Raw genomic sequence first — 57,671 nt, 5'->3', positions numbered from 1 at the left:
ACTATTAAATCGTGTGTCCATCGCATTTGAACGCATTCTTATGTATGAAGAGGTAGAAAAATCGAGGACGTTAAATCAAACGATTATTGATAATGTCAACGAAGGTATCCAGTTAGTTTCTGTTACAGGCGATACCATTCTTATCAATAGAGCGCTATGTGGTATTGTCAACTTCTTTAACTTGACAACAGAAACAAGTATCCCTAAAGAGGATTGGCTACAGCATTTTCAAAAATGTAGTGCCCAACCAGATGAATTAATTGAATTTATAGAGGCATCTATTATGGAGAGCTTTGAGGATACACGAAAATACCGCTATTGTATGACGGCTGAACATGAAATCTTTGTCGAGGTATATGCAACTTGTCTTTTTGATGGGCAGGAAAAAGTAGGCACAATTTTTGTGCATCGTGATATTACAAGAGAATATGAAGTAGATCAAATGAAATCCGAATTGGTGAGTACGGTAAGTCATGAACTGCGAACCCCTTTATCGAGTGTACTTGGCTTTACAGAGCTTCTGTTAACAAAAAATATAAAACCCGAACGGCAAAATAAGTATATCGATACAATCCATAGAGAAGCGGTACGACTAACCAATCTTATAAATGACTTCTTGGATTTACAGCGAATGGAGTCAGGCAAGCAGCAATATAACATGGAGACATTACAATTAAATGAAATAGCCTTTGAAATTGTCAATCGCTTCCGACATGAGCAAAAGCATAATGTCCATCTAATTGATAAGGCAAGAGAGGTCTATGTCAATGCAGATCAAGATAGACTCGTTCAATTATTTATTAATTTAATAGGAAATGCGATTAAATTTTCTCCACAAGGAGGGGATGTGGAGATTTTGTTAGAAAACAAAAATAATAGTATCCAAGTGAGTATAAAAGATGAGGGCATTGGCATATCTAAACAGGATATTGCTCAATTGTTCCAAAAATTCAAACGAATCGATAATAGTTTAAGACGTAAAATAGGAGGGACTGGACTGGGTCTTTCCATTTGTAGAGAAATCATCTTAAAGCATGAGGGAGAAATATGGATAGAGTCAGAAGAGGGACAAGGTACTATTGTGTACTTTACTTTACCACTTGCAAATAACACTGTCACCTTCGATGAAGAGGATGTAATGGAGGATAGCAATGGCTTAAACATTATGATTGTCGAGGATGACTTAAGCTTAGCTCTACTGTTGTCTGAAGAGCTAAAAAGCAAGGGCTTTACCGTGATTCATCATCATGATCCAAAAAAAGCTTTTGAAGATACACTCAATACACCTTTACTTGGTATTGTGATTGACATAATGCTTGGCGAAGAAATGAGCGGCTGGGATTTAGTCCGTGCACTAAGAGAAAGAGAGCATACAAAAGAGATACCAATTATTATATCTTCAGCATTAGATGAGGTAAAAGAAATGGTGGACCAATTTCAAATTAAAAAATACTTAACCAAACCATACCCACCTGAAGAAATATCAAAACTGTTTGTAAAATAATAGGATAGCTTAATTTATTGTCCGTAGCATTATATTGTAAGTAAAATGTGAGTGTTATAAAAACTTTACTAGATGAAGCAAAAGCGTTTGTCGCAAGTTGCTCCATACAACCAGACATTAACCGGAAATCTATCAACGAGAAAAATAAGTTTTCCTAAATTTTCTTCAAAAATGTGTAACCTTTGTAAAGCTGGTACGACTACTGTATTAGTAGAATACAAAACACTAAAGCAAATTAGTAGGTTTCACTTTTCACAAAAAGACCAGGTCTCAAATTTTTTTGAGAACACCTGGTCTTTTTGCGTGCTGGCAACAAAGTGGAAGTAATGCTAAAATAAGAAAAATACTTTAGAATGTTCTTGAAATTTAATCAAAATCACGCATAGAAATTGAAAACAATGAAATCCCCCATCGTTTTTTCAACTAGGCGTAAAAAGGAGTTCAGACATGCAGGTTCGTCCAATTTAAAAATCTCCCAAGTAAAAATAAAATCTTAATTTTGGGGGATAAAACGTGTTTAAAAACCGATCTTTTTCACTTTTATTGACAGGTCAATCTTTAGCGGATATTGGTGATGTTCTCTATATAGTAAGCGTGATTAGTATAATTTATCGTTTAACCAACTCGGCGATTGCTACTTCCTTCGTACCATTTATTATTACTACTTGTATGTTGATTTCCAGTCTGCTAACACCTCTTATTACGGCGAAAGTGTCGTTGAATCAATTGCTAACTATTTCTCAGGGCTTTAAAACAGCAGTCCTTTTGGGTCTTGCCTTGTATGTAGAATTGATAGGAGATCAGCCGATGATTGGCTTTGTGTTTTTACTGATTGCGATGGTTGCGTTCTTGGATGGTTGTGCCAATCCTATTCGACAATCCTTGCTGCCTCATTATGTGGAAGAAAAGGATTTATTACGAGCAAATAGTATTGCTGAAACGGTTATCCAATCCATTCAGGTGGGTTCTTGGTTTGTTGGCAGTTCCTTGCTTCTTCTCTTTACACCATCACAGCTTATATGGGGTGTTGTCGTCCTTTTTTTCATCGCAACATTGCTTTTAAAACTTCTACCAGATGTGGCACGTATGGAACGTCCACAAACAAAGAAATGGGTGTTAATTATGGAAGGGTGGCAAACCATCCATCAAACGCCTGTACTAAAAATTGCTGCACGTATGGATTTACTGGAATCGATGGCAGGTGCAGTGTGGGTCGCAGCGATTTTACTTGTTTTTGTAGAAGAAGCATTGCAGGCTTCTTCTCAATGGTGGGGTTATCTCAACGGCATTTTTTTTATCGGCATGATTTTAGGGAGTATGATTTGTTTAAAATGGACCAAATTTATTGAGCGTAAGAAAGCTATGTTCATAAGTGGAGGAGCGCTGTTGTCCGCTATTTTTACACTATTCTTTGCGGTTAGTATCACATCATTTATGGCTTTACTCTGTTCTTTGCTGATTGGCTTATGTGGGCAATTAAAAAACATTCCACAGCAAACCATCATTCAAACAAGTGTTTCAAAGGAGAAATTACCAACGGTGTATACATCGTTGAATGTCATTGTGACAGGGGTATTCGGCCTTTCATCTTTAATGATGGGCATGTTGTCAGAATGGTATGGGATACGAGTTGTTTTTTTCCTTTCAGCTAGTATGCTACTTCTCGTAAGTGTGATTGCCTATAAAAATAAAACATCTTTCACGTAAGAAAGAGTAGCCCTTACTTTTAGAGTAGGGGCTATTTTTTAGAAAAAGTTTATATCCTGTTAGTTGATAGTATGGTAAAATATACAAATATTTGGATATTTTAAAAGGAGAAGTAGTATGAATCGTAAAAAAATAAGTTTCATTATCTCAGCCCTTATCATTGCAATTTTTATTGGTGTGGCATTAAAAAATGTTTTTTTTCAAGCATCTCTTACACCCTCTATGACTGTTTTGGAGGATGGGACCAAACAAATTAATTATGAAACTGCTTTAACAAAGCTAGATCAATCTGCCACAACGTTTGAAGCATATAAGGGCAAAATTTTAGTAGTGAATTTCTGGGCGTCCTGGTGTGGACCTTGTCAACAGGAAGCACCTGAACTAGAGGCATTCTATCAACAAAAATCAAAGGATGTCGAGCTACTAGCCATCAATGCTACAGCCTATGATAGCTATGCAAAGGCGGCAGCATTTAAGGATACCTATGATTTATCATTTCCTATCTTTCTAGACGAAGAGGGAGTACTACAGAAATCGTTTGAAGTGATGAATTATCCTAGTACCTTTATCTTTGACGAAGAAGGGAAATTACAGCACAGCGTGAAAGGCGAACTCACTCAACAACAATTAACACAATTGATTGATAATCTCTAAGAACAAATAAGTCTTATAGACAATATAGTTAGAAAAATGAAACTTTTCACAAAATAATACGTAGAAGTAGCTGAAGAAAAAGGAAGGGAGCTCCTTTAATGCCACGGAAACAAATTATTATTATCATCATGGCATGGATTGTAGAAATATCGTTGACGTATTGGGTTGCCACCATGTTCTCTGTGCGATTTATCGAAGTGATGTTTTTCACGGGCGTTGCCTTTACCTTAGGAACGTTGTACTTTTCGAGTAGCGGTGGAGCGATGTCGAGGCTTTATACATCCCAAGTGAGTGCGCAAACAGGGATCATTCCTGAGCGAGAACGGTTCAAAGTTAAACTTGGACCCGTATTTATAGCGTCACTGATATTTTTCCTTATTGGATTGGTATTCTTTATTTTACTTGTAACAGGCATTATTCCACCACAAAAGGTGTGAAAGTTATTGGCTTCCACATGCAAAAAATCAAGATGGCTGGGTGCTCATTTTGATTTTTTTGCGTTGTATAGAATTTGTAGAGTGCTATATTATAGAATAGGCTTCAATAATTGTATTTTTACAATTAGAAAGGAGTAAAAGGGTAACTATTATACTAGAATTACCCTTCGTTATTAGTGATTTGTCATGCAAAATATGTATATCTGTGGAGGTATACGATATGTTAAAGGAGCTATCAAACCGCAGTGCCCCAAAATCGAAACCAACAAAATACAAAGAAGAGTAGACAACTAGAACCTGACCTTCAAGATAATGCTATGCTAGAAATTCAAAAAATGGAAAGTAGCATAAAAAGATACATAACAGTGCATGGTGACCACTTGAATGCAGCTGAATATCATTCTTTACTGCAAATGATTAAGAGTTTAGAGAAATTGAAAACAGCGATTAAAGGTGTTTCATTAGACTAGACACATTCTTTTATATAGGATGATCTGATAATACGGTTTATCAGATCATCCTAGGAATTAATCCACCGGTAATAAGTAAAAGTGAAGTTTTGACCATTCATTTCAAATGATTCACCGCTTCTATCCAATTGTTTAAAGCCGTTTTTTTCTAATACTTTCTGAGAGGCTATATTGTTCGTCGTTGTTTGAGCCTCAAGGATGAGCATGCCTTGCTGGCGCATAAGGTCTAATACTAATTGTAAGGCTGTATGGGCAACCCCTTTCCCACTATATTCTTTTCCCACTCGATAACCGATATGACCTAAACGTTGATCCTTATCAATATCGATTACATTGATCCTTCCTACAATTTCCTCAAGTTCATTTTTTATTAGATAGAAATAGCATTGCTGTTGTGCCTGTTCCTCTAAAAGCATGTCATTTTTTCTTATAAAATTTGGTAATAGGTAATAGTCATCCCCTCGACTTGGTACTGTTTTTTCAAAATAGGCCCTATTTTTAACCTCAAATGCATATAAGTTTTCATAATCACCCTGTGTTAATTTTTCTAATCGAATATTCATGGCATCTCCAATCAATTTTGATTTTTCTTTCATTATACCTGTATTGGAGCTGACCTAGGAGGTGAAATAGGCAAAAGTGAATAATGTGTTTTTTGTACTGAGAGCATTGGGTCAGGGATTAGAAAACTACTTTGCTTCTTTCAGCCATCTATTAAAAAGGTCCGTCATTAAAAATAACCACTTCCTGTGGCGTTGCCTTCACTAGTTTTTCTGAATGACTTATTCTAAAAGTTTGGGAAGCATGCCCTGCCAAATGGATTTACGAGATTTTGATTTCCAACATCACACGCTGACTTAGAGCACAACCTGAGGCGTCTTCGTTTTAAAATGTGTGAATAAGTAGCATCCCAAAATCACGATGATACCCCCAATGCCTTGCAGCCAGCTTAGCTGTTCACCGACAAATAAAAAGGCGAGCAATGCTGTAAAAATGGGGTTAAAGTTTAGAAAAATACCAGAGGTTGTAGCACCTAATTGTTGAACGCCTATATTCCAAAATACCATACAAACTACTGTAGAGATGACCCCTGTATAAAAAAGCGAAAGAATGAAAGTAGAGTCGATTTCAGAGAAGGTAAAATCATTGATTGTGAATGGGACTAGGATGAGCACCCCAAACAAACCTGCATACAATGTCGCCATTAATGGAGAGGTTGTTTGCATAGCCCACTTACTACATACAGAATAAAGTCCCCATACGCAAACGGCTGCCATCATCCATAAATCTCCTGTATTCAATTGGAAGTGCCATAACAGCTGCCAATCTCCTTTTGAAAGAACAAGAAAAACACCAATGAAAGAGAGTACCATGGCCAGAAGCTGCAAGCCATTTATTTTTTCTTTCAGAAAGGCGAAGGAAAAGAGGGCGATGGACATGGTATTCATTGTAGAAATAAGACCAGCATTCGTGGATGTTGTCCGCTCCAACGCTAAAAATTGAAATATATTAAACAAGGCAACACCTGTAATGCCCATGAGGAATAATGGCACAAGAGCGGCCTTAGCAGGAACCAATTTCTTCTCTTTCCACCAAACGAACGGTAGCAGGACGATCACCGCGATCAGCCATCTGACCAACGTTAAGGTCATCGGTGAGGCATGAGCCACTAGCGTCTTAGCCACAACAAAATTGCCTCCCCAAAGTAAGCTTGTGACAAGCATTAAGCCCATATAAAATTTAACCACAGTATAGGTACACTCCTTTTACTTCTATGTATAATAAGAATCATAGCACTATAAGTGATTTGTCAGTATAATATTTTGTGTAATTGAATAAATTCGAAATAATCGAAAGTTATTTAACAGATATCAAAATAATGTTTTGAAATCGTGTTAAAAACTTCCTTGTCTAAAAATAATCAAAAGAGGAGAAAACAATGGAGGATATAAAAAATAAAGGATTAGATAATGTGGATCTGCAAATCTTAGCGATTTTGCAGCGAGAGGTTCAGATTAGCAATGCGGAACTAGCTAGACGGGTGAATTTGTCCCCACCAGCAACTCATACAAGAGTGAAACGTCTAGAAAATGAAGGCTATATTGATCAACAAGTTGCGATTTTAAATCAGGAAAAACTAGGATTTGATTTATTGTGCTATATTTTTATGAGCACGAATATTCATCAGGAAAAGCAAATAGAGGAATTAGAAAACCGCTTGAAAACAATGTCCGAAATTTTGGAATGTCATTGCTTAACAGGTGCCTATGATTATTTGTTAAAGGTCGTCATTCGAGACCGCCAAGACTTAGACCAATTCATCCGAAAACTAAATAAGCTTGGCGTTTCTAGAATTCAAACGAATTTATCCTTACGGGAAATTAAATATTCTACAGTGTTACCGATCGAAGAAAACAGCAAGCCTGAGTAAGGTAACTCAGGCTTGCTGTTTTTTTACTCATGAAAGGTTAGCAGCCGCTCTAAATGAGTAGAGAAGCGCTCGAAAAAGGATAGCAGCCGCTCCAAATGAGTAGAGAAGCGCTCGAAAAAGGATAGCAGCCGCTCCAAATGAGTAGAGAAGCGCTCGAAAAAGGGATAGCAGCCGCTCCAAATGAGTAGAAAAGCGCTTGAAAAAGGATAGTAGCCGCTCTAAATGGGTAGAACTCCGCTCTAAATTAGTAGAACCCAAATCACGAGAGATTAGCTCTGCTTCAAATAAAGAGATCACACGTACAAAAATCACGCAACCTGCAAGTTGCTTATAGTTGACACGCAACCATAGAGTTGCCTATACTCAAGCTATGAATTGGGATACAGACGCTGTTTTTAAAGCACTAGGGGACTCGACTCGGAGACTGATATTAGATGAACTGGCTGAGTGTGATGAGATGACGTTGTATGAATTGACGGTGCGTCTTCTAATGAAACATGAACTTTCAATTTCGAGGCAGGGGATTGCTAAGCATCTCTCTGTATTGGAAAGTGCTGGACTCGTCCTATCACAGCGGCAGGGAAAATATCGAGTCATTCTCTTCAATAAGGAACCACTTAAAGATTTACTGAAAGGATGGGTAGAGTAAAGCTTACGTGTGAAGGATGCTTCTTAAACGCTCAAAAGGAGGAAAATCAATTGAATATTATTGTCAACAGTATCTTTGTACAAGATCAGGAAAAGGCACTAGCATTTTATACGGAAAAGCTAGGGTTTGTAAAAAAGGAGGATGTCCCAGTAGGAAAATACAGATGGCTAACGCTTGTGTCGCCTGATGATTTAGAGGGCACTGAGTTATTACTCGAGCCAGATGAGCATCCTGCAGCAAAGGACTATCAAAGGAATATCTTCGCTGAAGGCATTCCAGCAACAATGTTTGGAGTTGCTGATTTAGAAAAGGAGTATAGTCGTTTACAGGAGAAAGGCGTTGAATTTACACTTAAGCCGACAAAAGCGGGAGAAGTCACAATAGCAGTTTTTAATGATACATGTGGCAACCTTATTCAGATTATACAAAGATAGTGTAGAAAAGCGTGTTTTGATAAAAAATATCAAAACACGCTTTTCTCATTACTCAGCCATTACCAAACCTTTATCATCGTTCAAAACGTTTAGATTTTCCTTTGGCTGTGCATTTACGGTCTGTTCTTTGGCTTCTGCTTCCTCGCTGGGCGGAGCTTCTTCCGACGAACAAGCAGATAAAAGGAATAGTAGCGCTATACTAAATGACAGGAATTTCTGCATGAGGCAAACCTCCATCAATCAATTGTTGATATGAATATTTTGCACATTTTTTTACAGAATATGTTGCGTATAGCTGCCATTAAAAAATCTTTTAAGCGACCGTATTACTAATTATTTTGCTAAAGCCATTATTATATGCACTATTAATCAGCTGCTGTATTGACTTTACTGCTTGCTCAGAGAAAATATACCAGTTATCGCCATCGAAATCATGGAGTAAATACTCAGGATAGCCTTGTAATAGTTCCTCTGGGAAAGGTTTATTTAATGTATAGATATCATATTGTTTGACACTGTTATGATCATGGCTCATAAAATCAAATTGACCAAGCTTATAATAAGATCCAGGAGATTCTAGATTGAGGTGCCAATAATAATCTTTCGGAGCCTCTACTTTGTCGCCTTTCTTTTCTTGGAAAATTTTGAAAAGTGCTTGGTGATAGGCATTGCCCTTGATGTCCTGAACGACACCACCCATTGTCATATGGTATTCATAGCGTAGTACCTTAATTTTTTCATCTTCAATTAGCAGTGGTTCAGTCGTAATATTCACTGTGCCTTCATTGTAATGCACTTGACTGCCAAATGTTTCAGCAATAAAGCGGATTGGTACATAGGTACGATTGTTTTTCATGTATGGTTGTACATCCAATTGCTCTTTTTCACCATTTTTAATGACTGTTCGGTTATTAAGATTCAATTTAACGGTTGCTTGATCCATTGAAAGGGTGATTTGTGAATCCTGCCAATGAACTTGTGCACCAAGATTTTCACTGATCACACGTAATGGCACCATTGTTCGATTGTTTTTTTGCTCAGGTGCTGTATCAGATTTTACCACAACATCGTCAATTTTGATTTGTGTCGTTGCTGCATCAGCAGGTGTTGCTACAAATAATGTAGATGTTAAAAATAGCCCTGTAAAAAATTTTTTCATGGTATATAACCTCCTTATATTTTAACATTTACCACCATCGGAAATTTTACCATAATATTCTTCAATATATAATAAAAATCTTACTATTTTTTCTCTAAATTCAATAACCGTTTTAATTATCAGATGTATAATGACACAAAGTCACCATCGCTAATAGCTACTTTTTGACAGCGTATAATCTGTATTTGTTCTCGAATACTAACGCTGAAAGGAGGTTATTGAATGAAGTTTTTGACATGGGGCATTGTTGGTGCGGCATTATTTGCTGTGATGAAAGGCTACGGGAAATCCAATCAAGGACAGAAGGATAGCTTTCAACAAACAACGACGCCTGTACAATTAGTTGCCAATGCCAATCCGCTGACAGCCAATACACCGAAACAGTAGAACAAAAGCTTATAGATTACTTTGATCTATAAGCTTACTATAATTTTACATAAATATACTATCATTGGTATAATTGATTGTGAGAAGAGGTGGTGTATAAATGCTCGATTTTACAAACTATTATGACGATGATTTAGAAGAAATTTTGCAATTATTTTACGAAACCGTACATAATGTAAACGCTCAAGATAATTCGCAGACACAATTGGATGCTTGGGCACCGTTAGCAATTCAGCCAGTTAATGTAGCGGCTTGGCAACAGTCTTTAAGAAATAATAAGACCGTAATAAGACCTATGTCGCAAGGGCGCATCATCAAATTGTTGGCTTTGGGGATATGACAATGGAGGCTATTAGGATCAGCCTTTATGTACATAAGGACTTTCAGGGACAGGAAATAGAAGCGCATGCAAAAAAGCTTGGTCTTACGCATATTTGCACGGATGCTAGTCTTCTAGCGAGCCCATTTTTTGAACGGAAAGGATACTAAATCATGCAAACACAAACAGTCGAGCGACAGGGCATATCGTTAATGACTTTAGAATGGTTAAAATATTTATTGATGAAAAGGATGGATGAAAAGGATGAATTATGTAAAGGGTTTTATCGTATTAATAATGTTATGTTTCATGCTTAGTGCCTGTGCACAAACAGAAAAGCCTTCTCATGAGAAACCAGATGTAGAAAGTATCACAGTTTCATTCGAACATCCTGAAACAAAGCAACCATTTAAAATAATTCATGCTTATGAGCTTTTTCAAAACTATACAGAAAAGGTAGAAAGTGACCCAGATCGTTCGCCATTGGACATCTATCGAGAAGAGGTCATTGATCCTGTTTATAGTGCATGTTTTGAGAATGGTGAATATATAAATATGGCTGAGACGGTGTTGAATATCACGCCCAAACAATTGAAAGAAAATCAATTATTAAGCGAAAAAATTGATAGGGAAGCAACTGAAAAGAGTATCAAAGAGGGTCTATTCAAATCTTCTGAATTTCTTCCAACTAATAATGAAACAACGGTATGTGTGTTTCCAGCCACAGATGTTAACGCGAATATGGTAACGATAGGTGCAGGTAAAATAACAGCCCTCTATAATAAATATTATACCGATGAATCTATCAGGGCCATTATCGCTCATGAATATCATCATAGTGTTGCAACTGAAAACCGCCCACGTGGTGAAGATAAAGTGCTAGATCATCTCATATTTGAAGGAAGGGCTGTGATGTTTGAAAAATTAGTTTATCCTGATTTGAACTTTACGCGAGTTGATTTAGATTACAACAAAGTCTACTGGGCAGATGTTGCAGCAGATTTGGATAAGCCTGATCTGAATCGTGCATTAGACATAATTAGAGGTGGAAATGATCTACCCTATCAATATGGGTATAGTGAGGGATATAAAATGGTAAAATCCTATCTTGATTTGCATCCCGATGTATCGATAGAGGAGTGGACTGCTTTAAGTCCGAAAGAAATTTTTGAAAAAGGCAACTATCTTGAAAATTATCAATAAACAAGTAAGCAACAGACCCAGTATCAAACTCGGTCTGTTGCTTCGTTTAGGCATCGATGAATGGTTAAAATTGCTTGTAAATGCATCCCTTCATGAAAGATGGTGCGTAACAGTACTTGTTCAATGGTTTGCATACCCATATCAATAGGACGGAATTCCTCTGACAATCGATGACCATACTGCTCCTTTAATTGGGCAGGCTGCTGAGCCAAATACATTTTTAACTCCTCAAAGGATGGCGTTTCGTCGTCAAAATGCCTTGGCGATGTACCAAACCCAAACCATTTCTTGAGAGCTTCTAGTTCTGTATTCTTTTCTTTTGTTAATGCCTCTATCCATAAATATTGATCGAGATAAACATGACCCATATTCCAGCGAATATTATTATGAAATCCAGCTGGGATGATATTCGCTTTTTCTTCTGACACATGCTCCAGTAAGTGAAGCAGCTCGCCACGATAATTGGCTAGCTGCTGAAATAAATTTTCTTGACGTTGATTCACATGTAACCCTCCTTTTTAATATTATTGGCTATAATCCTCCATTTTCCTGCAAAAAAAGAAGAACACTTTTTGTGTTCTTCTCCAAATTATCTACTTTGTGTCTGTAATGCTAAACGCACACCGAGACCGATATAAACGAAGCCAACTGTCTTTTCGAGCCAGTGTGAGCTACCGCTTGTTTTTGTAAAGATTTTTTCACCAATGAAGCTTGTAATAACTGCGAGTAGGATTGTATATAAAGCACTCATCACGACAAATGTTATACCGAGTGTTAGCAATTGGCTTGTGACAGATTGCTCGTTATGCTGAACAAATTGCGGTAGGAAGGCAAGGAAAAACAGTGCCGTCTTTGGATTGAGGATTTCTGCTAAAAAGCCTTGACGGAATGAAGTACTAGCAGGACTTTGTTCGACAGTCGGTTGCTCAATTTTCTTTGGCTTTGTGAGGAGCATCTGAATGCCTAAGTAAACAAGGTATGCCACACCAATATATTTCACCACTTCAAAGGCAGTGGCTGATTTCATTAAAATAGCAGAGAGACCTAAAACAGCCGCTAATGTATGAACCAAGTCACCAAGACCGATACCTAAAGCTGTATAAATACCATTCTTTTTTCCGCTTTTTAATGTTTGTGTAATGGTAATAATTACTGCAGGACCTGGAATTAAAAATAATAAAAGAACTATTGCGATAAAAGATAACATGCGAAACCATCCTATTCTAATAAACTAATCATTCTAGGGTGAATGCATGGAATATTATATTCTAGCTATTGTGTGGCTGTCGATAAAGAAATATTGAAAAAATAATGAAAAATAATTCAGAAAACTAATGAATAATACTAACGAAATTTTATTACCTAGTACTAATATTTAGTGTTAGAATAAGATTATAAAAATACGTTGGAGGAATTCATATGTTAACAAGTCAACAATTACAAGCTATTTTGCCACACCGTTATCCATTTCTTTTGGTAGACCGTATTGTGGAGTTAGAAGAGGGCAAGCGCGCAGTGGGGCTGAAAAATGTAACGATTAATGAAGCGTTTTTTAAAGGTCATTTTCCACAGTATCCTGTGATGCCAGGTGTGCTAATTGTTGAAGCATTAGCACAGGTTAGTGCAGTGATTATGCTGACAAAGGCTGGGAATGAGGGAAGATTAGGTTTATTAGCAGGAATCGATCATTGTCGCTTTAAAAAGCAAGTAAAGCCTGGTGATCAGCTACATCTAGAGGTGGAGATTACGCGTGTGAAGGGCGCTGTCGGGAAAGGCAGAGGGATTGCACTGGTAGATGGAGAAATAGTTTGTGAGACGGATCTTGTATTCGCTTTTGGATCTTAGAAAAATGGAGGTTCTCGGTTGAATTACACATTTATGCTTTATATCGCCATTTGTATCATGCAAATAACGCTATTGGTGAATTTTACGATTGCTAAAGGCACTTGGAATGGGCTAACTATGTGGCTCTGTACGGCGGTTTTTGTTTTCGCAACAGCTATTTTTGGATTAAGTAGAGGACGGCGAAAAGACACTCAAAAATAAACGACTTTGCTTCAATTCGTACTACACGGCTCTCTTTCCTTCATATAATAAATGGAGTGAAAGTTTTAATATGAGAGGATGAGGAGGTTTGAGGGTCGCTTTTATAGAACACAAAGAAGAACAGCTACAGCCAGAGCAAGCGTTGGCGCATGATTTCTGTGATCAATTTGTGCAGAAGATGCATAAAAATATATTGCATAAACAGCTTGATGAGGATGTATATCAGTCCTATTTTGTTATCCTTCAACAACAATATACAAGGCAAGAGCTGCGATTTATTGTCCATTTGTTAAAGGTACAGGCAAATGAGATAATCCGCATGAAGCCCATGTTTATTACCATGAGTGGTGTTATTTTATCCGTGCTAACATTGCTAGCTACAACCATGAATAGCAAGCTCATGATCGGCATGTCACTTGTCCAAATCGTTGCATTAGCCGTCTTGAGTTTTAATGTCGCCATTATATGGATTTCCTTTAAAATTGAAATCGAACATAAGCGGGTGCAGGCAGTGATTGCATTATTAGAATATTACGTAACAATTGTTTCCGAAGGGAGTGACCTTCATGCAAAAGACAGTTGAACAATTACATTATTGGCTTATAAAAGTACCAGAAGTATTTCGTGTGATGACGGAAGCGGAAATAACACAACGACCTGCTCCAAATAAATGGTCCAAAAAAGAAGTAATTGGTCATTTATGTGATTCGGCTATTGTCAATCTCGAACGATTTCTTCAAATGCAGTATGAAGCTTCACCCTATGTAGTGACTACATACGACCAAGTACAATGGGTCGCGTTACAGGGCTATCAGGAATTACCAATAGAAGATATTTTAATGTTGTGGACAAGCATCAACAAAAAAATCATGTATGTACTGGACCACCTTACTGAAGAGACATTGGCCCAGCCATGTGTGTTGAATCAACAACAAAGAACGTTGAGATGGTTGATAGAGGAGTATATGCAACATCTGGCCCATCATATCCATCATCAAATTTTTAATGAATGAATGCGAAACATAAGCATTTTTTTAGGAAATCCTCAAATAATAAAGTACGAAAATAATTATTTGGGGACGTGAAAATGTGAAAAAGTTTTTATTGCTTTTACTACCACTTAGTCTAATCACGGTGTCGCTTTTTTATGTAAAAGTGAGTTCTTCTGAAAATAAAGGAAGAAAGTATTATGAGGAAGCAGGTCAAATTCTTTGGGAAATTCAGACAGATGAAAAAATCATTGCCTTAACTTTTGATGATGGGCCACATCGTAAATATACAGCGGAAATTCTTGATGTTTTAGACAAGTATAATGCAAAAGCAACCTTTTTTATTGTCGGTCAAAATGCAGAAAAAAATCCTGAGCTGATTACAAGAATGTATGACGAAGGACATGAATTGGCCAATCATACTTATACACACCCTTTAAGAACAAATGTTACCAATTTAATGAAAGAAATACAGCAAACAGATGAAGTGATTGCAGGGATTACAGGCTATCAGCCAACATTATTTAGACCAGTTGAAGGACAATATACAGATGCGATGATTGATGCAATTTCAAAAAAAGGCTATAAGGTTGTTATGTGGTCTTGGCATTTAGATACGCTTGACTGGAAAAGCCCTGGTGTTCATCGCATCGTGAATACGGTTTTAAAAGGTGTGAAGGCAGGTAATATTGTCCTATTTCATGACGGTGGGGGAAATCGAGCACAAACGGTTCAGGCAATGGAACAAATCATACCAGAGCTTGAAAAACAGGGCTATCAGTTTGTGACAGTTTCTGAATTATTGGAAATCCAAAGGACACATAAGAAAATGGAAAAAAAACAGTAGTGTTGAAGCTGAAACGTCTTCAACACTTTTCTTTATGTAAAGGTTATTTAAGCATTTTTTTGATTTCTTTAAGCTCAGCAATTAAATAATCAATTTGTTTCTGCATATTATCTATTTTAACTGTTTGATTCCCATTTCCATTGCCATTATTAGGTTGAGAAGAATCATTGTTCGCGTTTTGGAGCGCTTCTAATGCGAGTCCCGCTGCAATGGTTTGTAAACCATCCCCTAATGTTGAAATGGCTGTGCCAATATAGGCTAGCTTAGCCGCATAAATTTCTATGGATTCATTGCCTTGGCTCGGTTTATTATTTCTCCCCATTATTCTTCCTCCTTACATTTGTCATTACTTGCATCATATGCGACAACAAGTGAAAAGGCGATTCCGATGATCGTTGAATGATTCACTTAAAATGGTAAAATTAGTACAATCAACGGATGGGGGGACTAGCATTGACACAACATATAGAGCTGATTGAAATGAATAGTGAGCTGTTAGAGGGGAAGGGCAGCTTTTGTTTACGAAGCAAGAAAAAAACAAAAGGCTATGATTAACCGTGCATTCCGTATATAAAAAACTGCAAAAACTCATGAATAATTCCTGATAGGATGCAACTTTTTTGGACACTGGCACGTTATATTCTTATAGCATTTCTATGATTCTTTGAGTTTTTTGTTGACTGCTACTAGGAAATGAGTAAAATTAAAAGGCAGTACCATAATATGCCTAAACTTAGTAGTATGATGGCTGAATAGGTGTTGGAATGCTAGTTAGAATGAAGCATGATCGGACAAGGTCTGTCATGAAATTTTGACAGTCTTTTTCTTTTCGTCTTCTGGATAACCTGTTAAGATGGTAGTAGTGTGACAACAAGTTAGTGTAAATGAGAGTGGTGACAATCAAGATGGATGAACAGAAAAAAGAAAGTACAGAACAGCAGCAGGAGCCGACTCCAGCTGAAATAAAGCCAGCAGGACAATTTATACAACTGAAACCGTTTAAATTTATCATGCTAATGTTCTTTACAATTCTTATTACGGCAGGTTTAACAATATTTGCGTTAACCTTTGGTGATAAGAAAGTAGTAGAAGTGAAAGTTCCGATTGAACGAGAGGAATTTACAAAATTATATGAAGCATTTGATTTACTGAAAAATAACTATTACCAAGATATTGACGATGAAAAAGTGGTCGATGGTGCGATCAATGGTATGTTTGATGCATTAGGCGATCCTTATTCCGATTTCATGGTAAAGGAAGAAGCGGATCAATTTAATTCTGGCTTATCTTCGAGCTTCCAAGGAATTGGTGCAGAAATCCAAGAACGTAATGGTTATATTACAGTTGTGTCACCTATCAAAAATTCTCCTGCTGAAAAGGCAGGCTTATTACCAAAAGATATTATCTTAACAGTTGATGGGAAAAGTATTCAGGGCTTAAGTGCAACAGAGGCAGTTGCACTGATTCGTGGCGAAAAAGGAACACCCGTAAAATTAACGGTAAAACGTGGCGAAAATACGGAACCTATTCAAATGACGATTGTTCGTGATGACATCCCAGTCGAAACCGTTTATGGTGAAATGCTGGATGGCAATATTGCCCATATTCAAGTTACATCATTTAGTGAACAAACTGCCCAAGAGCTTGAAAAAATCCTTACTGAGTATGAAGGCAAAGGAATGAAGGGCATTGTATTAGATTTACGTCAAAATCCTGGTGGCTACCTAAAGGCTGCAGTCGATATCTCTAATTTCTTTGTACCAGAAGGAAAGGCGATTGTGCAGGTACAAGAAAAAGATGCGGAGCCTCAAATTACAAATGCCATTGCAGGTAAAAAATATAACCTACCGATTACGGTACTAGTTGATAGTGGCAGTGCTTCAGCCTCTGAGATTTTGGCAGGAGCATTAAAAGAGTCAGTTGGTGCTAAAGTTGTTGGTGAAACATCATTCGGTAAAGGAACTGTCCAAAATGTTACACCATTAAAAGACGGCTCTAATTTGAAATTTACGACAGGTAAATGGTTAACACCGAAGGGCAACTGGATTAATGAAAAAGGAATTGTGCCTGATGTCAAAGTTGCGTATCCATCCTATGCCTCTTTACCATACTTGAATGCCTCTTTAGAAATGAAGACAGGCCTACAATCTGAATCTGTGAAAGCAGCAGAGGAGATGCTTCAGGTGCTAGGGTATGAGCCTGGTGAAGTAGATGGGATCTTTGATGACAATACCGCACAGGCAGTAGAAAAACTACAAGCAGCGAACAACCTTGAAGAAACAGGCATTCTAACAGGTAATACAACGTATGCATTAATGGATGCGTTACGTGCAAAAATGAAAGCTGATGATCCTCAGTTACTAAAAGCGAAAGAGCTTCTTGTAGGAACAGCCGAAAAAACAGAGGAAACAACAAACTAACAATGTAGCTGTCGCAACAGTTGTCTTTCACGGCATCTGCGACAGCTTTTTTTATAGGAGGAGCTAACATGAAAGATGTGTACCTATTTAGTGGCTTTTTAGGGAGTGGCAAAACATCCATGCTGACAGATGTCATTCGCCAGCTAAAAGAAAAGAATTTAAAGCCTGCTGTTATTATGAATGAGCTCGGGAAGCTACCATTTGACTCACAGGCAGTGGAAAAAGATATCCCGCTCAAGGAGATGCTAGAGGGCTGTATTTGCTGTTCAGGTGCTGAAAAAACAGAGGCACAAATTCAATCTCTTCTATTAGATAGTGATTTTGATGTGCTCATTATCGAAACAACAGGTGCAGCACATCCTGTAGAAGCTTTGGATGCCGTTTTTTCACCGCTTTTTGCAGATCAGCTCAATGTGAAAGGTATTATTACGGTGGCGGATTCTAAGCTCTGGCTACACCGTGATACGTTAACACCTCAAGTGCGCTCTTTATTTCTAGAGCAAATTCGCCATGCACATCTATTATTAGCAAATAAAACAGACTTATTAACAGAGGCAGAGCAAGGTCAGGTGGTCTATGAACTGCAGGGCTTAAACCCCCATGCCTTTATACTGCAAACAACAAATGGACGTGTACCACTCAGCTTATTAGAGGGGCTGAAGGCAACGACACAGGTCGATAAAGCAGATATAGTTAAAGCACCAATAGCCTCAATGCAGCTAGGCTCTCGCTTAATAGATTTCACAGATCAGGAATTTACACAGGAGCAGTTTGAAGATTGGGTGCGTGCATTACCTGAAACGATTTATCGTATGAAAGGCTATGTACCAATTAAGGGCATCAAAAACCCAATGTTGTTCCAATATGCTTATGGAATGGTGCAATGGCTCCCAGAATATCTAAAAATGCCAGCAAAACTTGTTATTATTGGAGAGAATGTCATTTCTTTACCTGTTATTGGGACCAATTGAAGAATAAAGCAACCTGTGAATTTTGCACCGGAACAACCCGTGTAGCTTTACACAGGTTGTTTTATTTTTATGTAAACGGAATGTAACGATTTTGTAACACGATTGTAATATTAGGCTATCATAAGGCTACGACACTAGCCATCTCTAGGGTGATGCAAAGAGAAAAATGAAGCAAGGCGGTTAAAAAATGAGTGTATAAAACATACATTTTTTATTCATATTAGCTGTTTATTTTCTAAAATATTTACGAGTTTAGGAGGGGTGTCAACCCTCTTTCAAACGTAAGTATTTCATAGATTGGTGAAACCTGCTAAAAAATAACGCGAAAAAAACGTGGTTTTTCGCGCATTTTCTTCTTCGTTGGTGCAGTTAGCAGATGTTGGTAAGATTTTAATGAAAATCATCCCTTACGATTAGTGGCAGAGAAGGAGGAATTGCAAACATGAAAAAAACACTAACTGCAATTTGTGCAACATTTCTTTTAGCAGCTCCAATTCAAATAGCTTCTGCTGCTGCCAATACAACAGAGGGGAATTCCGTACAGCAATCAACAAACTGTAATGTTTATTATTATAAATGGTCAAACAATAATCATAAGTGGACGATTAAGCTTCCACAGGCATCTACACCATCTAATGAGACGCCAACAACAAATAATACAACACCAACAAAGCCAAATAATAATCAATCATCACAAAATGAAAAGCCAGCAACACCACCAACTACTTCAACACCATCAACAACAACTTCAGATGTGAACGCATTTGAACAAGAGGTAGTAAAATTAACAAACGCTGAGCGTACAAAAGCTGGTTTATCACCACTTCAAACAGATGCAAAATTAATGGCTGCAGCTCGTGAAAAATCACAAGATATGCAAAGTAAAAACTATTTCTCACATACGAGCCCAACATTTGGTTCACCATTTGATCGTATGAAAGCTTTAGGCATCGCTTATAAAGCTGCAGGTGAAAACATTGCTCAAGGTCAACGTTCACCACAAGAAGTAGTACAAGCATGGATGGATTCACCAGGACACCGTGCGAACATTTTAAACGGTAAATTTACACACATCGGTGTAGGTTATGTGAAATCAGGTAACTACTGGACACAACAATTTATCCAAAAATAATCATTTATGAATAGAAAGATGCTCTACAAGTCTTTAAAGGCTTATAGAGCATCTTTTTTTATTGAATTAATGGTAAAATTTGATGAGAAAGGGAGGATAGAATTGAAACAATATAGCATAGCAATGGCGATTTTCTCCTTAGCGGTGTCGTTTTTAATAGGAAGCTGGCTCATCGCCACTAGTTTAAAAGAGCAGCCAAAGGAATCCGTGCAACACCAGCTTTTGTCACAAGAAGAGGCAGCTGATTATTTAGGAATCAGTGTAGTGGAAGTGCTAAAATTAACAGAAGTGCCAGATGGATCAAATAGTTACATAAGCGAAATCCCTCATGTGAAGGTAGGAGACAAAGTCTATTATCCGAAGCAAGCCATTGATCGCTGGCTATTGGATATGGAATTAATCGTAGTACCTTAAGAAAAACACATGAACTATTTCTTTGGATAGGGGGCATCACCTAATAAAAAGAGCGCTTCACCCTCGAAAAGGAGCGGTTATCCTGAAAAAAAGAGCGCTTCACCCTCGAAAAGGAGCGGTTATCCTGAAAAAAAGAGCGCTTCACCCTCGAAAAGGAGCGGATATCCTGATAAGAAGAGCACTTCACCCTCGAAAAGGAGCGGATATCCTGATAGAAAGAGCGCTTCACCCTCGAAAAGGAGCGGATATCCTGAAAAAAAGAGCGCTTCACCCTCGAAAAGGAGCGGATATCCTGATAAGAAGAGCACTTCACCCTCGAAAAGGAGCGGATATCCTGATAGAAAGAGCGCTTCACCCTCGAAAAGGAGCGGATATCCTGATAGAAAGAGCGCTTCACCCTCGAAAAGGAGCGGATATCCAAATAAAAAGAGCAGTCCCCCTAAAAAAAGAGCGGTTCTCCAGCGAAAAAAGGTCGATGAAACTTTTCTTTCTCTTTTCTAAATAGTAGTTTTTAAACTGTATTTTGGGGGAATCGATAAATAAGTAGTGGGTAAAAAGTAGGGAGAGGTGAGATGGATGAAAAAGCCGAATCTATTAAAGCAATTTTTTACAAAGGAAGAAAGACCACATACGATTGCGCTGGCAACAGCTCAAGACCATGGTTTATTTTCATATGCCATGTCCTTTGCCAAGTATCACCCCGATATGATGATTGTGTTTTCGGCAGATGGCGAAATTATTTACGTCAATCAAGAAGCACTCTATGAACTATTACATGATCAACCTAGTCATGCTGAAGATTTCAAGAAAATTCTGACTGATGTAGATTATAAACGATTAAAAAGAGCGTTCAACCGAACATTACGAGGAAAGTCGGTCAAAATTGATATTGAAAGACTACAGCATCAAGGACAAAATCTAAGCCTAGTACTGACATTTATACCAATCAAAAATGACGACAATCAGGCGGAGGGGCTCTATTTAATCATTGAAGATATGTCCATGTATTCAGCCATGAAGCATCAGTTAATGCTCCATGAGAAGCATTTAAATTACGCCCAGCATATTGCGGCAGTTGGGAGCTGGGAGTACTTTATTCAGCATGACAAACTGTTTTGCTCGGATAATTTTTATCATATTTTTGGCTTTGCACGTTCAGATAACGATGGTATTGATCACGTTTTCCAGTTCATTCATCCAGATGATTATGAAAGGACATATGATGCATTTAATCATGCTCGAAAAGGGACTAATTTTGACAGTGACTTCCGAATTTATCACGGTAAAACCAATGAACTGCGTTTTCTACAGGCGGCCGCTGAAGTCATTTGGAAGGATGACAAGCCCTTTAAGATGATTGGGGTTGTCAAAGACGAAACGGCTTTCAAATTACTTGAGAAAACGCTAAATGATACATTAGCCAACTATCATTCTATCTTTGACAATTTAGATGCAGGGATTTGGATGCGAGATTCTATTCGTGGCAATATGCTGTTCGCCTCTAAAGGACTGGAAGGAATTCTAGGTATTCCATTAGCCAGGCTTTACGAAGACTCAGAAGTATGGATTAATATGATTCATCCTGCGCATCGTGAGGAAGTATTAGCGTATACAGATCATCTCGCTTCAGGCAAAAGCTATCAAGTGATTTATCGTATCCTAACGGGGGAGAATCAGACAAAGTGGTTACTGGAACAGATTGTGCAAAGACTAGATCAGCAAGGGGAGGTCAACCATATTTTCGGCTTAGTAACGGATATTACAAAGGAGATTGAACGGGAAAAGAAGCTTAATTATTTAGTGTATTATGATGAATTGACAGGTTTACCAAATCGCTTGAGCTTACATGATAAAGTTGATACCTTATGCTTAGCTGGCGAACCCTTCGCACTATTATATATTTCGATTAACCGCTTTCATATCTTAAATAATGCGCTAGGTACAAAAATTGGTGATGAGCTTCTGCGCACGGTGACCAACTACTTTTCAACACTAACAGATGATCACAGTTACATGGCACGTTTAGACAATCAGCATTTTATCATTGTCATTAAAAAATATGTGAGCAAGCAACATATTTACGCGCTAGCTAGCCGTATACTGAAAACCTTTGATACACCTTTTTCGATAAAAGACTATCGCTTGCACCTATCTGCTAGCATAGGTATTGCTTTTTACCCAGAGGAGGGCTTAACGAGAAATATTTTATTAGAAAATGCATATTCAGCTTTATGCTATGCGCAACAGCAGGGAAGGAATCGTTTTCATATTTATGCCTTTACAGAGGATATTACTTCCTATAAACAGTACGTGTTAGACCGAGATATGCGACAAGCCATGTTAAATGAGGAATTCGAATTATATTTCCAACCATTGGTGGAGCCGCAAAAGGGGGTTATCAACGGTGCAGAAGCGTTAATTCGTTGGCATCATAAAGAATGGGGCCTTGTGTCACCAGGTGAATTTATTCCATTAGCGGAAGAAAACCATATGATTCACATCATTACAGATTGGGTGATTAAAAAAGCATGTGTGTTGTTACAGCACTGGAAGCAGCAAGGGCATGTGCTGCGAACAATTAGTATTAAGATATCGCCAATCCGTCTGATGAAAAAGGGCTTTATTCAGTTTGTCCAAGAGCAATTACAGGTAAATTCGATTGACGCTCATTATATACAGTTCGAGATTAGCGAAAGTACCATCTTAAAAAATAGTACAAGTGTGATGGCCGTTCTCAAAGAATTACAAGACATCGGTGTTAAAATTGCTATTGGTGATTTTGGAACAGGCTACTCTTCCTTAGAATCATTGCGAACATTCCAACCAACGACACTCCATATCTATGAAGCGTTTATCCGTGAAATTCGTTATGATCGTCCGATTGAAAATGGACTCATTTCAACAACGATTTATTTAGCCAAAATGCTTGGTATTCAGGTTGTGGCAAAAGGAGTTGAAAGTTACGAGCAATTTATCTTTTTAAAGCAGCAAGAATGTGATTATTTGCAAGGTAGTATTTATACGAAGGCTGTTCCCGCGAAAGCCTTTGAAAAAATGCTGGTACAAGGCATTTTAACACCACAAAAAGCCATTGTTCATAAAAAACCTGTGGTGGAACGGCGCAAATATTATCGTTTTCAATTCCCGGCCTATGTGAAGGGCTTCATGACGATTATCGAAATGAATGAGCAAAAAATTAATATCGGTCATACGCCGATCATCATTGAAAATATTAGCTTAGGCGGGATGAAGATTCGCTCTTCTTTGAAGCTACCCGTTAATCAAACGATGAAATTTAAATTTAGCTTTATTTTAATGAATCAATCATTTAACCTAGAGGGTACTTTTAGATGGACCTTAGAAGAAAAATACCAAATCTATTCTTATGGCGTCGCCTTCAATTTGACGCAGGAGGATGAAGGAAAATTAGCCCCAATTATCAATCGAATGACAGCATTGCATAATCACCATGAAAAAATAGAGGGAACGCCCTTTATGTATGAGGATATTGAAGCTTATTTTAAAAAATAGCTGATCATGAAGATGCCCAAATGTTCTAGAGGGCATCTTTTTTTCATGGCGTGGAATCACACGAACTAAGCGTTTGAAATACACGAAAAATGCTTATACTCTCCAGTAGAGGAGGCGTTTTATGGATAAAGTGGAGTATATGATGAAAAGCCTACAAAAAGCATTCTACCATTCCTCGGATTTGACCGTCAGACAAATAGATTGGCATGAAGGGGACACGGCTATTTTATGCTTTTACGCTTCTCTTGTTGATGCGAAGGAAGTACAAAAAATACTGGATACGATTTATGCACGTTTAGATACAGAAAAACCTTTTTGGAGTGAAACCCTACTTACAACACTTGATAATTTTGCGCTACCGAAAGCGATTGAACGGGTCTGCCAAGGTGAAACGCTCGTGATTTTGCCTGATACGGGAAAAATGCTGACGTTAGCGATTACCAATGAAGTTCGTCGTAACCTTGAGGAGCCAAACAATGAACATATTCTGCGAGGCTCCCATGAGGGTCTTGTGGAGCGGGCGGATACCAATTTAACATTGATACGAAAACGAGTGAATAATCCCGCTCTTGTGGTCAAATCTTTTACAATTGGACAACAAACTAACACTAAAGCTTATTATCTCTATATGGATGGGGTTATACAGCCTGAAACCTTACAAGAGATGGAAAAGCGGATTGCGGACATTAAAATCGACTATTTTTATAGCATTGGCCAGTTAAGTGATGCACTAGAGGATTCCGTGTTATCGCCATTTCCACAATTGTTAAATACAGAGCATCCAGATCGTGTGGTAGCCCACTTAGTGGAGGGTAAGGTTGTGGTCATGACCAATATTTCGCCGTCTGCCTTGATTGGCCCTGTGACATTTTTCTCTTTCTATCAAACACCTGATGACTATAATAGTCGGGTAGTGGTTGGCTCTTTTTATAAAATAGTGCGTTTACTGTCGTTTGTAACGGCGGTTTTTTTACCAGCATTTTATATTGCTGTGATTAGCTTTCACTTTGAGGTATTACCCTTAGAATTAAGTAATCAAGTAAAAAATGATGTTAATGATATACCTTATCGACCGTTAATTGAAGCACTGATACTTGAGATTATTATGGAGCTCATTCGAGAATCAAGTATTCGTTTACCACAATCAGTAGGGCAAACGATTGGGATCGTAGGGGGATTAGTGATAGGAGATGCCATTGTAAGTGCGGGACTCGTGTCGAACTTAATGGTCATTGTTGTCGCCTTAACGGCCATTTCAAGCTATGTTGTCCCGTCTGTTGAATTGAATAGCACGATTCGCATGCTCCGTTTTCCGTTTATGCTACTTGCCTCATTATTTGGGTTTTTAGGCATTGTGGTAGGGGTTGTCATCCTATTAATTCATTTAATTAGTTTAACGTCATTGAAACAGCCGTATTTTTCACCTATCGTACCTTTTCAACCGAAAGCTGTTTATAAAATTTTTTTACGCTGGCCATTCATTAAACCGACAGTCCAAGTCACTTCCTTTCAACCACCGAAAGATGAAAAGGGAAAAAATGAGGATACACCATGAATTTTTCTCTATCAAAGGCACAATTTTTTTTACTACTCTTTATCATTCAGACAGGTGTTGTCTACATTGCCTTTCAAACACCGTTAATCATATACAGCCAACATAGTGCATGGTATGTCTTCTTCCTTGCTAGCATCTTCCATTACGGCTTGCTGTTATTTTTTGAACGCTATTATCAATTTTTCTTTTTAAATGGGTTCTTTCGCTGGGTCTATCTTATCTATTGGTTATTAATAACAGCTGTATTAATTGCCTATATGGGTTATGTTCTGGCCTCATGGGTCTTGCCCCAAACACCTGAATGGATTGTTGTCATGATGATTGTAGGGCTCTCTTTGTATGCCAATTTAGTTAGACCAGAAACCATCATCAATATTGGTGTCATGCTAATTCCTATCATTTTCCTCTTTGTCATTTTTTTAATGCTGGCTATTCCAGATTTAACGTGGAGTAATCTTTTTCCCGTTGAGTGGAACAATACTAGGCAAATCATGGCGGGCATGATTCATAGCATGTATGCTTATTTTGGAATTGAAATGTACCTCCTTTATCGTCCATTTCTCAAACAGGATGTACAAGTGAAGGGAAAGCCCTTATGGATTTACCAACTTGTCATTTTTATCTTTTATTTTATTTCGGTTGTCTTTACACAAATGTTCTTTGCTTTGGAGGAGGTTCAACTGATACCAGAGCCTATTATGTATATATTAAAATCACAGGAAGTGACTTTTGTAAAACGGCTGGATATTTTTTTCATCTATATTTGGCTTTCGTGGTCCATTGTTACGGTTATGATCTTTGGTTTGTCCTTTCGTGTGCTTTATTTGTCAAAAAAGCGAAAGCATCCGAAAAGATTTATTGTTATTTATCATCTTCTCTTAGCCATCCTACCGCTATTTGTCATGCAATTTCAGCGCATTGAGTTTATCAAAAATTCTATACACTACGTACTCATAGTGTTTACGATTCTACTACCAATGACGATAATTTGTTGGAATAAATGGAGGGGAAAACGTGTATCGTAAAGGGATTATGCTCCTCTTGTCTATGTTACTTTTAACTGGCTGTTGGGATGAACGACTTTATAAAAACGCTTCCGTTGTGACGCTCGTTGGGGTGGACGGATATATAGGGGCATACAAGGGATATTATGCCTATCCGAATACAGCAGCTCAGCAAAATGAAGTGATTGAAGCGGACGGTATTTCACCAAGAGATGTACGGAATCAAGCCAATTTAAAAGTAGAACAAACACTTGATTTATCTGAGCTATCGACCATCCTTGTATCGGATCAAACGGTAAGAGAGCCTCTTTATGATATTTTAGATATTTATTTTCGTGATCCCCAAAACCCGATTTCGATAAAAATAGCTGTAACTGAAGGGGATGTCAAGCCGTTTATTGAGCTAACAAAGGATTTAGCAGGGGGTGCAGGAGGCTATTATGAACGTTTTATGGAAAGCACAGAGGAAAATACAATTTTTCCGAAATTAGATTTACAGACGGTTGGCTCCATGCTATTTGAACAGACAATTGATATTGCACTACCTTATATTCAGTTAAGTGAGGATAAAAAGCATGCTGTTGCGGCAGGCGTTGCTTTGTTCTCAGGTCAAACGTTTACGGGTACAGTATTAACACCAAAACAATCGCTCACGATGCTTCTCTTAATGAATCAACCTAGCAAACAAGCACGGATGAGCTATATGTGGAAGCATGATGGAAAAGCGATGCCAATAACGGCTGATGTCATTCATATCAAGCGTCAATGGAGGGTGAATGAGGAATTAAAAAGAATAGACATGGATTATCTCATCGAGGTAGAAATTGAGGAATTTGCACATGACCATTTATATAAAGACCCCATTTTCAAGGAGGTTCAGCAGTTGATTCAAGACCATGTGCAGGCAGAGTTTGAGGAGGTTTTGCGAATTCTTCAAGTTCAGCAATCGGATATGTTGGGGATTGGTCGATATATTCGTGCCTATCACCCCAAGATGTTTCAGAAGGATTGGCATACTATCTATGCATCCTTACAGCTAGTGCCGTCTGTTCAAGTGAAAATCATTCGTACAGGTGTTTTACGCTAAAAAATCGCCTTTCTCAAGTTAGAGAAAAGCGATTTTTTGTCGTTAAACAGTGACTCTTTTTTGAACAATCAACAGACGGATTAAAAGAGTAACCGCACCCATTGTTAAACCTGCCACAAGGCCAATCCAATAGCCAAATGGCCCGAAATCCGTATGTGTGGCAAGGGTATACCCAACTGGCAAGCCAATCACCCAATAAGATATAATGGCCATGATAAACGTGATCATGACATCTTTATAGCCCCTCAATGCGCCTTGTACTGGTGCTTGTATCGCATCAGATAGCTGGAAAATGGCTGCGTAGACTAAAAATTGTACGGCATATTCAAGTACCATCTTATCTGTCGTATACATATGTGCTACAGGTTCACGTAAAATAAACAAAATACAAGCTGATATAAAGCTAAATAAAATGGCTGTGCCGACACATAGATAGCTATACATACGAGCATCTCGCATGCGACCAGCGCCGATCTCAAAACCTACTAATATTGTGACACCCATAGAAATACTGAGCGGAACCATGTATAACAGAGAAGTGAAATTGATAGCAATCTGATGGGCTGCGATGATTTCTGTGCTAAAATTACTCATCATCATGGTCACAGCAGAAAATATACTCGTTTCTGCAAATAGGGATATACCGATCGGTACCCCAATTAATAAAATTTCCTTCCATCGAAACCATTCAAGTTTAGGCCAATCATGAAACAGGCGGAATCGTTCGAACGGTACTCGTTTAGCGATGATCCATACAGTAATCATGAATATTAGCCAGTACGTTATTGCTGTCGCTACACCTGCCCCGATGCCGCCAAGCTTAGGTGCACCGAATTTGCCGAAAATAAAGATATAGTTCAGCATGATATTAATTGGCGTTGTCATTAAGGTAATGATCATCGTGACCCGTGTCTGACCAAGAGCGTCAATAAAGCAACGCATCACAAAAAATAAGAAAAGTGGCAAAAGACCAGCACACATCGCATAGATGTAGCCTTTTGCAATGTTATGTACAGCAGATTCTAAGTTCATCTTACTAAGTATCCAATCAATGCCAAAGAAGAGTCCTGTAAAAATAAGGATCGCTAGCAATATGGCGACATAAATGCCTTGCTGGACTGCCTTTTTTGCATCCATCTCTTTTTTCGCTCCCACAAGCTGGGAGACAATTGGGGTAATAGCTAGGAGTATACCTGAAAGTCCAGTATAAATCGGCATCCATATGGAGGAACCAATCGAAACACCTGCTAAATCAACCGTCCCGTAACGACTAGACATTAAAATATCAAAAAATGAAATAAGATAAATAGCTACCTGTGTCACTAAAATAGGGACAATCATTTTTAAAAGCAGCACGTATTTTTCCTTAATTGTGGATGTTTGATACATATTTTCTACTTCCTTCATGAACATAATGAACAAGTATAGCATATGTAAAGAGAGAAAAGCTGAAATTTTCATGCTTCATCTATATCTTTTCGTCAGCATATAGTAAAATAGAACACTGTAAACAAAAAGTAGTGCTAACTACAATGGTTTTTAAGGAATAGGAGAATTTGTGTGAAACAACAAACAATCATTTTAACCGGTGGTGGGACAGCTGGCCATGTATCGTTAAATCAGGCGATACTCCCGTCTTTACTAGAACTTGGTTATGATGTCCACTATATTGGCTCAGAGCAAGGTATTGAAAAAGAATTAATTGGCGAGGCGTTCCCCGATGTTCCGTTTTATGGCATTGCGAGTGGTAAATTGCGTCGTTATTTTTCCATGAAAAATTTTACAGATCCATTTAAAGTGCTTGCTGGAATGATGCAGGCTTTTCGTATTATAAAAAAAGTAAAGCCACAGGTTGTCTTTTCAAAGGGAGGGTTTGTCTCTGTACCCGTTGTGATGGCAGCGAAATTAGCAGGTGTGCCAGTCGTCATCCATGAATCTGATGTCACACCTGGTCTTGCCAATAAAATAGCCTTACCTTTTGCTTCACATGTATTCACGATTTTTGAAGAAACACTGAAGCATTTACCTCAAGAGAAGGCTACTTGCACAGGCTCCATTATTCGTCCTGAGTTATTTGAGGGAGAAAGAGCAAGGGGGCTATCTTTCTGCGGCTTTTCTACTTTAAAGCCTGTTTTACTTGTTATGGGAGGGAGCTTAGGCTCTGTTATCTTAAATGAGGCACTACGTAAAAACTTACCAGAGCTCCTCAAACAATTTCACATCATTCATTTATGTGGGAAGGGGAATTATGATCAAGCACTGGAGGCAATGCCAGGCTACAAGCAATTTGAGTATGTGACAACAGAGTTACCTGATTTACTGCATGCTGCAGACTTTATTGTGTCACGAGCAGGCTCTAACTCCATTTTTGAATTTTTAGCGCTTCACAAGCCGATGCTATTAGTACCTCTCTCAGCGCAAAAAAGCCGTGGGGATCAAATTTTAAATGCCAACTTGTTTAAAAAACAAGGTTACGCAGAAGTGCTACAGGAAGACGAGTTGACAAAGGAATCTTTTATGAAGTCTGTTCATACACTAACAGAGCGTAAAGTGGAAATGGTGGAGACAATGGCAAAAACGCAAAAACCAAAAACACCAGATGAAATGGCGTCATTAATTTTACGGTATAAGAAATAAGTGCTATTTGAAAAAAGAAAAGAAGCTATGAGGTAGGTCGAAATGACAAAACCTTATAGCTTCTCTTTTATATATACACACTACATTGCTTGCTCTTCGCCTTCTTGCATTTGATGTGCTGTTGTTAGGTAGAATAAATCTTTTGGTATTTTAAATAAATTAAATTGTGCCTCACCGCTATTAACCTGCGCTAATAATGTTGGATGACTTTCATTGGCACTCACCACATAAGGAAGCTTTAAAGCAGCACGCTGTGATTTTAAATTTTCAACACGTATACGGAGAAAGACCGTATGAAAATTATAGTCAAAAAATAACTCGTTCAAAAATAACATTTTTGCTTTTTGATTATAACCTTTACCTTGGTAAGGGAGTCCAATCCACGTTCCTAGAAAGCCTGCACCGTCCTCCACATCGTGAATACTAATGGTGCCGATTGGTTGACCCCAATCATCAGTTATGGTCCTCGAGATAGCGAGTCCTCTCGCTTCCTCTTCAATCAGTTGTTTTGTCATAAACCAATATTCATCAGCGGATGTGGCTTTTTGACGGACAAAAGGGAATACAGAAGGGTGTGATAATAGCTCATAAAGCTCTGTACATTCATGCAGGTCTCGATGTTTAAGCATACGAAACGCCTCCTTTACTAGGGTAGTTAAAACAATTCCGTTGAAGCATAAAGAAGAAAACTAAAATTCGTACTGGAATTAAAACCCAAAGAACTAGACGTTATAACTATGATATTCCATAATCTCCCGCTGTCTTACTGATTTCGACCATACCGAAAAAAGGCTAGTTTTTTAAATATAATATAACATATTATCTGTTCGATGCAATCATTTTGCTCGTAAAAAAACAAAATTTGAGGTTAATTGTCAGTATATTCTGACAAGTGAAGCGAGATTATCCATAAAATTGTTGTTTTATAGCCTTAAGTCTAACCTATCAATTTTATCTAATATTAATCATTTATCTACATCTTTAGTAGGATTGGTTGCTTGTTAGAATAGGTAATATATCAAATATTATCCTTAAAAGGATATAATTTTTATGATTCTAGAAAGGTAATTTTTTATTTTTATGTTATAATAGTAGTATTATTTTTATTCTAACAACACATACATACGAACATTTCTATCATGATGGCAATGGCTTTTCTGGAGGTGACAGCATGGAGTATATTTTAAGCGAAGATTTCTTTAACTCATTATTTATTGGCAAGGATTTTGTTTTTCTCGTGAAAAAAGTAGGGGACGATTATCAATATATTCGCTTAAATCAAGCAGCTCAAGATCTGTTATCGAATGAGGCGATTGGCAAAATGATTTCGACCGTTACCTCAAAGCGTAATTTTTTGATCATTCAGAAAAATTACCATGAGGCCATTAGACAACATAAACAGGTTGACTATGTAGATTATGCATATGTTCAATCGGAGGTTCGTAAATATGAAACATCCGTCAGACCGTTGAAATATAAGAATGAAGACTATATATTAGCCATCACGAAGGAAATACTCTATGACCGCAGTATTGAAGATAAATTTTTATTTATGCGGTCCATGTTTGACCATGCCTTTTTCTCAACAGTCATTTTATCGGCTGAAGGAATGATATACGAAGTGAATTCAAGCTTTATGGAAGATTTTCAATTAGATAATGAAGCCGTCAAACAGAAAATGTTTGTGGATTTACCGATTATTCCAAAGGAAGAAGTTGAACAAATTAAAATTTGTTTGCAAAAAGCTGCAAGAGGGGAAAACGTTGGTGAGAAGTTTATTAAATTGCATACATTGGACCAGCAGGAACGTATGTATTTACTGTCACTATCACCAGTGATGCAGGATGATAATTCATTTGCCATTTTTCTTATCATGCAAGATTTTACACAATTTACTTTACAAAAAGCAGAATTACGTTCGAAGTCTCATGGACTAGAGGTCTTTAAATCTGCATTAAATTCAGCTACGGCCATTGCTGTATTAGATCGTAAGGGTAACATTACCGAAGTGAGTGAGATGTTTTTACAGGCTTCTGGCTACACGGCGGAGGAGTTAATCGGTCAGCCCTACGCATTGATCGAACCTCGATTCCGTGGGCAAAACCTTTTTCAAATAATTGAAGATAAGCTGGATACGATGGGAATGTGGCGTGGAGAACTTTGCTATCGAACGAAATATCATGCCGATTACTGGGTAGAAGCTACCATTGTTCCATTAAAAGATGAGTTTGGTCAAATTGAACAAATTTTAACCATTAACTATGATATTACGGATAAGAAAAGAATGTTCACAGAATTAAAAAATATTGAACGTACTTTCCGACTTATCACAGAAAATACAAATGATTTAATTGTGATTACTAATGAAGATGGCATCATTATTTATGCTTCCCCGTCCTATGGTATTTATTTAGGTTATGAAAATGTAGAGCTACAAGGACAGTTTTACAGTGACATTATTGATCGAGAAAGTAAAGACGAATGGCAAACATTCTTAAATAATTATACAGGGCAAACAGATTCGCAGTTTGAACTTTTACTGAAGGCGAAAGATGGAACCCCGATATGGACAGAAGGAAATGTCACGGTTGTGCATGATCCTGAACGTGAAAAAGTTTCCCAAATTATGATGGTGTCTCGTGAAATTACGCATCGCAAAGAAAGGGAAAATGATTTGCTATATCTAGCGTATCATGATGCTTTAACTCAGCTACCTAATCGGCGTTTTTTAGAAAAGGAGTTTCCTAAAATCCTAGCAGAAGCAAATGAAAATCAAACCTGTGTGGCGATGCTCTATATAGACGGTGATGATTTTAAAGAAGTAAATGATCACTTTGGCCATGAGACTGGCGATGCGTTTATTCAGCGATTCGGCAGTTCCTTGAACAAAACTGTTCGTAGCCATGATATGGTTATTCGAATAGGTGGCGATGAATTTATTGTCATCTTAACGGGCTTAACAAGAGATCAAGAAAAAAGACATCATCAAATTATGCATATAATTCGACGCATACGCGATGAATTAGCAGAAGGCTGGATGATAGAGGACCATCTTTTTACACCAACTGCTTCAATTGGCATTGCCTATTACCCAGACCATGCTCAAACATTGGATCAGCTAATGGATTTAGCTGACCAAGCATTATATAAATCAAAAGAGTCGGGGAAAAACAACCTCTCTATTTCCGACATACACTAAAAAGTCTGTCCACAAGGTTTTCCTTGTGAGACAGACTTTTTATTTGATGTTATGCTATAACAGTATAGGGATAAAAATCCTACATCGTTATTTTGGAATAGAAGGTGATACGATGCCTAAGAAGATATTGTTGGTAGAAGATGAAAAGCATATCGCTCGTTTTGTGGAACTTGAATTACAACACGAAGGCTATGAAGTGAAAACTGCCTTTGATGGTCGAGAAGGATTGTCTTTGGCAACGTCGGAAAATTTTGATGTACTTTTACTGGATGTGATGTTACCAAGTATTAATGGGATAGAGATTTGCCGCCGTATCCGAACACAATCACAAGTGCCGATCATTTTATTAACGGCACGAGATGCTGTGATGGATCGTGTAGCAGGACTCGATGCTGGGGCTGATGACTATATCGTCAAGCCATTTGCGATTGAAGAGCTGCTGGCTAGAATACGGACGATTTTACGTCGTGTCACGCCAGAGCAGACAAACAGTGAATCTTTATGCCTACGGGATATTGAAATAGATGTAGCTGCCTATGAAGTTTTCGTTCAGGGGAATAAACTTGATCTAACAAAGACAGAATATGACTTATTGAAACTATTAATCGAGCACAAAAATAGAGTATGCACACGAGAGCATATTTTAACATCCGTTTGGGGCTATGATACGGATATCGAGACCAACGTGGTAGATGTTTATATCAGACATTTACGTACAAAGCTCCCTGGGGCGATGAATGATTATATTGAAACCGTTCGCGGTGTTGGGTATGTGATGCGAGAATGAATAAGTTAAGAAATTATTTACGTCATCAGTCCCTGCAAAAAAAATGGATGCTGACCTCAAGCAGTGTCATCTTTATTAGCTTTACGATTATTTGTGTAGTCGTCTATCTTTCTCTGCATACATGGTTATTAAACGATGAGGAGAGTAAGGTCAATCGGACAAGTAAGGATATCATTTCTTTTTTAGAGTCCCAAGGTCCTACAATTACCATTCAGCAAATTCAGCACAATACGGGCTTGCTCAAATCGATTGCGGATCGTGATGAGACGGTCCGAATATTTAATGCTGATGGGGTGGATATTTTACGGATCAATGATACCTCAGCTGCTGCACCACTTAATTCGTTGCAAGAAATTTTTGAGATGACCATTGATAAGCAAGATGTGTTGGTCATCAATGAACCGATTCGGATGGGTTTTTTCCAAGGCTATATTCAAGTGATTCACCCGTTAACTAGTTTTCAATCTCTCATGCGTTATCTCTTGACAGCCATGCTGATTGCAGGGTTAGGAGCCTTAGTGTTATCTGGCTCTATTGGCTATTATCTCGCGAACTATTTAATGAAGCCACTGCACGAATTGCGAGCATCCATGAAAACTGTGATGGATCAAGGATTTAACGAGCCTATACAGCTATCCTATACATCACATGACGAAATTGGTGATTTACTGAAGATGTACAATGCCATGATGAATGAGCTGCAAATCTCATTTACCCAGCAGCAACAATTTGTCGCCGATGCTTCTCATGAGCTGCGTACGCCCATTCAAGCAATTGAAGGGCATCTTTCTCTTTTAAAAAGATGGGGCAAACATGATCCTGCTATATTAGAGGAATCCATTGATACCTCCTTAACAGAAATTGCTCGTATGCGCAAAATGATTGAAGAATTATTAGAACTTGCACGGCGTGAGGAAAAAGATGAAACAAGTGAGGCCGATGCACTAGTGGTCATCGAAGCAGTGATGGATGAGGTAAAGCTTGTTCATCCTCAAGCGCGAATGTCGCTGTCGAAACATGGTGAAATAGGTCCGTTATTTATTACCGAAAATGCACTAAGTCAAATCGTTCGTAATATAATAGAGAATGCTATTCGTTATTGTGAAAAAATTCCTGAGATACAAATTTCTATTTCTGTTGCTGGAAATTATGCATGTTTAGAAATTACTGATAATGGTATAGGAATAGCACAAGACAATATTCCGTTTATCTTTGATCGTTTTTATCGAGTGGATGAAGCAAGAAATCGCCAAATTGGTGGAACAGGCTTAGGGCTTAGTATTTCGAAGATGTTACTTGAAAAATATAATGCCACAGTAGAAGTCAAGAGTGAGGTTAATATTGGAACCGTTTTCTTGCTGAAAATCCCGCTAAAATATTAAGAAAAATACATGCTTTATTTCATTATTCTATCCTTTGCGAAAAAAATTGCTTAATTTGCTAAAAAGAGTTGTATTTTTTGTGAAGAGTAGTAAGATTGAGATGGAAAAAACGTTCTTTAAAATATGGAAAAGTAGTGTGAAACATTCTTTTAAAGAACGGCTAAATATTATATAATTAATTGCAATTTAATTAATGGAACTGCCGAAAGGCAAAATTTGGAGGTCATTTTTCATGTCGAACAACGTTACAACTGTAAGTTCTCCATGGTCAGCTTTCTCTGGTCCTAACCTAGGATATGTGATGGAGCAATACGACTTATTCTTACAGTCTCCTGAAGAAGTAGAACCGGAGTTAGTTTCTTTATTCCAACAATTTGGTGCACCAGTAGTAGTAGAAGGTGAAGTAGCTGTAGCTAGTCATACAGCAGCGGCTCCTGCTGGCGATTACAAAAAAGTGTTAGCCGCTGTAAAACTAGCAGATGCAATTCGTTCACGCGGTCATTTAGCAGCAGATATCTATCCTCTGAAAAACCGTGAACTACAAACAGCTCAAATTGAAGAAAGCGCGTTCAACTTAAGCGCTGCAGATTTAGCTGAAATTCCTGCAGCAATCTTCTTCAAAGATGTGCCAGCAAACGTGAAAAATGGTAAGGATGCAATCGACTATTTAAAAGCTATTTATACAGATAAAGTAGCATTTGAATATGGTCACGTAGTAGCTACTGAAGAACGTGATTGGATTCAAGCGCAAATCGAATCAGGCTCATTCAAACAAGCATTATCTGCGGATGAGAAGAAAGCCTTATTAGATCGTTTAACTCGCGTTGAAAATTTCGAGAAATTTATTCATAAAACATTTGTAGGACAAAAGCGTTTCTCTGGTGAGGGCTTAGATACGCAAATCGTACTATTTGATGAAATTATTAAAACGGCAGAAGCAAAAAATGTGGAAAACGTACGTATTGGTATGGCACACCGTGGTCGCTTAAACGTTTTAACACATATTTTAAATAAACCTTATGACATGATGTTCTCTGATTTTGCACATGTTTCCAATGATTTATTTATGCCAGAGCATGGCCGACTTGAAATTACAAAAGGCTGGACAGGTGATGTGAAATACCACATGGGTGCTTCTTACAACCGTGAATCTGGTATGAATGTGAAATTGGCTTACAACCCATCTCACTTAGAAGTGGGCAATCCAGTAGTACTTGGTGCTACTCGTGCAACACAAGATGATACATCTAAACCAGGGCAACCTATTTTTGACCGTACAAAGGGCTTAGGCATTCTTGTACACGGTGACGCTGCATTCCCAGGTCAAGGGATTGTAACAGAAGTGTTAAACTTCGCTAAAACAGAAGGCTTTACAACAGGTGGAACAATCCATATTATCGCAAACAATATGATCGGATTCACAACAGAACATTATGATTCTCGTTCTTCTGTGTATTCTTCTGACCCTGCAAAAGGCTATGAAGTACCAGTAATCCATGTCAATGCAGATAGCCCAGAGGCAGTAGTGCAAGTCGGACGTTTTGCGGCAAACTACCGTCAAACATTTGGCAAAGACATTATTGTGGACTTAGTAGGTTACCGTCGCCATGGTCATAATGAAACAGATGACCCAACAGTGACAAACCCAGAAACATACAAATTAGTGTCTAAACATGAAACAGTGCGTGCATTATATGGTGCACAATTAGTGGCAGAAGGTCTTGTAACTGCTGATGATGTAGCGGCACTAGATACAGCTATCTATGCCGAAATGCAAGCAGCCTATGACCATGTCAAAGAAATGGCAGAAAAAGATGATCATCATCATTTAGAAATGCCAGAAGAATTAAAAGTAGAGTTCCCACAAATTGATACAGCAGTAGGTGCGGAACGTTTAGAAAAAATCAATGAAGAGCTTTTAGTGTTTGAAGAAAACTTCGAACCACAGAAAAAGCTTGGTAAAATCTTAGAAAAACGCCGTGATGCTTATGCGTCTGCAAAAGTTGACTGGGGTCATGCTGAAACTTTAGCGTATGCAACGATTATTCAAGATGGCACACCAGTACGCTTTACAGGTCAAGATGCACAACGTGGTACATTCTCTCAACGTCACTTAGTACTGCATGATAAAAACAATGGCAATGTCTTCACGCCACTACACCATATTTCTGGTGCGAACGCATCCTTTACAGTACACAACTCTCCGCTGACTGAAGCTGGGGTGGTAGGCTTTGAGTATGGTTACAACCTAGAAAATAGCCATGTACTAACAGTATGGGAAGCACAATTCGGTGACTTTGCGAATATGGCACAAGTGATGTTTGATAACTTTATTTCAGGGGCACGCTCAAAATGGGGTCAAAAATCTGGCCTAGTTATCCTTTTACCTCATGGTTATGAAGGTCAAGGTCCAGAGCACTCTTCAAGCCGTATGGAACGCTATTTACAAATGTCAGCTGAAAATAATTGGTTTGTAGCGAACTGTTCAAATGCAGGAAACTACTACCACTTATTACGCCGTCAAGCAGCATTATTAGGTACAGAAGGGGTACGTCCACTTGTAGTCGTATCACCAAAATCATTATTACGTCACCCACTAGCTGCGGCGAATGCTGAGCAATTAGCAAATGGTTCATTCCAAGAAGTGATCGAACAACCAGGCTTAGGGGCTAAACCAGAAGCTGTAGAGCGTATCGTTTTAGGTACAGGTAAAGTGATGATCGACTTAGCAGAGCGCGTGAAAGACGGCGAAGGCTTCGATCACCTACACATTATTCGTGTAGAACAACTTTACCCATTCCCAAAAGAGCAAGTTGCTGGTATCATTGCTAAGTATCCTAATGCAAAAGAGATTGTTTGGGTACAGGAAGAACCTAAAAACCAAGGCTCATGGAATTATGCATTAGAAACATTATACGAACTTTCAGAAGGTAAAAAACTTCGCTATGTAGGCCGTCCTGCAATGAGCTCAACTTCTGAAGGGGATGCAGATTCTCATAAAGCAGCACAAGCAGCTCTTATTGAAGAAGCGGTTGCTGAGCCAGTAAAGGTTAAATAATCATATATCAATTTTTGAAACCGGGCTACTTGCCCTTAAGCAGTAGCCCTTCTATGTGCGTCATGCACGTTAATCAAAGGAGGAAATGAAAGTGGCTGAAATTAAAGTCCCTGAATTAGCAGAATCGATTACAGAAGGTAGTATCGCACAGTGGGTAAAAAAAGTGGGCGATCGCGTTGAAAAAGGTGAATTCATCGTTGAACTTGAAACAGATAAAGTAAACGCTGAGATCATTTCTGAAGAAGCAGGTGTATTAACACAAATTTTAGCTGAAGAAGGCGATACTGTACTAGTTGGTCAAGTTATCGCAGTAGTAGAAGCAGGCGAAGGCGCAGCAGCAGCTCCAGCGGCAGCACCAACTGAGGCAGCACCTGCACCTGCAGCGCCACAAGCAGCACCTGCACCAGTTGCAGCAGCTCCAGTAGTAGAAGAAACTTCTGGTGAGCGTGTAGTTGCATCTCCAGCAGCACGTCGTCTTGCACGTGAAAAAGGTATTGACCTTGCAGCGGTATCTCCAGTAGATCCACAAGGACGTGTACGTGTACAAGATGTAGCAGCTCACGGTACAGCACCAGCTGTAACGCCAGCAGCAGCACCTACATCCGTAGCAACTTCAGGTGGCCCAGTAGTATTCACACCAGCAGCTAATTCTGACCGTGTAACAATTGAAAAAATGAGCCGTCGTCGCCAAACAATTGCAAAACGTTTATTAGAAGTTAAACAATCAACAGCAATGTTAACAACATTCAACGAAATTGACATGACAAACATCATGGCACTTCGTAAACGTAAACAAGAAGAGTTTGTAAAAGCAAACGACATCAAACTTGGTTTCATGTCATTCTTCACTAAAGCTGTTGTTGCAGCACTGAAAAAATACCCATACGTAAACGCTCAAATCTCTGGCGATGAAATTCATTTAAATAACTTCTTTGATATCGGTATTGCTGTATCAACTGAAGAAGGTTTAGTCGTACCAGTTGTACGCGATGCAAATAGTAAAAACTTTGCAGAAATCGAAAAAGATATCGCTAACTTAGCGACAAAAGCTCGTGATAAAAAATTAGGCTTAAATGACATGGCTGGTGGATCATTCACAATCACAAATGGTGGTGTATTCGGTTCATTAATGTCAACACCAATTATGAACGGTACGCAAGCTGGTATTTTAGGTATGCACTCAATTGTAAACCGTCCAGTTGCAGTAAATGGTGAAGTTCAAATCCGTCCAATGATGTATGTAGCACTTTCATACGACCACCGTATCATCGATGGTAAAGATTCTGTAGGATTCTTAAAAACAGTTAAAGAATTAATCGAAAATCCTGAAGATTTATTATTAAATTCATAATGCCATTAAACCCTGCGAACAATGTTCAGCAGGGTTTTTTGTATGATAAAAGGAATTGACCGATTCTATGCTTGAATGAGTACGAATGTTATATCGTTTAGAGGAGCAAAGAAAGAAAAAACGCGACTTTTCTCACATAGAGAACATACTCTATAATAAATATTTGTTGTAATTTTCAGAAATATCAACAAAAGTTCAACGATTTAAAGTGGAAGCAGAACGCATAATATCCTAATATTGTCATTAGTCAGAAAAATGTTAAAATCGTCTTGACGAACATATTAGTTTTATAGTAGTATCAAAATATCAATTAAATAAACAAACCTCACGAATTGTTACCAGTGAGGTAGAGGCGCGGTATTTATTAGTTCATTGTTGAGTAAAAGCAAGCGAAGACGCAATGAAGAAGGAAATATCGCCGAAGTATAAAAGGAGCTCGTACTTTTATACTGGGTCTGCAGTGAATAAGTGCAGGACTGTCCTAGTAAATGGATTTCCAGATTTACTAGGTTGTGCTATCTCGGAAACATGGAAATTATAGTGAGGATTTGGGCAACTGTCATAAAAGGTAAGACCTAAGTTCAATAAACTTAGGTCTTTTTTAGTACAGTTGTCTTATTTTTTTACAGAAAAGGGGAGTTTTTCATGAAAAGAAAATGGTTGTTAGTAATGATCTCTATCATGACGGCAATTGTGCTAGCTGCATGTGGCACAAGCGACAAAAAAGAGGGCGGTTCAAGTGATGCTGGAACTGACAAAGAAGAAGGCGGCGGTGAATTCCGAATTGGCATGGAGGCTGGCTACCCACCGTTCAACTGGACACAGCAAGACGATGCGAATGGCGCAGTGAAAATTGCGGATAATGCAGAATATGCAGGTGGCTATGATGTACAAATGGCAAAGAAAATCGCTGAAGGTTTAGGCAAAGAGTTAGTCATTGTTAAAATGGAGTGGGACGGATTAGTTCCAGCGCTACAATCGAACAAAATTGATGCAATTATTGCAGGTATGTCACCAACAGAAGAACGTAAGAAAACAATTGATTTTACAGAAAACTATTATACTTCTGATTTTGTTATGGTTATTAAAAAAGGTAGCAAATATGAAGGCGCAAAATCGATTCAAGACTTCTCAGGTGCTAAAATTACATCACAATTAAATACATCAAACTACACAGTTATCGATCAAATTAAAGGCGTAGAAAAGCAAACGGCAATGGAGAGCTTCCCAGCAATGCGTGTGGCACTAGAAGCAGGTAAAATTGATGGCTATGTAGCTGAACGTCCAGAGGGCATTTCCGCTTCTGCAGCCAACGATAAATTCACATATGTAGCATTTGAAGAAGGCTTTGATACAGACCTATCAAATACTTCAATTGCTGTAGGCTTACGTAAAGATGACGCAAATCGTGAAAAAATCAATGAAATCCTAAAAGGCATTTCAGAAGATGATCGTCAAGCCATTATGGAAGAAGCTATTTCTCAACAGCCCGCAGCACAATAATGATAGGGCACGGACTAGCAATTAGTCCGTGCATGATCATTTCATCATTATCAAAATGAGAACCTCTCTACATAATGATAATGTCCTAGCGTGACAAATCATAGAATAGTAGAAAGAGCTAGGACACAAAAGAAATAAACGAGCAAGATGACATTGTTAGGAGGAACATCATGAGTCTTGAATGGATACTTTCAATTATTGAAAACAACTGGCAAATGTTTTTACGAGGTGCGTATTATACGTTACTGATTTCGAGTATTAGTACAATTATTGGTGCATTTATCGGATTTTTCATCGGAATTATGCATACGATTCCAGTTCGTAAAAAAGGTGTGAAATTTTATAGCTTAAAGCTCATTAATTTTATACTAACATGCTATGTTGAATTTTTCCGTGGTACACCAATGATTGTACAAGCTATGGTTGTCTACTACGGATTAGATATCGCATTCGGTATCGATATGCACTTTATTACAGCAGGTATTTTAGTCGTTTCCCTCAATACAGGGGCCTATATGGCAGAAATTGTTCGTGGCGGTATTGTATCTATTGATAATGGTCAATACGAGGCAGCATCAGCAATTGGCATGAATCACTTCCAAATTATGCTTCATGTAGTTTTACCACAAGTAGCGCGTAATGTTTTACCAGCAACAGGTAACCAATTAATCATGAATATTAAAGATACAGCCGTATTAAATGTCATTGGAGTAACGGAATTATTCTTCCAAACAAAATCAATTTCGGGTAACAACTTCCGTTATTTCGAATCATTCTTCGTTGCATGTGTTCTTTATTTCATCATGACATTTACCGCATCTCGCATCCTTCTTTATGTTGAAAAACGTCTAGATGGTCCTGATGCCTATCAAAAAGAACAAAAAGAAGCTGTATAGGGGGACGCACAAATGGCAGTCATTAAAATCGAACATTTAAGTAAATCATTTGGACGTAACCAAGTGTTAAAAGATGTGAATTTCCAAGTGGAAAAAGGAGAGGTAGTTTGTTTAATTGGCTCCTCTGGCTCTGGTAAATCCACATTGCTTCGTTGCATAAATTTATTAGAAACGCCAAGTGGCGGTCAAATTATTTATAAAGGGGAAGACATCCTAGATGAAAAGCACAATATTCAAGAATATCGTACACATTTAGGCATGGTGTTCCAGCAGTTCAATTTATTTAACAACCACAATGTCATAAGTAATTGCACAGTGGGCCAAATCAAAGTGTTAAAACGTTCGAAAAAAGAAGCAGAAGAAACGGCGCTTAAATACTTGAAAATCGTTGGCATGGATCAATATGTGAATGCCAAGCCTCGTCAACTCTCAGGCGGACAAAAGCAGCGCGTGGCCATCGCTCGTGCCTTATCAATGAATCCTGATGTTATGCTATTCGATGAGCCAACATCCGCATTAGACCCAGAAATGGTGGGTGAGGTGTTAAAGGTAATGCGTCAGCTAGCAAACGAGGGCAATACGATGCTCATTGTGACACATGAGATGGAATTTGCCAAAGAAGTAGCAGATCGTGTTGTCTTTATGGATAAGGGTGTAATTGTGGAGGAGGGCCCTCCAGCACAAGTATTAGTCAATCCACAACATGAACGTACGAAGGAATTTTTAAAGCGTACATTAAAATAAGCACAAAAAAGTGAGTCCAACCTGTTGGACTCACTTATTTTCTAGAATTCCATTCTGCATAAAGTACAAAGCAGATTGCGAATGCTACAGCAATGATAAAAAACCATTGCGGTACTCCACCAAAACTCATCATAACACCTCAAATATTCATTTTTTTGGATAGAATAGGTATAGTATTTCTTTTTTCTCCACAAAAGACCAAAAATATTATAAAATAAACAATAGACATTAGCTTTTGCTAGTAAAGAGAGGTAGAGAGAATATGTTACATTTAAAATGGAAAGATGCGCCAACATTACGAACGGTTACTTGCAAACATACAAATGCATCGAAATACTTAGTATCAAACGTATTAACTGTAGGGAAAGAGTATGAAGTGAAAAATGAAACAGAAGAGTTCATTTTTATCATCGACAACACAGGTAATGTCGGTGGCTACTATAAAGAATATTTTGAATAAAAACAAACAGGGTGGTTCAGAACATTTGCTGAGCCACCCATTTTTTTGTTAATCTCGCTGATAGCTGCTAGCACCCGCCACATCCTGTAGCTGCTGTTTCTCTTGTTCAGTTGCGGTATGCAGGGCAAAAACATCTTTAATTGCTGTTTGCAGTTCTTGCTGTGTTTCTTTAAACTTCGAAACTTGCTGTTCAAACGTGGGACTTGAGAAGCGATCATGAGCCCTTGATAATCGCTCCTCTAAACGTGCATAATGATGATCCATATGCATCGACAACATCATCGCCAGTTGGTTTTTCCAGAGCGGAATCAAGGTAACGATAGAAAACTCAATTTTTTCAGCTAAGGTTTGATTGGCCTGTTGAATCATACGGATTTGAGGAGCTGTTTGCAGGGCGACTTGCTGTGATACTTGTAAATCATAAATACGTTGATCCAGTCTTTCGATTTGAGCAGCAAAGTCATTTAATTGCTGAATTGCAAGTGGCTGTTTGGTTGCTTGGACACTCGTTATTTGTGCAGGTAGTTCTACCTCAATGGCTTGCTGCTTTTTCATTTGTCCTGCGGCAATGGCTGTTGCCAATTCCTCAAAAAATCCTCGATTATGGGCATAAAGCGCCTCTAAGTTTTCGACATCTTTGATCAGCTGGAGCTGTGCACGCTCCAGTTGTACACCAATACGTTCCACCTGTATACTAATACGCTCAAATTCTGTGAGTGTTTGCTTCACATTAGGCTCGGTTTTGCCAAAGATTTTTTTGAAAAAGGTTTGCTTCTTAGGTTCCAAAGCAGTCGGATCTACTCGATCTAACGTCTGCATTAAAGAATCCAGCATTTGACCAATTTTAGTGACATCTTTTTGCTTTACTTGAGCAAGCATACGGTCGGCAAATTGAGACAGAGCTCGCTGTGAATCTTGCCCAAGGGACAGCAATGATTCAAAATCAGCCAAATCGATTTGACTGGCATACAATAATGCACGACTTTGTGCAAGAGGCGATAGCGTTTCATAAGTCGCTATCGCCTCGTTTTGTGGAGTTGTTTCTAAATAGGATTGGACTAGTGGAGAAAGCCCTGGTATGGTATTTAGTTGAAAAGCGTGTTCGTTTGCTGTCATTTATCATCGCCTCGCCAGTCCAATTGTTCTCTACGTCTAAGATTGGAACGATTTGCGAATTCAATCTCCATTTGCAGATGATCGATATCATTTGCAAGCGCATCCTTTAAATCAATTTGAATTGTGTCATTCAAATCAGTTAAGGTTTCGCGTGTTTTGGATAAAGTTAATTGAATTTCCTTATCCTTCACAGGCTGCTTGGAAAGCATCGTATATTTATCCGTTAATTCCACAGCAGAAGGTAAGTGTGCATAGAAAAATGGTTCCACATTATAAAATTTACGTGGGTCTGTCTTGACGATTTTGACGATATTTTTGGAGATACGCGTCATTTCAAGTAGTTGTTTAAAAGCAGAAACAGAACGTACACGTAAATAGTTTTGACTCAATGTTTGAATATGCTTATTGGCTGTTAATACTTGTGATTCAATGTGTTTGAACTCTTCTTTTGTGATGCCTGCTATTTGCATGACTTTCTTTTTTTGTCTATGTTTCAGCAACGCTGTACTCGTCGCATAGGAACCCGCAAACAGTAAACCACCAAGGAAGAATCCAGGATTTGCCGCAATGGCTGCGATAGAAACAGTTGTGAGCGAAATAAGAAAGCTGGCACTATGTCTAGAGAAAAACTGTCCGACACTAAGCATTGTTTCATCCTCCTTGCTTTTCAATATGTCTATCTTCTTATACGAAATAATCGACATAAAGTTTCATTGAAAATTAATCCCCTACATAAATTTTACTGCTATTTGTGAACTTTCTCAATGATAATACATAGAATAAGTGAGTTGTTTCCATGAATAAGTCGGTTTAGTTCTCCTAAGGAGCCATTTTGACATCGGAATGAGCGATTTTTTGCAATTCGGTCTCTGAATAGAGGAGCGTAATTTGATTTCAAGAGCGGCTTCTGCCTCAGAGCGAGCGGATAAGTGAGTTCCATGAGCGGCTCTAACTCGAAAAGGAGCCGTTTATTCTCTAAGAAGAGCATCTTCATCCAAAATGAATGAGTCTTGTATGAAACTTTTTCCAAGTGAATTCGTAACTGAAACAAAGGGGGATATATGATGACAAAAATTTTTCTGGTGTCTATTACAAAAAATATCGATGAACCAGTAAGTGAACAGAAAGTGAAAGAAAAAGTCTTTGAGAAAAAATCAAAATTAAAAGCCTATTTAAACAAAGAAGGATATATGAAGGAATCTAAAAATCAATATGTGAAAATCACTGATGAATCAATATTAGTGGCTGCCATTCAAAAGATAAAAATCAAAAAATGATGATAAGTCATGTTCTTAAGAGCATGACTTTTTTTGATTTCAATAAAAAGGAGAGAAGTAATCATTTCCCAGTGTTGACTAATCTCTAGACAAACGGCTTCCAATTTGAATTTTTTTCGTCTTTTTCGTTTGGTTTTCTTACAAACGCAATACATCGTTCTTCGCACGCACCAAATATAATGAAATTTTTCTGTGCTTGCCTTAAGGATGGTGTATTAGCACCACCTACAAAGTCATTATCATAAAATTGAACGCTGTCATCTTCCCAAAAACAAATTTCACATATCTCATATGTACCTGGTGGTTTTCCGCTCAATGTCTTATAGCCGCAACAAGGACAAGTAAATTTCATTATTATCACTCCGATATATTTTTTGATAATTTTATCATACTTCCTATGTAACAAAACGCCGTGTTAATTAAAAATTGTTAAACCCCTCTCTAAAACAACACTACAAAAAAGTCAGACATTAAACAATGTCTGACTCCATACGTATATAGCCTTTTAAATCATCGTATAATTCTAAAGAAAATGAATTGGAATCGGCTTGGGGACTCACACCTTTTTGGACAAAAAGGAGAAATTCATTGAGTGCCTTTTCTGAGCCCTCCACTTCCACTTCAATTTGCTCTGCGTCATTCAATCGACAGTATCCTTTTAACCCTAATTCAATAGCTTTTTGCTTGATGAAGAATCGGTAGCCTGTGCCGTATACATCACCAAAAAATTTTATACTTGCTCGTTTGTTCAAGGGAATACCTCCTACTTAATAGAGGAGAGGGGCGAACCTCTCCTTTTATTGCATGACACGTTCTTTTTCTAAATAGGCAATTAAGTTATTAATGTGATAAAGTACATGCTTTGATGCCTCATCGACCTCTTTTAGATGAACATCAGCTTGCTCGATATGACCCGCTTTATGGGCTTCAGCCGCAAGCTTCGCTGATTCATGGACGCGTAAATGATAGCCATCTAATTCATGATAGTCCTGTAAATGACCGAAACGTTCGACTGTACGAGGCGCAGTGTACCATTTGCCAAGTCGACAGTCTCTGTGAGAAGAAACATCGCTTGGATCAACGTTTTCTAGGCCAAGGAACATGTTATAAATGCGCCATTTCCATAAAATATGATCCGCTTTCGATAATTGTAGTAGGGCAATAGATGAAAGCTGTACATTATTGTTAGCAATAAGATCATTACGGAAACGGTTAATTTCTTTTCCTAATAAATGAATATCGCTGGATGTATTATGACTATAATCACGAATATCTTCCTGCAAGCTTGAAATTTCGATCATTCTTGCTGAAACTTCATCAATCGCAGCTGCTTGTTCCTGGGAAATGGCAGCCGTATTTGTCACATCTAAATTAATACCCTCAATCGCTTGAACAATGGCATTTAATAATGGTAACGAATCCTTTGCTTCAACGGTTGCTTCTTTAATAATAGCTGTCGTATCTGTAATCGAGTTAGAAACATCATTAGAATAACTCTTTAAATGATGAACATTTGCAGATACTTCACTTAGCGCAGCTACCGTGTTTTCAGCAAGCTTTCGTACTTCCTGTGCAACGACCGCAAAGCCCTTCCCATGTTCACCTGCACGCGCTGCTTCAATGGAGGCATTAAGTGCGAGTAGATTCGTTTGATCGGCGATTTGATTGATTAATGTGACAACCTGCTCAATATCATTTACCCGTTTTTGTAATTCTGAAAATGAGTCAACAATGGATGTAAATGTCTCTTCTGTTTTAAAAATCTCCGATAGAGCATGCTCAATAGCGTTTTTACCTTTTGTAGCATGGTCAACAGATTCAGTTGTTTTCTCTGATATATGAGAAGACATGCGTGCAACCTCATTGATAGAAGCAGCAATCTGTTCTGTTGCAGCAGTAGAGGATTGAATTTCTTCATTTTGCTTATCTAGGCTAAAAACTAAATCCTTCATGTACATAATTTTGGCATTGACATCCATTAAAGAGGATACTTCTCCTACCACATTTTCAATAATGCGTTCTGTTAACACTTCCACTAATAATTCTTGATCGACATTGACAGCGGATTGGAATGATTTCATATATTGAAATGCTTTATTTGGTTTGATACCAAAATTGTGTAAAATATATGTAGTAATATAGAAGGCAAATTGGTTGAAGACAACAATTAATTTACCAGGCTCATATTGATGCTTACGGAATAGATTGAAAAATTTGACAGTTTCATCTACATAATGATCATCACGAGTTGCTAAGAAAAACTGTGTTAAGTATTGATTAATATTTTCTTCACTAATGATTAATTGAGAGGTAGGGGATATCTCGCTTAAATAATGGTGAAAAATGGCATTCATGGAAGGGGTAATATCTTTGAGCTTTTGATAAAGTGCCTTTAAGTGCTCCTCATCTTGTGAATTGAAATGATTGAATGCCAGTGTTTGGTAAAATCGGCCTGTTGCATGTAAATCTGTACCACGTTTTAGTAGTTCTTCTAGCTCTGCTTTAGGTCGAATACTTGAAAACATAAAAATACCTCCAAAAAGTATGTATAATAAGGTAATAATAGCATAATTCAGGTGGTTTTAATAGACATTTCAGTTGTGTTTGCTAAAATGAAACTATCTTATGACAGCAAGGAATGGGCAAATATGTATACAATTATTTACATGAAAGCGGACTATGAGCCTTGGTGGAAATTTGAAGGCTGGGAAGCTTATATTCAAACCGAAGATACATTTGACACGAAGGAGCTCTTTGAACGTGCATTACAGCAAAGATTAGCGCATTTTCGTTCCTCTTATGATAATGAGGCAACGAAAGAGGAGCAGTATTGGGCTTTTTGGTCTGAGGATGAAAGCTTTTATTGTGAGGCTTGCGATGATGATGCACAAGTATATCATGGAATAATTGCTTGTAAAATAGAAGAGAAGTAAAAAAATTTTGAAAAAAAGTAAAAAAGATTTTTTCTTTATTTGACAAAATTATGGATGGCAGTTATACTTAACTTAACAATTTAATTGCTTCACCGGAAACATGAATTCACATATTACAAAAAGTGATCGCGTTAGTTCGGTACTCTTTGTAATATGTGAATTTTTTTCAATCGCTGAAGAAATTACATATTGTTCACTTTTATTTTTTGGAGGTTTTCTTAAATGAAACAAGGTACAGTAAAATGGTTTAACTCAGAAAAAGGTTTTGGATTCATCGAAGTTGAAGGTGAAAACGACGTATTCGTACACTTCTCAGCTATCCAAGGCGAAGGTTTCAAAACTCTTGACGAAGGTCAAAAAGTGGAATTCGAAGTTGTAGATGGCAACCGCGGACCACAAGCTGCTAACGTAACTAAACTTTAATTCTCAGTAATTAAAATCACTTTCGTTAAACCCAAGACATCCTATGCAAATAGGATGTCTTTTTTGTATCATTTGCAAGTTTAAGGATTACAAATTCTATTTTAGGTTAAATATATAGTAGTGGTGGATAACCATGCAAAAGTAAAGGATAGCACTATAAAAGTAGCGGATAGCCATGTGAAACTGATGGATAGCTGCACAAAAGTAGCGGATAACCCCATAAAATGGAGGGTAGCCCCGCCAAAATAGCGCATGCTTGTAAAGAAGGAGGCAGATGAATGTGAATAATGAAGAAAAATTGCCTGATGAACAGGAGCAACAAGATTTTTATCAGAAACTACGTACAAAATTAGTAGCTTTTCTTGGGTCGAAAAAAGGAAAAAGTAACAAGTTTACTCCGTATTTAATGTTTGTGCCTGATTTATTTCATTTATTAATTAAAACTGTAACCGATGCAGGTGTAGATAAAAAGAGTCGTGCATTAATTGGGGCATCCATTGCGTATTTTGTATTACCGATGGATTTAATGCCAGAAGGACTGCTAGGCTTTGGTGGCTATTTAGATGATGTTGTACTAGCAACTTTTGTGGTAAATACCATTATTAATAAGTTGGGTCCAGATGTAGTGGAAAAGCATTGGACAGGGGATGACAAGCTTTTACATGTGCTACAAAAGGTTGCAGAAGTGAGTGATGAGGTTGTCAGTAAAATTCCTGTAAAATCGCCAATTGCTCAGTTCGTCAAGCAAGAAAGTAAAGATAAATAATAATATTATGTAAACCTAAAGCATCTAAAAAAATGAACCTGTCATAAGCAGGTTCATTTTTTATTGCTCTTCTAATAAATTTCGGAGTTGTTGTACAGGTACAAACAGGCCAACACGTCCAATGGGCTCATATTTCATCGTGGCAAAGATAACCCCAATGACCTCCCCATGTTGATCGATTACAGGGCTACCACTATTGCCACGATAAACAGGAGCTTTTAGTATCCTAACTGGTTCCTGCCAATCTTCTAATTGAATGGCTTCTAGCAATCTTCCTTCATTAGCGATACCGGTGAAAGCAAGTGGATTTCCAATAAAATAGACATGTTCATTAACAGTGTAAGGTGGATCTTCTGCAAGAGGTAGATAGGGAAGTTGCTCAGCTTGCACCTGTACAAAGGCTAAATCTACGGCTGGATAGCTCTCGATTAGTGTCGCCTCCATCAATCCCTCATCAGGAAAGACGACTGATAATGTTGTGGCATGTTCGACAACATGGGCGTTAGTGACAATCAGACCATCTGGTGAGATGGCAAAACCAGTGCCTTTACTGGAGCCTGTTGAAATTTCAACGACTGCCTTTTTATAGGTTTGTATATCTTCTTGTGCAGAGAGCCGCGTTGAAACCTTGATAAATTCAAGTGCAGGTATGGAGTAGATTTGAAAAATGAGGGCAAATGTATTGAAAAACAGCACCAGTGCCATACCCCACACGATCCAGCGTACAAGAGGCTTTTGTTTCTTGGGCTTTTTTCCATAAATGCGTTCTTCTTGCGCCTGTGCTAATGCTTTTTGCTGTTCCTCTAGTACAAGTTCAATAAATTCTTCTTCCGTTAATTCATCTTGCTTGGGTGTTGTATTATGTATATCACTCATTGTTTGGCCTCCTTTGCTAAAAAACAGACGCCCAAGCAGGACGCCTGTTTTCTTTCAATTATTCTATTTTTTGCAAGGTTGATGTCACAACAAATGGCTCATCTTGCTCTGTTTCCATCGTGTCCTCTTTGCGAATTAGACCAATGTCCTTTGCAAAATATTTGGTTGTGGTCATTTGATCTTCAGAGCGACTTAGCTGGATGACATCTTGATAGACCGTTATACCAGTATCAACAGTAGCTGTCGTTGATTCAATGGTCCAACCTTGAAAGCTTGTCCCGACTTGTAATGGCTTTTGAAGTACGGTTTCCAGTACAGGATAAGAAGCTGCCTCAGCTGCACTTGGCATGCTTGGATTACTGTCAACAGGTTCTCGATAGACAAGATCAATACTTGTATCCGTTATGCGGAAGATTTTTAATAGTGTTACACCACCATTATCCTCTATTTGTACGATATGCTGTGTATCGAGGTAGGTGGTTTTTAGTGTGAAGCTAGCAAATTCATTTCCTTCCCCTTGAAAAGAAGCAACAGATCCATCAGGTGGAAAATAGGAGAGAAGTGACGTTTGATCTTGTTCCACTGGTTGCTTGTCTTCCACAGATGGTGTTGGAGCTGGCACAGGCTCTTTCTGAACTTCTTCACGACAGCCAGCTAGTAAAAATACTACAGAAAGTACTAGAACAGGGTATCTCATGGGCACACTCCTTCGCTATTTTCTTTCATTATACGTGAACGAGGAGTGTTATACGAATAATATGATATATATACATAATATTATTATGTAAACTATTTAGCGAAAACTTGTAACAGCATGAAAAATTATCTATGATAGAAATGAAATTCAAAAATGGGGGGCAAAGACATGTATAGACATGTAGATGATTTCTTACAAGAATGGTCAAATGCATCAGACGGGACACTACAGGTATTACAGGCTTTAACAGATGACAAGCTTCAGCAAAGTATTGTAGAGGGCCACAGTACACTTGGGTGGTTAGGCTGGCATTTAGTTGGAGCAGCAGGTTATTTTAGCTATCTAGCAGGGTTAAAAGTACCCATGATTCGTCAAGAAGATCCTGTGCCAACGACTGCGGCTGAAATCGTAGCTGCTTATGAAAAGGTTGCAAACGGTGTAAGTGAGGCAGTCGCAAAGCTTTCAAATGAGGACTTATTAGAAGTTGTCACTGGTTTTAAAGCTCCAATGTCAAAAGGCGCTCTATTACGTGTATTAATCGATCATCAAACACATCATCGTGGACAAATGACGGTCCTGCTCCGTCAAGCAGGTTTACCAGTACCTGGCGTGATGGGACCAACAAAGGAAATGCAATAATCACGCGAGCAGCAGATAAATCGTTTATCGGCTGCATTTTTTAGATTGACACTTACCTACTAGTAAGTTAGTATAAAGCCATGACAAATAGAAAAATGCAAATTATAGAATTAACATTGAAGAATATTCAGGAAAAAGGATTCACATCATTTAGTTATGAGCATTTAGCAAAGGAGCTTGGCGTCACGAAGGCCAGTATTCACTATCATTTCGAGAAGAAGGGAGACTTAGGGATTGCTGTATGTGAAAGGATTCAACAAGGGTTAGAGAGAACTTTTACATTGATGAAGGAGTCCACTTTGCCAGCTGAGGAAAAGCCATTTGCCTTTATTATGCAGCGAATAGAATTTCTAGAGCAAGACGGCATTTGCCCTATCTCAGCTTTACAGGCAGATTATCAAGAATTACCGCAACCAATGCAAGAAAAGCTTCAGCAGCTTAGTCAAATGGAAATCGATGTCTTTGTAGGGTTACTGAAAGAGGCGAAACAACACGGTGCACTGAAATCAACAAATGAGCAGGATTTAGAGTCATTGGCTATGCTACTCATTTCCAGTACAAAGGGTGCTTTACAATACAAACGTGTTTTAGGAGAAGATTTCTTTCAGAAAACGCTGGATCAATTAAAGGAACTATTAAAGTAAATGATAAGGAGCGATGTCCATGATACGTAGAGTTGTAGTCACAGGATATGGGGTGGTCTCCCCTTTAGGTAACACAGTCTCAGCCTTATGGGAAAACATTAAAGAAGGAAAGTCAGGAATTGATAAAATTCAGGCAGAGGAATTTAGCGGGATTAACACCCAAATTGCAGGTACCATCTCGGATTTTGATGCAGCGCAATATATGGATAAAAAAGAGCTGAGTAAATATGATCGATTTGTTCAATATGCTATTGCCGCGTCACAGCAGGCTTTAGAGCAAGCAAATCTAAATTTGGAACAGGTCGATAAGGAGCGACTAGGTGTGTATATTGGCTCGGGTATTGGGGGCATTGATACCATTCTAGCGAATCATCAAGCGTTAATCGAAAACGGCCCAAGGAAGGTGTCACCATTTATGGTGCCAATGATGATTAGTAATATGGCTGCAGGAATACTAGCCATTAAAACGGGCTTTAAAGGGCCAAGCTTTTCCCCTGTTTCGGCCTGTGCGACAGGAAACCAGGCGATTGGAGAAGCTTTCTTAGCGATTCGACATGGCTATGCGGATGGCATTTTAGCAGGTGGAGCGGAGGCACCGATCAATCCACTTAGCTTTGCAGGATTCTCCCGCATGAAAGCCATGTCCACGAGGAATGAAGAACCAACAAAGGCCAGTCGACCATTCGATAGCGAGCGAGATGGCTTTGTCATGTCTGAAGGAGCTGGCATCGTATTCCTAGAGGAGTATGAACACGCGAAACAAAGGGGTGCTACGATTCTCGGTGAGATTGTTGGTTACGGTGTGACAACTGATGCTTATCATATTACAGCTCCTGATTTTACGGGTGCTGCCAATGCCATGAAGCTAGCATTAAAAATGGGTGATATCGATGGGTCAGCCATCGATTATATCAACGCACACGGCACAAGTACGCCAGAGGGAGATAAATCTGAAACAAAAGCTATTAAACACGTTTTTGGTGACCATGCCTATCAACTAAAGGTTAGCTCCACAAAATCGATGACAGGACATCTCTTTGGCGCGGCCGGTGGAATAGAAGCCATTATTACATTGAAAAGTATAATGGATGGCATTATTCCACCAACCATCAATTATGATACACCAGATCCCGAATGTGATTTAAACTATGTTCCTAATGAGGCGCTTCATCAAGACGTTAACTTTGCGCTTTCCAATGGGTTTGGCTTTGGCGGCCATAATGCTGTGCTAGCATTTAAAAAATTTGAGGATTAAGGCATTAGCTATTTGCTAAAAAGAATGGTATGAATTTGATTGTTCATACCATTTTTTACGTTTGTTTTATTCACTTGGAAAGAGAAGAGACAAGTCAATAAGTTTTCCTTATGATAAATGGCTAGAAATTCGTATTATAACTTATAGTTAGAGTATGGTAAATTCAAAGGAAAAGGGGGATAAATGATGCGAATCTTTGATGCACACTTACATATCATTGACTTTAATTTTCCGATTATCGAAAACCAAGGTTATACACCACCAAGCTATGTAGTAGAGGATTATCAAAAGGATACAGTGAGTGTCCAGATAGCGGGAGGAGCCATTGTATCAGGATCTTTTCAAGGATTTGACCAAGCCTATCTTTTAAAAGCATTAAAACAACTGGGTCCCACATTTTGTGGGGTAACACAATTACCTAATACGGTGACGGATGATGAAATTGTACATTTACATAACAATGGGGTACGGGCATTACGCTTTAATGTAAAACGAGGTGGCTCAGAGGATTTATCGCAGCTAGATACCTTTGCGCGACGGGTTTATGAATTGGTCGGCTGGCATAGTGAATTATATATCGATGCGAAGGAATTACCAGAGATAGCCTCGACAATTGAAGCATTACCAGCCATCTCCATCGATCATTTAGGGTTGACGGAAGAGGGGCTGCCACATTTATTAAAGCTTGTTGATAAGGGGGTACGTGTCAAGGCGACCGGCTTTGGTCGTGTGGAGCTGGATGTGAAGCATGCTTTACAAGCGATTTATAATGTGAATCCAGCTGCGCTGATGTTCGGAACAGATTTGCCATCTACAAGAGCCAGACGACCTTTTAATTATGGGGATGTCGAATTGATTCAACAGCTATTTGATCAACAGGCGGCTGATAAAATCCTCTACGAGAATGCATGGCAATGGTATTTCCAGCGTTAAATATAAAAAAGAATCCATGCTGGCATTAAAATGGATTCCTTTTTTGATTGTGACGGTACTAAGCATTTCGATAGTTGGCAAACATAATTTCATTATAATACTGATCTAATTGAGGCATACCCAGCTCTTTTGCGATCATTAGCTCAGCCTCTCGGTCATATGCTACTCTAATAAATTGGATGGCATTGTTTGACTGTGTTCTATCTAGAATGGCATAGGAAGCAGAAGTTAGGTCAAGTGAATTACCAACACTTCCTACATTACAAAGAATTCCTTGTTTATATGTATGTAAAAAAGTTGTATGGATATCGCCATAGAACACAATATCAGGTTGTTTCTTGTAATGGATTGAGTTGGTTACTGCATTATTCTCAAACATAGATAAACGCTTTTCAAGCGGATGACTCGGTAAGATACGTTCAAACTCGCTCCTTGGAGACGCATGGAAAAATCTAATGAGCTGTTCATTTAATTCAAGATCAATATGGAAGGGTAATGACCCGAGATATTGATAGTCTTTTGCTGTTAATCGATCTTTAAACCATTGGAGAAAATCATTGTCAGTAGGGGATTGAATAAATACGTCCCAATTGCCTCGTACGACTTGTTCACAATTTTGTTGGATAAGTTCAATACAGGCAGATCCTTGAGGGCCCTTGCCGATTAAATCACCTAAACAAAAAATTCTGTCAATCTTTCTTAAGCGAATGTCTTTTAATACGGCCTCTAATGCCGTTTTATTCCCATGAATATCTGATATAATTGCAATTTTCTTCACGAAGCTTACCCCCTCATTAATGCTATACTAAATAATTCAATAAAAATCCTTTTAATCCTTTAAAAACAAAGACAAAAAAACCTCTACCTACTTTGGGTAGAGGTTTTTTGTAAAGCCTAGCTTAAGCCTTGGCTATCTTTCCACTCTAGGAATTCATCATATGTTAACTGCTTATCTAAAATAGAGCCGTCTTCACGGATTTCGATGACACGGTTAGCAATTGTTTGGATGAACTGATGGTCATGTGATGTGAAAATCATTGCGCCTTTAAAACGAATTAAGCCTTCGTTCAATGCTTGAATAGATTCAAGGTCAAGGTGGTTCGTTGGTTCATCTAATAAAATAACATTTGCTGTCGCAAGCATCATTTTCGATAGCATACAACGTACTTTTTCGCCTCCAGAAAGAACAGCAGGAGATTTCTTCACTTCTTCACCAGAGAATAGCATACGTCCTAGGAAACCACGTAGGAAGCTTTCTGTTTCATCGTCTGGCGAATATTGACGTAACCATTCTACTAATGTTTTTTCAGAACCTTCGAAGTACTTGTCATGATCGTTTTCGAAGTAGCTTTGAGATGTCGTTACACCCCATTTGAATGTGCCAGCATCCGCTTCTTTTTCTTCCATTAAAATATCAAGAAGTGCTGTTTTCGCCATTGGGCTACCAAGTAAAACAATTTTATCTTCTTTGTTCATCGAGAAGCGCATGTCCTTGAATAGTGTTTCGCCTTCATGACTTGCCGTTAGACCGTCTACTGTTAGGACATCGTTACCAATTTCACGGCCGATTTGGAAGTTGATGAATGGATATTTACGGCTTGATGGCTTAATATCATCCAGCTCAATTTTATCCAGCATTTTTTTACGAGATGTTGCTTGCTTCGATTTAGAAGCATTGGCAGAGAAACGTGCGATAAACGCTTGTAATTCTTTAATTTTCTCTTCTTTTTTCGAATTTTGGTCTTGTGCCATTTTTTGCGCCAATTGAGAAGATTCATACCAGAAATCATAGTTCCCTACATATAATTGGATTTTAGAGAAGTCCAAATCCGCAATATGTGTACATACTTTATTTAAGAAGTGACGGTCATGGGATACAACAATAACTGTATTTTCAAAGTTAATCAGGAACTCTTCCAGCCACTGAATTGCCTTTAAGTCAAGGTGGTTGGTAGGCTCATCGAGTAATAGTACATCAGGCTGACCAAACAGTGCCTGTGCCAGTAATACTTTCACTTTGTCAGAACCTTCAAGATCGCCCATTAGCATGTAATGAAGATCATCGGAGATACCTAAACCGTTTAGTAGTGTAGCCGCTTCTGAATCAGCTTCCCAACCGTTTAGCTCTGCAAATTCACCTTCTAACTCTGCAGCACGCATGCCATCCTCATCGGAGAAATCTTCCTTTGCATAGATAGCATCTTTTTCTGTTTTCACGTCATATAGGCGTTTATTCCCCATAATAACTGTGTCGAGCACTGTATGCTCATCGTATTCGAAGTGGTTCTGTTTCAGGACAGATAAACGTTCGTCCTTACCCATCGATACATTTCCTTCCTGCGCTTCAATTTCACCAGAAAGAATTTTTAAAAATGTTGATTTACCAGCACCATTTGCCCCAATTAAACCGTAGCAATTGCCTGGTGTGAATTTTATATTTACGTCTTCAAATAGTTTACGATCGCCATAGCGAAGACCTACATTACTAACTTGAATCATGCAAGTTCCTCCTTTTTTTCACAATGGCTCTAGTATAGCATGAAATATGTTCCATAGTCTATAAACATTATTAAATCAAGGTTTGGCGTTCTTTTCACATTTTTTGTTAAACATAAACTGAATAAAGATACAATAAAAAAGTTAAATTTGGTGTAACTTTCTTTGAGAGTGAGACGTCTATATTGTAGTGTGATTAACTATTTTTGAAAAAGAATAGAAAAATGACATCATTTACCACGGGGATTT

The 57,671-nt window shown here is 38.2% G+C and carries 61 protein-coding genes and 1 riboswitch (1 of these 62 cut by a window edge); of the genes, 43 read left to right on the top strand and 18 right to left on the bottom strand.

Translation table 11 applies throughout. The features are described from left to right. The 5 genes from HCH28_RS16340 to HCH28_RS16320 all read left to right on the top strand — a co-directional run. Window positions 1-1,504: the 3' portion of an ATP-binding protein gene (locus HCH28_RS16340; RefSeq protein WP_221682257.1), read on the top strand. Its footprint begins 1,289 nt before the window's first position; the window shows 1,504 of its 2,793 coding nt (coding positions 1,290-2,793); the start codon falls outside the window, past its left edge; its stop codon occupies window positions 1,502-1,504. Between the two features lie 513 nt (window positions 1,505-2,017). Then, a complete protein-coding gene (locus HCH28_RS16335; protein ID WP_221682256.1) occupies window positions 2,018-3,211 on the top strand; it encodes an MFS transporter in 1,194 nt (397 codons plus the stop codon). 117 nt (window positions 3,212-3,328) lie between these two features. Beyond that, complete coding sequence (locus HCH28_RS16330) at window positions 3,329-3,865, top strand: TlpA family protein disulfide reductase (protein ID WP_221682255.1); 537 nt, start codon at window positions 3,329-3,331, stop codon at window positions 3,863-3,865. 98 nt (window positions 3,866-3,963) lie between these two features. Next, entirely contained in the window at window positions 3,964-4,302 is a 339-nt protein-coding gene (locus HCH28_RS16325; RefSeq protein ID WP_221682254.1) for a hypothetical protein, read from the top strand. 245 nt (window positions 4,303-4,547) lie between these two features. Further along, entirely contained in the window at window positions 4,548-4,772 is a 225-nt protein-coding gene (locus HCH28_RS16320) for a hypothetical protein (RefSeq protein WP_221682253.1), read from the top strand. A 50-nt stretch (window positions 4,773-4,822) separates the two neighbouring features. Here the strand turns inward: HCH28_RS16320 and HCH28_RS16315 are convergent, their stop codons facing one another. Further along, the gene (locus tag HCH28_RS16315; protein ID WP_221682252.1) at window positions 4,823-5,335 is read right to left on the bottom strand and encodes a GNAT family N-acetyltransferase; all 513 of its coding nucleotides are present in this window, start codon (window positions 5,333-5,335) and stop codon (window positions 4,823-4,825) included. A gap of 294 nt (window positions 5,336-5,629) precedes the next feature. Further along, entirely contained in the window at window positions 5,630-6,505 is an 876-nt protein-coding gene (locus HCH28_RS16310; protein WP_255601658.1) for a DMT family transporter, read from the bottom strand. A 206-nt stretch (window positions 6,506-6,711) separates the two neighbouring features. Between HCH28_RS16310 and HCH28_RS16305 the strand changes: the two genes are divergently transcribed. The 3 genes from HCH28_RS16305 (at window position 6,712) to HCH28_RS16295 (ending at window position 8,286) form a co-directional block, all read left to right on the top strand. Then, window positions 6,712-7,203 carry an Lrp/AsnC family transcriptional regulator gene (locus HCH28_RS16305; RefSeq protein ID WP_004230168.1) on the top strand — a complete coding sequence of 164 codons (492 nt, stop codon included), beginning with the start codon at window positions 6,712-6,714 and terminating at the stop codon, window positions 7,201-7,203. A 370-nt stretch (window positions 7,204-7,573) separates the two neighbouring features. Further along, window positions 7,574-7,852 (top strand): ArsR/SmtB family transcription factor, encoded by a 279-nt coding sequence (locus HCH28_RS16300; RefSeq protein WP_221682367.1) that lies wholly within the window; start codon window positions 7,574-7,576, stop codon window positions 7,850-7,852. A 50-nt stretch (window positions 7,853-7,902) separates the two neighbouring features. Beyond that, on the top strand, window positions 7,903-8,286 hold the full coding sequence (locus HCH28_RS16295; protein WP_221682250.1) for a VOC family protein: 384 nt from the start codon (window positions 7,903-7,905) through the stop codon (window positions 8,284-8,286). Window positions 8,287-8,334: 48 nt separating this feature from the next. Here the strand turns inward: HCH28_RS16295 and HCH28_RS16290 are convergent, their stop codons facing one another. Further along, a complete protein-coding gene (locus HCH28_RS16290; protein ID WP_221682249.1) occupies window positions 8,335-8,508 on the bottom strand; it encodes a hypothetical protein in 174 nt (57 codons plus the stop codon). Between the two features lie 91 nt (window positions 8,509-8,599). Then, window positions 8,600-9,445 carry a copper amine oxidase N-terminal domain-containing protein gene (locus tag HCH28_RS16285; RefSeq protein ID WP_221682248.1) on the bottom strand — a complete coding sequence of 282 codons (846 nt, stop codon included), beginning with the start codon at window positions 9,443-9,445 and terminating at the stop codon, window positions 8,600-8,602. Between the two features lie 222 nt (window positions 9,446-9,667). Between HCH28_RS16285 and HCH28_RS16280 the strand changes: the two genes are divergently transcribed. The 3 genes from HCH28_RS16280 to HCH28_RS16270 all read left to right on the top strand — a co-directional run bounded on the left by HCH28_RS16280 (window position 9,668) and on the right by HCH28_RS16270 (window position 11,354). Next, window positions 9,668-9,832, top strand: a complete 165-nt coding sequence (locus HCH28_RS16280; RefSeq protein WP_004230164.1) for a hypothetical protein — start codon at window positions 9,668-9,670, stop codon at window positions 9,830-9,832. Window positions 9,833-9,932: 100 nt separating this feature from the next. Then, window positions 9,933-10,172 carry a hypothetical protein gene (locus HCH28_RS25110; protein WP_255601598.1) on the top strand — a complete coding sequence of 80 codons (240 nt, stop codon included), beginning with the start codon at window positions 9,933-9,935 and terminating at the stop codon, window positions 10,170-10,172. A 243-nt stretch (window positions 10,173-10,415) separates the two neighbouring features. Beyond that, window positions 10,416-11,354, top strand: coding sequence for a DUF2268 domain-containing putative Zn-dependent protease (locus HCH28_RS16270; protein WP_221682247.1), 939 nt, complete (start codon window positions 10,416-10,418; stop codon window positions 11,352-11,354). A gap of 23 nt (window positions 11,355-11,377) precedes the next feature. On the opposite strand, the gene HCH28_RS16265 is transcribed toward HCH28_RS16270, so the two are convergent. Further along, complete coding sequence (locus HCH28_RS16265) at window positions 11,378-11,857, bottom strand: DinB family protein (protein WP_221682246.1); 480 nt, start codon at window positions 11,855-11,857, stop codon at window positions 11,378-11,380. Window positions 11,858-11,943: 86 nt separating this feature from the next. Then, window positions 11,944-12,561, bottom strand: coding sequence for a LysE family translocator (locus tag HCH28_RS16260; RefSeq protein ID WP_221682245.1), 618 nt, complete (start codon window positions 12,559-12,561; stop codon window positions 11,944-11,946). A 212-nt stretch (window positions 12,562-12,773) separates the two neighbouring features. On the opposite strand from HCH28_RS16260, the gene fabZ reads away from it, so the two are divergent. The 5 genes from fabZ to HCH28_RS16235 all read left to right on the top strand — a co-directional run bounded on the left by fabZ (window position 12,774) and on the right by HCH28_RS16235 (window position 15,236). Further along, the gene (gene fabZ, locus HCH28_RS16255) at window positions 12,774-13,199 is read left to right on the top strand and encodes a 3-hydroxyacyl-ACP dehydratase FabZ (protein WP_221682244.1); all 426 of its coding nucleotides are present in this window, start codon (window positions 12,774-12,776) and stop codon (window positions 13,197-13,199) included. 18 nt (window positions 13,200-13,217) lie between these two features. Next, window positions 13,218-13,400, top strand: a complete 183-nt coding sequence (locus HCH28_RS16250; RefSeq protein ID WP_221682243.1) for a hypothetical protein — start codon at window positions 13,218-13,220, stop codon at window positions 13,398-13,400. 88 nt (window positions 13,401-13,488) lie between these two features. After that, a complete protein-coding gene (locus tag HCH28_RS16245) occupies window positions 13,489-13,983 on the top strand; it encodes a hydroxymyristoyl-ACP dehydratase (RefSeq protein WP_221682241.1) in 495 nt (164 codons plus the stop codon). Further along, window positions 13,967-14,413, top strand: coding sequence for a DinB family protein (locus HCH28_RS16240; protein WP_221682239.1), 447 nt, complete (start codon window positions 13,967-13,969; stop codon window positions 14,411-14,413). The genes HCH28_RS16245 and HCH28_RS16240 overlap by 17 nt, the downstream gene beginning before the upstream one ends. Window positions 14,414-14,489: 76 nt before the next feature. Further along, window positions 14,490-15,236 (top strand): polysaccharide deacetylase family protein, encoded by a 747-nt coding sequence (locus tag HCH28_RS16235; protein ID WP_221682237.1) that lies wholly within the window; start codon window positions 14,490-14,492, stop codon window positions 15,234-15,236. A 43-nt stretch (window positions 15,237-15,279) separates the two neighbouring features. On the opposite strand, the gene HCH28_RS16230 is transcribed toward HCH28_RS16235, so the two are convergent. Continuing rightward, complete coding sequence (locus tag HCH28_RS16230) at window positions 15,280-15,558, bottom strand: translation initiation factor 2 (protein ID WP_221682229.1); 279 nt, start codon at window positions 15,556-15,558, stop codon at window positions 15,280-15,282. Window positions 15,559-16,141: 583 nt separating this feature from the next. On the opposite strand from HCH28_RS16230, the gene HCH28_RS16220 reads away from it, so the two are divergent. From HCH28_RS16220 to HCH28_RS16180, 9 genes are all read left to right on the top strand, one after another. Continuing rightward, window positions 16,142-17,656: a lmo1851 family serine protease gene (locus HCH28_RS16220; RefSeq protein WP_221682227.1), complete on the top strand. Its 1,515-nt coding sequence runs from the start codon at window positions 16,142-16,144 to the stop codon at window positions 17,654-17,656. Window positions 17,657-17,724: 68 nt separating this feature from the next. Then, entirely contained in the window at window positions 17,725-18,627 is a 903-nt protein-coding gene (locus HCH28_RS16215) for a CobW family GTP-binding protein (RefSeq protein ID WP_221682219.1), read from the top strand. A 442-nt stretch (window positions 18,628-19,069) separates the two neighbouring features. Continuing rightward, window positions 19,070-19,759 carry a CAP domain-containing protein gene (locus tag HCH28_RS16210; RefSeq protein WP_221682217.1) on the top strand — a complete coding sequence of 230 codons (690 nt, stop codon included), beginning with the start codon at window positions 19,070-19,072 and terminating at the stop codon, window positions 19,757-19,759. Between the two features lie 102 nt (window positions 19,760-19,861). After that, window positions 19,862-20,173 (top strand): helix-turn-helix domain-containing protein, encoded by a 312-nt coding sequence (locus HCH28_RS16205; RefSeq protein WP_221682215.1) that lies wholly within the window; start codon window positions 19,862-19,864, stop codon window positions 20,171-20,173. A 22-nt stretch (window positions 20,174-20,195) separates the two neighbouring features. Next, a complete protein-coding gene (locus tag HCH28_RS16200; RefSeq protein WP_221682213.1) occupies window positions 20,196-20,678 on the top strand; it encodes a hypothetical protein in 483 nt (160 codons plus the stop codon). A 71-nt stretch (window positions 20,679-20,749) separates the two neighbouring features. Continuing rightward, window positions 20,750-23,704, top strand: a complete 2,955-nt coding sequence (locus tag HCH28_RS16195) for an EAL domain-containing protein (protein ID WP_221682211.1) — start codon at window positions 20,750-20,752, stop codon at window positions 23,702-23,704. A 121-nt stretch (window positions 23,705-23,825) separates the two neighbouring features. Further along, on the top strand, window positions 23,826-25,259 hold the full coding sequence (locus tag HCH28_RS16190; RefSeq protein ID WP_221682209.1) for a spore germination protein: 1,434 nt from the start codon (window positions 23,826-23,828) through the stop codon (window positions 25,257-25,259). Further along, entirely contained in the window at window positions 25,256-26,284 is a 1,029-nt protein-coding gene (locus HCH28_RS16185; RefSeq protein ID WP_221682206.1) for a GerAB/ArcD/ProY family transporter, read from the top strand. The genes HCH28_RS16190 and HCH28_RS16185 overlap by 4 nt, the downstream gene beginning before the upstream one ends. Continuing rightward, entirely contained in the window at window positions 26,274-27,350 is a 1,077-nt protein-coding gene (locus HCH28_RS16180; RefSeq protein WP_221682203.1) for a Ger(x)C family spore germination protein, read from the top strand. The genes HCH28_RS16185 and HCH28_RS16180 overlap by 11 nt, the downstream gene beginning before the upstream one ends. A gap of 42 nt (window positions 27,351-27,392) precedes the next feature. Here the strand turns inward: HCH28_RS16180 and HCH28_RS16175 are convergent, their stop codons facing one another. Continuing rightward, entirely contained in the window at window positions 27,393-28,739 is a 1,347-nt protein-coding gene (locus HCH28_RS16175; protein WP_221682201.1) for an MATE family efflux transporter, read from the bottom strand. Between the two features lie 171 nt (window positions 28,740-28,910). Here HCH28_RS16175 and HCH28_RS16170 point away from each other — a divergent pair, with 171 nt between their 5' ends. Beyond that, the gene (locus tag HCH28_RS16170; protein WP_221682199.1) at window positions 28,911-29,987 is read left to right on the top strand and encodes an undecaprenyldiphospho-muramoylpentapeptide beta-N-acetylglucosaminyltransferase; all 1,077 of its coding nucleotides are present in this window, start codon (window positions 28,911-28,913) and stop codon (window positions 29,985-29,987) included. Window positions 29,988-30,067: 80 nt separating this feature from the next. Here the strand turns inward: HCH28_RS16170 and HCH28_RS16165 are convergent, their stop codons facing one another. After that, on the bottom strand, window positions 30,068-30,616 hold the full coding sequence (locus HCH28_RS16165; RefSeq protein ID WP_004230128.1) for a GNAT family N-acetyltransferase: 549 nt from the start codon (window positions 30,614-30,616) through the stop codon (window positions 30,068-30,070). 542 nt (window positions 30,617-31,158) lie between these two features. Between HCH28_RS16165 and HCH28_RS16160 the strand changes: the two genes are divergently transcribed. From HCH28_RS16160 to HCH28_RS16120, 9 genes are all read left to right on the top strand, one after another. Continuing rightward, a complete protein-coding gene (locus tag HCH28_RS16160) occupies window positions 31,159-33,186 on the top strand; it encodes a diguanylate cyclase domain-containing protein (protein WP_221682197.1) in 2,028 nt (675 codons plus the stop codon). 112 nt (window positions 33,187-33,298) lie between these two features. Then, window positions 33,299-33,973 (top strand): response regulator transcription factor, encoded by a 675-nt coding sequence (locus HCH28_RS16155; RefSeq protein ID WP_004230122.1) that lies wholly within the window; start codon window positions 33,299-33,301, stop codon window positions 33,971-33,973. Continuing rightward, on the top strand, window positions 33,970-35,355 hold the full coding sequence (locus tag HCH28_RS16150) for a HAMP domain-containing sensor histidine kinase (RefSeq protein ID WP_221682189.1): 1,386 nt from the start codon (window positions 33,970-33,972) through the stop codon (window positions 35,353-35,355). Before HCH28_RS16155 ends, HCH28_RS16150 begins: the two co-directional genes overlap by 4 nt. A 232-nt stretch (window positions 35,356-35,587) precedes the next feature. Next, the gene (locus tag HCH28_RS16145; RefSeq protein WP_048392890.1) at window positions 35,588-38,413 is read left to right on the top strand and encodes a 2-oxoglutarate dehydrogenase E1 component; all 2,826 of its coding nucleotides are present in this window, start codon (window positions 35,588-35,590) and stop codon (window positions 38,411-38,413) included. Window positions 38,414-38,504: 91 nt separating this feature from the next. Beyond that, complete coding sequence (odhB, locus tag HCH28_RS16140; protein ID WP_221682187.1) at window positions 38,505-39,764, top strand: 2-oxoglutarate dehydrogenase complex dihydrolipoyllysine-residue succinyltransferase; 1,260 nt, start codon at window positions 38,505-38,507, stop codon at window positions 39,762-39,764. Window positions 39,765-40,103: 339 nt separating this feature from the next. Then, window positions 40,104-40,290, top strand: a riboswitch (Lysine riboswitch). A 119-nt stretch (window positions 40,291-40,409) separates the two neighbouring features. Further along, on the top strand, window positions 40,410-41,267 hold the full coding sequence (locus tag HCH28_RS16135) for a transporter substrate-binding domain-containing protein (RefSeq protein ID WP_004230114.1): 858 nt from the start codon (window positions 40,410-40,412) through the stop codon (window positions 41,265-41,267). A 170-nt stretch (window positions 41,268-41,437) separates the two neighbouring features. After that, entirely contained in the window at window positions 41,438-42,163 is a 726-nt protein-coding gene (locus HCH28_RS16130) for an amino acid ABC transporter permease (RefSeq protein WP_004230111.1), read from the top strand. Between the two features lie 12 nt (window positions 42,164-42,175). After that, on the top strand, window positions 42,176-42,907 hold the full coding sequence (locus HCH28_RS16125; protein WP_004230107.1) for an amino acid ABC transporter ATP-binding protein: 732 nt from the start codon (window positions 42,176-42,178) through the stop codon (window positions 42,905-42,907). A gap of 262 nt (window positions 42,908-43,169) precedes the next feature. Beyond that, entirely contained in the window at window positions 43,170-43,367 is a 198-nt protein-coding gene (locus HCH28_RS16120) for a DUF6501 family protein (protein WP_221682185.1), read from the top strand. A gap of 48 nt (window positions 43,368-43,415) precedes the next feature. On the opposite strand, the gene HCH28_RS16115 is transcribed toward HCH28_RS16120, so the two are convergent. Both HCH28_RS16115 and HCH28_RS16110 read right to left on the bottom strand, forming a co-directional pair. Beyond that, window positions 43,416-44,483, bottom strand: a complete 1,068-nt coding sequence (locus tag HCH28_RS16115) for a toxic anion resistance protein (protein WP_221682183.1) — start codon at window positions 44,481-44,483, stop codon at window positions 43,416-43,418. Next, the gene (locus HCH28_RS16110; RefSeq protein WP_221682181.1) at window positions 44,480-45,130 is read right to left on the bottom strand and encodes a 5-bromo-4-chloroindolyl phosphate hydrolysis family protein; all 651 of its coding nucleotides are present in this window, start codon (window positions 45,128-45,130) and stop codon (window positions 44,480-44,482) included. Before HCH28_RS16110 ends, HCH28_RS16115 begins: the two co-directional genes overlap by 4 nt. 417 nt (window positions 45,131-45,547) lie before the next feature. Between HCH28_RS16110 and HCH28_RS16105 the strand changes: the two genes are divergently transcribed. Further along, the gene (locus HCH28_RS16105) at window positions 45,548-45,760 is read left to right on the top strand and encodes a hypothetical protein (RefSeq protein ID WP_221682179.1); all 213 of its coding nucleotides are present in this window, start codon (window positions 45,548-45,550) and stop codon (window positions 45,758-45,760) included. An 85-nt stretch (window positions 45,761-45,845) separates the two neighbouring features. On the opposite strand, the gene HCH28_RS16100 is transcribed toward HCH28_RS16105, so the two are convergent. From HCH28_RS16100 to HCH28_RS16090, 3 genes are all read right to left on the bottom strand, one after another. Next, a complete protein-coding gene (locus HCH28_RS16100) occupies window positions 45,846-46,112 on the bottom strand; it encodes a CPCC family cysteine-rich protein (RefSeq protein WP_221682177.1) in 267 nt (88 codons plus the stop codon). Between the two features lie 118 nt (window positions 46,113-46,230). Next, entirely contained in the window at window positions 46,231-46,512 is a 282-nt protein-coding gene (locus tag HCH28_RS16095; RefSeq protein WP_016994023.1) for an acylphosphatase, read from the bottom strand. A 45-nt stretch (window positions 46,513-46,557) separates the two neighbouring features. Continuing rightward, entirely contained in the window at window positions 46,558-48,285 is a 1,728-nt protein-coding gene (locus tag HCH28_RS16090; RefSeq protein ID WP_112118691.1) for a globin-coupled sensor protein, read from the bottom strand. Window positions 48,286-48,408: 123 nt separating this feature from the next. On the opposite strand from HCH28_RS16090, the gene HCH28_RS16085 reads away from it, so the two are divergent. The 3 genes from HCH28_RS16085 to HCH28_RS16075 all read left to right on the top strand — a co-directional run bounded on the left by HCH28_RS16085 (window position 48,409) and on the right by HCH28_RS16075 (window position 49,882). Further along, the gene (locus tag HCH28_RS16085) at window positions 48,409-48,693 is read left to right on the top strand and encodes a DUF1033 family protein (RefSeq protein WP_009371335.1); all 285 of its coding nucleotides are present in this window, start codon (window positions 48,409-48,411) and stop codon (window positions 48,691-48,693) included. 222 nt (window positions 48,694-48,915) lie between these two features. Continuing rightward, entirely contained in the window at window positions 48,916-49,116 is a 201-nt protein-coding gene (locus HCH28_RS16080) for a cold-shock protein (RefSeq protein ID WP_004230088.1), read from the top strand. A 274-nt stretch (window positions 49,117-49,390) separates the two neighbouring features. Then, window positions 49,391-49,882, top strand: a complete 492-nt coding sequence (locus HCH28_RS16075; protein ID WP_221682174.1) for a YkvA family protein — start codon at window positions 49,391-49,393, stop codon at window positions 49,880-49,882. A 60-nt stretch (window positions 49,883-49,942) separates the two neighbouring features. Here HCH28_RS16075 and HCH28_RS16070 read toward each other — a convergent pair whose 3' ends face one another. Then, entirely contained in the window at window positions 49,943-50,758 is an 816-nt protein-coding gene (locus HCH28_RS16070; RefSeq protein WP_221682172.1) for a S1C family serine protease, read from the bottom strand. A gap of 58 nt (window positions 50,759-50,816) precedes the next feature. Continuing rightward, on the bottom strand, window positions 50,817-51,455 hold the full coding sequence (locus HCH28_RS16065) for a hypothetical protein (protein ID WP_221682170.1): 639 nt from the start codon (window positions 51,453-51,455) through the stop codon (window positions 50,817-50,819). A 168-nt stretch (window positions 51,456-51,623) separates the two neighbouring features. On the opposite strand from HCH28_RS16065, the gene HCH28_RS16060 reads away from it, so the two are divergent. From HCH28_RS16060 to HCH28_RS16045, 4 genes are all read left to right on the top strand, one after another. Next, window positions 51,624-52,094, top strand: coding sequence for a DinB family protein (locus HCH28_RS16060; protein ID WP_221682168.1), 471 nt, complete (start codon window positions 51,624-51,626; stop codon window positions 52,092-52,094). A gap of 80 nt (window positions 52,095-52,174) precedes the next feature. Then, entirely contained in the window at window positions 52,175-52,738 is a 564-nt protein-coding gene (locus tag HCH28_RS16055; RefSeq protein ID WP_221682166.1) for a TetR/AcrR family transcriptional regulator, read from the top strand. A gap of 19 nt (window positions 52,739-52,757) precedes the next feature. Further along, window positions 52,758-53,993 carry a beta-ketoacyl-ACP synthase II gene (gene fabF, locus HCH28_RS16050; protein ID WP_221682164.1) on the top strand — a complete coding sequence of 412 codons (1,236 nt, stop codon included), beginning with the start codon at window positions 52,758-52,760 and terminating at the stop codon, window positions 53,991-53,993. Window positions 53,994-54,179: 186 nt separating this feature from the next. Further along, window positions 54,180-54,926 carry an amidohydrolase family protein gene (locus HCH28_RS16045; RefSeq protein WP_221682154.1) on the top strand — a complete coding sequence of 249 codons (747 nt, stop codon included), beginning with the start codon at window positions 54,180-54,182 and terminating at the stop codon, window positions 54,924-54,926. Window positions 54,927-54,984: 58 nt separating this feature from the next. On the opposite strand, the gene HCH28_RS16040 is transcribed toward HCH28_RS16045, so the two are convergent. Together HCH28_RS16040 and HCH28_RS16035 are read right to left on the bottom strand one after the other, a co-directional pair. Beyond that, entirely contained in the window at window positions 54,985-55,704 is a 720-nt protein-coding gene (locus HCH28_RS16040; RefSeq protein WP_221682146.1) for a metallophosphoesterase family protein, read from the bottom strand. Between the two features lie 116 nt (window positions 55,705-55,820). Then, a complete protein-coding gene (locus HCH28_RS16035; RefSeq protein WP_221682137.1) occupies window positions 55,821-57,425 on the bottom strand; it encodes an ABC-F family ATP-binding cassette domain-containing protein in 1,605 nt (534 codons plus the stop codon). Window positions 57,426-57,671 lie beyond the last annotated feature (246 nt).

Source organism: Lysinibacillus sp. K60 (genome assembly GCF_019731275.1).
GTDB lineage: Bacteria > Bacillota > Bacilli > Bacillales_A > Planococcaceae > Lysinibacillus > Lysinibacillus capsici.
Note: the sequence above shows the minus strand (reverse complement) of the source record. Positions and strands in the feature narration are given on the sequence as shown.

What these genes read in the sequence shown, in the direction of transcription:
- fabF (WP_221682164.1), top strand. Translation starts at nt 52,758, where the DNA reads ATGATACGTAGAGTTGTAGTCACAGGATATGGGGTGGTCTCCCCTTTA.
- HCH28_RS16045 (WP_221682154.1), top strand. Translation starts at nt 54,180, where the DNA reads ATGCGAATCTTTGATGCACACTTACATATCATTGACTTTAATTTTCCG.
- HCH28_RS16215 (WP_221682219.1), top strand. Translation starts at nt 17,725, where the DNA reads ATGAAAGATGTGTACCTATTTAGTGGCTTTTTAGGGAGTGGCAAAACA.
- HCH28_RS16240 (WP_221682239.1), top strand. Translation starts at nt 13,967, where the DNA reads ATGCAAAAGACAGTTGAACAATTACATTATTGGCTTATAAAAGTACCA.
- HCH28_RS16220 (WP_221682227.1), top strand. Translation starts at nt 16,142, where the DNA reads ATGGATGAACAGAAAAAAGAAAGTACAGAACAGCAGCAGGAGCCGACT.
- HCH28_RS16055 (WP_221682166.1), top strand. Translation starts at nt 52,175, where the DNA reads ATGACAAATAGAAAAATGCAAATTATAGAATTAACATTGAAGAATATT.
- HCH28_RS25110 (WP_255601598.1), top strand. Translation starts at nt 9,933, where the DNA reads ATGCTCGATTTTACAAACTATTATGACGATGATTTAGAAGAAATTTTG.
- HCH28_RS16105 (WP_221682179.1), top strand. Translation starts at nt 45,548, where the DNA reads ATGACAAAAATTTTTCTGGTGTCTATTACAAAAAATATCGATGAACCA.
- HCH28_RS16305 (WP_004230168.1), top strand. Translation starts at nt 6,712, where the DNA reads ATGGAGGATATAAAAAATAAAGGATTAGATAATGTGGATCTGCAAATC.
- HCH28_RS16185 (WP_221682206.1), top strand. Translation starts at nt 25,256, where the DNA reads ATGAATTTTTCTCTATCAAAGGCACAATTTTTTTTACTACTCTTTATC.
- HCH28_RS16190 (WP_221682209.1), top strand. Translation starts at nt 23,826, where the DNA reads ATGGATAAAGTGGAGTATATGATGAAAAGCCTACAAAAAGCATTCTAC.
- HCH28_RS16130 (WP_004230111.1), top strand. Translation starts at nt 41,438, where the DNA reads ATGAGTCTTGAATGGATACTTTCAATTATTGAAAACAACTGGCAAATG.
- HCH28_RS16060 (WP_221682168.1), top strand. Translation starts at nt 51,624, where the DNA reads ATGTATAGACATGTAGATGATTTCTTACAAGAATGGTCAAATGCATCA.
- HCH28_RS16135 (WP_004230114.1), top strand. Translation starts at nt 40,410, where the DNA reads ATGAAAAGAAAATGGTTGTTAGTAATGATCTCTATCATGACGGCAATT.
- HCH28_RS16300 (WP_221682367.1), top strand. Translation starts at nt 7,574, where the DNA reads ATGAATTGGGATACAGACGCTGTTTTTAAAGCACTAGGGGACTCGACT.
- HCH28_RS16160 (WP_221682197.1), top strand. Translation starts at nt 31,159, where the DNA reads ATGGAGTATATTTTAAGCGAAGATTTCTTTAACTCATTATTTATTGGC.
- HCH28_RS16280 (WP_004230164.1), top strand. Translation starts at nt 9,668, where the DNA reads ATGAAGTTTTTGACATGGGGCATTGTTGGTGCGGCATTATTTGCTGTG.
- HCH28_RS16330 (WP_221682255.1), top strand. Translation starts at nt 3,329, where the DNA reads ATGAATCGTAAAAAAATAAGTTTCATTATCTCAGCCCTTATCATTGCA.
- HCH28_RS16145 (WP_048392890.1), top strand. Translation starts at nt 35,588, where the DNA reads ATGTCGAACAACGTTACAACTGTAAGTTCTCCATGGTCAGCTTTCTCT.
- HCH28_RS16110 (WP_221682181.1), bottom strand. Translation starts at nt 45,130, where the DNA reads ATGCTTAGTGTCGGACAGTTTTTCTCTAGACATAGTGCCAGCTTTCTT.
- HCH28_RS16165 (WP_004230128.1), bottom strand. Translation starts at nt 30,616, where the DNA reads ATGCTTAAACATCGAGACCTGCATGAATGTACAGAGCTTTATGAGCTA.
- HCH28_RS16125 (WP_004230107.1), top strand. Translation starts at nt 42,176, where the DNA reads ATGGCAGTCATTAAAATCGAACATTTAAGTAAATCATTTGGACGTAAC.
- HCH28_RS16175 (WP_221682201.1), bottom strand. Translation starts at nt 28,739, where the DNA reads ATGTATCAAACATCCACAATTAAGGAAAAATACGTGCTGCTTTTAAAA.
- HCH28_RS16290 (WP_221682249.1), bottom strand. Translation starts at nt 8,508, where the DNA reads ATGCAGAAATTCCTGTCATTTAGTATAGCGCTACTATTCCTTTTATCT.
- HCH28_RS16260 (WP_221682245.1), bottom strand. Translation starts at nt 12,561, where the DNA reads ATGTTATCTTTTATCGCAATAGTTCTTTTATTATTTTTAATTCCAGGT.
- HCH28_RS16325 (WP_221682254.1), top strand. Translation starts at nt 3,964, where the DNA reads ATGCCACGGAAACAAATTATTATTATCATCATGGCATGGATTGTAGAA.
- HCH28_RS16075 (WP_221682174.1), top strand. Translation starts at nt 49,391, where the DNA reads ATGAATGTGAATAATGAAGAAAAATTGCCTGATGAACAGGAGCAACAA.
- fabZ (WP_221682244.1), top strand. Translation starts at nt 12,774, where the DNA reads ATGTTAACAAGTCAACAATTACAAGCTATTTTGCCACACCGTTATCCA.
- HCH28_RS16070 (WP_221682172.1), bottom strand. Translation starts at nt 50,758, where the DNA reads ATGAGTGATATACATAATACAACACCCAAGCAAGATGAATTAACGGAA.
- HCH28_RS16315 (WP_221682252.1), bottom strand. Translation starts at nt 5,335, where the DNA reads ATGAATATTCGATTAGAAAAATTAACACAGGGTGATTATGAAAACTTA.
- HCH28_RS16195 (WP_221682211.1), top strand. Translation starts at nt 20,750, where the DNA reads ATGAAAAAGCCGAATCTATTAAAGCAATTTTTTACAAAGGAAGAAAGA.
- HCH28_RS16155 (WP_004230122.1), top strand. Translation starts at nt 33,299, where the DNA reads ATGCCTAAGAAGATATTGTTGGTAGAAGATGAAAAGCATATCGCTCGT.
- HCH28_RS16230 (WP_221682229.1), bottom strand. Translation starts at nt 15,558, where the DNA reads ATGGGGAGAAATAATAAACCGAGCCAAGGCAATGAATCCATAGAAATT.
- HCH28_RS16150 (WP_221682189.1), top strand. Translation starts at nt 33,970, where the DNA reads ATGAATAAGTTAAGAAATTATTTACGTCATCAGTCCCTGCAAAAAAAA.
- HCH28_RS16285 (WP_221682248.1), bottom strand. Translation starts at nt 9,445, where the DNA reads ATGAAAAAATTTTTTACAGGGCTATTTTTAACATCTACATTATTTGTA.
- HCH28_RS16120 (WP_221682185.1), top strand. Translation starts at nt 43,170, where the DNA reads ATGTTACATTTAAAATGGAAAGATGCGCCAACATTACGAACGGTTACT.
- HCH28_RS16210 (WP_221682217.1), top strand. Translation starts at nt 19,070, where the DNA reads ATGAAAAAAACACTAACTGCAATTTGTGCAACATTTCTTTTAGCAGCT.
- HCH28_RS16115 (WP_221682183.1), bottom strand. Translation starts at nt 44,483, where the DNA reads ATGACAGCAAACGAACACGCTTTTCAACTAAATACCATACCAGGGCTT.
- HCH28_RS16080 (WP_004230088.1), top strand. Translation starts at nt 48,916, where the DNA reads ATGAAACAAGGTACAGTAAAATGGTTTAACTCAGAAAAAGGTTTTGGA.
- HCH28_RS16270 (WP_221682247.1), top strand. Translation starts at nt 10,416, where the DNA reads ATGAATTATGTAAAGGGTTTTATCGTATTAATAATGTTATGTTTCATG.
- HCH28_RS16310 (WP_255601658.1), bottom strand. Translation starts at nt 6,505, where the DNA reads ATGGGCTTAATGCTTGTCACAAGCTTACTTTGGGGAGGCAATTTTGTT.
- HCH28_RS16090 (WP_112118691.1), bottom strand. Translation starts at nt 48,285, where the DNA reads ATGTTTTCAAGTATTCGACCTAAAGCAGAGCTAGAAGAACTACTAAAA.
- HCH28_RS16035 (WP_221682137.1), bottom strand. Translation starts at nt 57,425, where the DNA reads ATGATTCAAGTTAGTAATGTAGGTCTTCGCTATGGCGATCGTAAACTA.
- HCH28_RS16065 (WP_221682170.1), bottom strand. Translation starts at nt 51,455, where the DNA reads ATGAGATACCCTGTTCTAGTACTTTCTGTAGTATTTTTACTAGCTGGC.
- HCH28_RS16100 (WP_221682177.1), bottom strand. Translation starts at nt 46,112, where the DNA reads ATGAAATTTACTTGTCCTTGTTGCGGCTATAAGACATTGAGCGGAAAA.
- HCH28_RS16085 (WP_009371335.1), top strand. Translation starts at nt 48,409, where the DNA reads ATGTATACAATTATTTACATGAAAGCGGACTATGAGCCTTGGTGGAAA.